General features: G+C 72.8%; 49 protein-coding genes and 5 pseudogenes (2 of these 54 only partly in view). 23 read left to right on the top strand and 31 right to left on the bottom strand.

The window, feature by feature from the left end; translation table 11 throughout:
* Window positions 1-829, top strand: the final stretch of a protein-coding gene (locus IE275_RS17885) for a tetratricopeptide repeat protein (RefSeq protein WP_189712314.1). Its footprint begins 1,313 nt before the window's first position; only the last 829 of its 2,142 coding nucleotides appear in the window; the start codon falls outside the window, past its left edge; the stop codon is at window positions 827-829.
* A 673-nt stretch (window positions 830-1,502) separates the two neighbouring features.
* Here the strand turns inward: IE275_RS17885 and IE275_RS45975 are convergent.
* Both IE275_RS45975 and IE275_RS47240 read right to left on the bottom strand, forming a co-directional pair.
* Window positions 1,503-1,818, bottom strand: a pseudogene (locus IE275_RS45975) (lantibiotic dehydratase); the annotation flags it as partial.
* Between the two features lie 62 nt (window positions 1,819-1,880).
* A pseudogene (locus tag IE275_RS47240) lies at window positions 1,881-2,000 on the bottom strand (hypothetical protein); the annotation flags it as partial.
* A 516-nt stretch (window positions 2,001-2,516) separates the two neighbouring features.
* Here IE275_RS47240 and IE275_RS17875 point away from each other — a divergent pair.
* The 8 genes and pseudogenes from IE275_RS17875 to IE275_RS17840 all read left to right on the top strand — a co-directional run.
* Window positions 2,517-2,864 (top strand): annotated as a pseudogene (locus tag IE275_RS17875) (helix-turn-helix domain-containing protein); the annotation flags it as partial.
* 333 nt (window positions 2,865-3,197) lie between these two features.
* Window positions 3,198-6,200, top strand: a complete 3,003-nt coding sequence (locus tag IE275_RS17870; protein ID WP_189712313.1) for a carbohydrate binding domain-containing protein — start codon at window positions 3,198-3,200, stop codon at window positions 6,198-6,200.
* A gap of 110 nt (window positions 6,201-6,310) precedes the next feature.
* Window positions 6,311-7,036, top strand: coding sequence for a response regulator transcription factor (locus tag IE275_RS17865; RefSeq protein WP_189712312.1), 726 nt, complete (start codon window positions 6,311-6,313; stop codon window positions 7,034-7,036).
* A complete protein-coding gene (locus tag IE275_RS17860) occupies window positions 7,033-8,550 on the top strand; it encodes a sensor histidine kinase (RefSeq protein ID WP_189712311.1) in 1,518 nt (505 codons plus the stop codon). Before IE275_RS17865 ends, IE275_RS17860 begins: the two co-directional genes overlap by 4 nt.
* A gap of 232 nt (window positions 8,551-8,782) precedes the next feature.
* Complete coding sequence (locus IE275_RS17855) at window positions 8,783-10,123, top strand: DUF3500 domain-containing protein (RefSeq protein ID WP_189712310.1); 1,341 nt, start codon at window positions 8,783-8,785, stop codon at window positions 10,121-10,123.
* 253 nt (window positions 10,124-10,376) lie between these two features.
* On the top strand, window positions 10,377-11,369 hold the full coding sequence (gene dhaK, locus IE275_RS17850) for a dihydroxyacetone kinase subunit DhaK (protein ID WP_189712309.1): 993 nt from the start codon (window positions 10,377-10,379) through the stop codon (window positions 11,367-11,369).
* A 43-nt stretch (window positions 11,370-11,412) separates the two neighbouring features.
* Window positions 11,413-12,036, top strand: a complete 624-nt coding sequence (dhaL, locus tag IE275_RS17845) for a dihydroxyacetone kinase subunit DhaL (RefSeq protein WP_189712308.1) — start codon at window positions 11,413-11,415, stop codon at window positions 12,034-12,036.
* Window positions 12,033-12,443: a PTS-dependent dihydroxyacetone kinase phosphotransferase subunit DhaM gene (locus tag IE275_RS17840; RefSeq protein WP_189712307.1), complete on the top strand. Its 411-nt coding sequence runs from the start codon at window positions 12,033-12,035 to the stop codon at window positions 12,441-12,443. The genes dhaL and IE275_RS17840 overlap by 4 nt, the downstream gene beginning before the upstream one ends.
* Window positions 12,444-12,450: 7 nt before the next feature.
* On the opposite strand, the gene IE275_RS17835 is transcribed toward IE275_RS17840, so the two are convergent.
* Window positions 12,451-13,089: a TetR/AcrR family transcriptional regulator gene (locus IE275_RS17835; RefSeq protein WP_189712306.1), complete on the bottom strand. Its 639-nt coding sequence runs from the start codon at window positions 13,087-13,089 to the stop codon at window positions 12,451-12,453.
* A gap of 236 nt (window positions 13,090-13,325) precedes the next feature.
* Here IE275_RS17835 and IE275_RS17830 point away from each other — a divergent pair, with 236 nt between their 5' ends.
* Window positions 13,326-14,087 carry an SDR family NAD(P)-dependent oxidoreductase gene (locus IE275_RS17830; RefSeq protein ID WP_189712305.1) on the top strand — a complete coding sequence of 254 codons (762 nt, stop codon included), beginning with the start codon at window positions 13,326-13,328 and terminating at the stop codon, window positions 14,085-14,087.
* A gap of 360 nt (window positions 14,088-14,447) precedes the next feature.
* Here IE275_RS17830 and IE275_RS17825 read toward each other — a convergent pair.
* Window positions 14,448-15,149, bottom strand: a pseudogene (locus IE275_RS17825) (glycoside hydrolase family 75 protein); the annotation flags it as partial.
* A 399-nt stretch (window positions 15,150-15,548) separates the two neighbouring features.
* On the opposite strand from IE275_RS17825, the gene IE275_RS17820 reads away from it, so the two are divergent.
* Both IE275_RS17820 and IE275_RS17815 read left to right on the top strand, forming a co-directional pair.
* A complete protein-coding gene (locus tag IE275_RS17820) occupies window positions 15,549-16,514 on the top strand; it encodes a fibronectin type III domain-containing protein (protein ID WP_189712304.1) in 966 nt (321 codons plus the stop codon).
* Window positions 16,515-16,671: 157 nt separating this feature from the next.
* Window positions 16,672-17,211 carry a hypothetical protein gene (locus tag IE275_RS17815; RefSeq protein WP_189712303.1) on the top strand — a complete coding sequence of 180 codons (540 nt, stop codon included), beginning with the start codon at window positions 16,672-16,674 and terminating at the stop codon, window positions 17,209-17,211.
* A 15-nt stretch (window positions 17,212-17,226) separates the two neighbouring features.
* Here the strand turns inward: IE275_RS17815 and IE275_RS17810 are convergent, their stop codons facing one another.
* The 4 genes from IE275_RS17810 to IE275_RS17795 form a co-directional block, all read right to left on the bottom strand.
* Window positions 17,227-17,787 (bottom strand): PadR family transcriptional regulator, encoded by a 561-nt coding sequence (locus IE275_RS17810; protein WP_189712302.1) that lies wholly within the window; start codon window positions 17,785-17,787, stop codon window positions 17,227-17,229.
* 22 nt (window positions 17,788-17,809) lie between these two features.
* Window positions 17,810-19,825: an NADPH-dependent 2,4-dienoyl-CoA reductase gene (locus IE275_RS17805; protein ID WP_189712301.1), complete on the bottom strand. Its 2,016-nt coding sequence runs from the start codon at window positions 19,823-19,825 to the stop codon at window positions 17,810-17,812.
* 119 nt (window positions 19,826-19,944) lie between these two features.
* Window positions 19,945-20,313, bottom strand: coding sequence for a hypothetical protein (locus IE275_RS17800; protein WP_189712300.1), 369 nt, complete (start codon window positions 20,311-20,313; stop codon window positions 19,945-19,947).
* Between the two features lie 161 nt (window positions 20,314-20,474).
* Window positions 20,475-21,359 (bottom strand): hypothetical protein, encoded by an 885-nt coding sequence (locus tag IE275_RS17795; protein ID WP_189712299.1) that lies wholly within the window; start codon window positions 21,357-21,359, stop codon window positions 20,475-20,477.
* Window positions 21,360-21,606: 247 nt separating this feature from the next.
* On the opposite strand from IE275_RS17795, the gene IE275_RS17790 reads away from it, so the two are divergent.
* Both IE275_RS17790 and IE275_RS17785 read left to right on the top strand, forming a co-directional pair.
* On the top strand, window positions 21,607-23,667 hold the full coding sequence (locus IE275_RS17790) for a SpoIIE family protein phosphatase (RefSeq protein WP_189712298.1): 2,061 nt from the start codon (window positions 21,607-21,609) through the stop codon (window positions 23,665-23,667).
* 114 nt (window positions 23,668-23,781) lie between these two features.
* Window positions 23,782-24,480, top strand: a complete 699-nt coding sequence (locus IE275_RS17785; protein WP_189712297.1) for a hypothetical protein — start codon at window positions 23,782-23,784, stop codon at window positions 24,478-24,480.
* Here the strand turns inward: IE275_RS17785 and IE275_RS17780 are convergent.
* Window positions 24,473-25,285, bottom strand: coding sequence for a putative protein N(5)-glutamine methyltransferase (locus IE275_RS17780; RefSeq protein WP_189712296.1), 813 nt, complete (start codon window positions 25,283-25,285; stop codon window positions 24,473-24,475). The two genes, IE275_RS17785 and IE275_RS17780, sit on opposite strands and share 8 nt — an antisense overlap.
* 266 nt (window positions 25,286-25,551) lie before the next feature.
* Between IE275_RS17780 and IE275_RS17775 the strand changes: the two genes are divergently transcribed.
* Window positions 25,552-25,965, top strand: a complete 414-nt coding sequence (locus IE275_RS17775; protein WP_268255271.1) for a MarR family winged helix-turn-helix transcriptional regulator — start codon at window positions 25,552-25,554, stop codon at window positions 25,963-25,965.
* 67 nt (window positions 25,966-26,032) lie between these two features.
* Here the strand turns inward: IE275_RS17775 and IE275_RS17770 are convergent, their stop codons facing one another.
* Together IE275_RS17770 and IE275_RS17765 are read right to left on the bottom strand one after the other, a co-directional pair.
* On the bottom strand, window positions 26,033-26,749 hold the full coding sequence (locus IE275_RS17770) for a GNAT family N-acetyltransferase (protein WP_189712294.1): 717 nt from the start codon (window positions 26,747-26,749) through the stop codon (window positions 26,033-26,035).
* Window positions 26,746-27,672 (bottom strand): NADP-dependent oxidoreductase, encoded by a 927-nt coding sequence (locus IE275_RS17765; RefSeq protein WP_189712293.1) that lies wholly within the window; start codon window positions 27,670-27,672, stop codon window positions 26,746-26,748. Before IE275_RS17765 ends, IE275_RS17770 begins: the two co-directional genes overlap by 4 nt.
* 169 nt (window positions 27,673-27,841) lie before the next feature.
* Here IE275_RS17765 and IE275_RS17760 point away from each other — a divergent pair, with 169 nt between their 5' ends.
* The 5 genes from IE275_RS17760 to IE275_RS17740 all read left to right on the top strand — a co-directional run bounded on the left by IE275_RS17760 (window position 27,842) and on the right by IE275_RS17740 (window position 32,238).
* Window positions 27,842-28,447: a sulfite oxidase-like oxidoreductase gene (locus tag IE275_RS17760; RefSeq protein ID WP_189712292.1), complete on the top strand. Its 606-nt coding sequence runs from the start codon at window positions 27,842-27,844 to the stop codon at window positions 28,445-28,447.
* Window positions 28,440-29,219: a ferredoxin reductase gene (locus IE275_RS17755; protein ID WP_189712291.1), complete on the top strand. Its 780-nt coding sequence runs from the start codon at window positions 28,440-28,442 to the stop codon at window positions 29,217-29,219. Before IE275_RS17760 ends, IE275_RS17755 begins: the two co-directional genes overlap by 8 nt.
* 108 nt (window positions 29,220-29,327) lie before the next feature.
* Complete coding sequence (locus IE275_RS17750; RefSeq protein WP_189712290.1) at window positions 29,328-29,915, top strand: Rv1733c family protein; 588 nt, start codon at window positions 29,328-29,330, stop codon at window positions 29,913-29,915.
* 88 nt (window positions 29,916-30,003) lie between these two features.
* Window positions 30,004-30,972, top strand: coding sequence for an acetylxylan esterase (locus IE275_RS17745; RefSeq protein WP_189712289.1), 969 nt, complete (start codon window positions 30,004-30,006; stop codon window positions 30,970-30,972).
* A 99-nt stretch (window positions 30,973-31,071) separates the two neighbouring features.
* Window positions 31,072-32,238 (top strand): serine hydrolase domain-containing protein, encoded by a 1,167-nt coding sequence (locus IE275_RS17740; protein ID WP_189712288.1) that lies wholly within the window; start codon window positions 31,072-31,074, stop codon window positions 32,236-32,238.
* A gap of 27 nt (window positions 32,239-32,265) precedes the next feature.
* Here IE275_RS17740 and IE275_RS17735 read toward each other — a convergent pair whose 3' ends face one another.
* Entirely contained in the window at window positions 32,266-33,003 is a 738-nt protein-coding gene (locus IE275_RS17735; protein WP_189712287.1) for a class I SAM-dependent methyltransferase, read from the bottom strand.
* A 6-nt stretch (window positions 33,004-33,009) separates the two neighbouring features.
* On the bottom strand, window positions 33,010-33,573 hold the full coding sequence (locus IE275_RS17730; protein ID WP_189712286.1) for a PadR family transcriptional regulator: 564 nt from the start codon (window positions 33,571-33,573) through the stop codon (window positions 33,010-33,012).
* A gap of 70 nt (window positions 33,574-33,643) precedes the next feature.
* Here IE275_RS17730 and IE275_RS17725 point away from each other — a divergent pair, with 70 nt between their 5' ends.
* Complete coding sequence (locus IE275_RS17725; RefSeq protein WP_189712285.1) at window positions 33,644-34,054, top strand: nuclear transport factor 2 family protein; 411 nt, start codon at window positions 33,644-33,646, stop codon at window positions 34,052-34,054.
* Between the two features lie 33 nt (window positions 34,055-34,087).
* Here the strand turns inward: IE275_RS17725 and IE275_RS17720 are convergent, their stop codons facing one another.
* The gene (locus IE275_RS17720) at window positions 34,088-34,984 is read right to left on the bottom strand and encodes a hypothetical protein (RefSeq protein WP_189712284.1); all 897 of its coding nucleotides are present in this window, start codon (window positions 34,982-34,984) and stop codon (window positions 34,088-34,090) included.
* Between the two features lie 212 nt (window positions 34,985-35,196).
* Complete coding sequence (locus IE275_RS17715) at window positions 35,197-36,453, bottom strand: cytochrome P450 family protein (RefSeq protein ID WP_189712283.1); 1,257 nt, start codon at window positions 36,451-36,453, stop codon at window positions 35,197-35,199.
* Window positions 36,454-36,820: 367 nt separating this feature from the next.
* On the opposite strand from IE275_RS17715, the gene rho reads away from it, so the two are divergent.
* Both rho and IE275_RS17705 read left to right on the top strand, forming a co-directional pair.
* Window positions 36,821-37,960, top strand: coding sequence for a transcription termination factor Rho (gene rho, locus IE275_RS17710; protein ID WP_189712282.1), 1,140 nt, complete (start codon window positions 36,821-36,823; stop codon window positions 37,958-37,960).
* 171 nt (window positions 37,961-38,131) lie between these two features.
* Window positions 38,132-38,977: pseudogene (locus IE275_RS17705) on the top strand (D-alanyl-D-alanine carboxypeptidase family protein); the annotation flags it as partial.
* Window positions 38,978-39,060: 83 nt separating this feature from the next.
* Here IE275_RS17705 and IE275_RS47080 read toward each other — a convergent pair.
* The 16 genes from IE275_RS47080 to IE275_RS17625 all read right to left on the bottom strand — a co-directional run.
* Entirely contained in the window at window positions 39,061-40,437 is a 1,377-nt protein-coding gene (locus tag IE275_RS47080) for a glycosyltransferase 87 family protein (RefSeq protein ID WP_189712281.1), read from the bottom strand.
* Window positions 40,434-41,831 (bottom strand): polyprenol phosphomannose-dependent alpha 1,6 mannosyltransferase MptB, encoded by a 1,398-nt coding sequence (gene mptB / locus IE275_RS17695; RefSeq protein ID WP_189712280.1) that lies wholly within the window; start codon window positions 41,829-41,831, stop codon window positions 40,434-40,436. The genes IE275_RS47080 and mptB overlap by 4 nt, the downstream gene beginning before the upstream one ends.
* Window positions 41,832-41,935: 104 nt before the next feature.
* Window positions 41,936-43,255, bottom strand: a complete 1,320-nt coding sequence (locus IE275_RS17690; protein WP_189712279.1) for a tetratricopeptide repeat protein — start codon at window positions 43,253-43,255, stop codon at window positions 41,936-41,938.
* 65 nt (window positions 43,256-43,320) lie between these two features.
* Window positions 43,321-44,250 carry a glutaminase gene (locus IE275_RS17685; protein WP_189712278.1) on the bottom strand — a complete coding sequence of 310 codons (930 nt, stop codon included), beginning with the start codon at window positions 44,248-44,250 and terminating at the stop codon, window positions 43,321-43,323.
* A gap of 46 nt (window positions 44,251-44,296) precedes the next feature.
* Window positions 44,297-45,709, bottom strand: a complete 1,413-nt coding sequence (gene aspA / locus IE275_RS17680) for an aspartate ammonia-lyase (protein WP_189712277.1) — start codon at window positions 45,707-45,709, stop codon at window positions 44,297-44,299.
* A gap of 567 nt (window positions 45,710-46,276) precedes the next feature.
* Window positions 46,277-47,293: an asparaginase gene (locus tag IE275_RS17675; RefSeq protein WP_189712276.1), complete on the bottom strand. Its 1,017-nt coding sequence runs from the start codon at window positions 47,291-47,293 to the stop codon at window positions 46,277-46,279.
* Window positions 47,294-47,337: 44 nt separating this feature from the next.
* Window positions 47,338-48,774 carry an amino acid permease gene (locus tag IE275_RS17670; protein ID WP_189712275.1) on the bottom strand — a complete coding sequence of 479 codons (1,437 nt, stop codon included), beginning with the start codon at window positions 48,772-48,774 and terminating at the stop codon, window positions 47,338-47,340.
* Entirely contained in the window at window positions 48,771-49,448 is a 678-nt protein-coding gene (locus IE275_RS17665; RefSeq protein WP_189712330.1) for a FadR/GntR family transcriptional regulator, read from the bottom strand. The genes IE275_RS17670 and IE275_RS17665 overlap by 4 nt, the downstream gene beginning before the upstream one ends.
* Window positions 49,449-49,626: 178 nt before the next feature.
* Window positions 49,627-50,463: an undecaprenyl-diphosphate phosphatase gene (locus IE275_RS17660; RefSeq protein WP_189712274.1), complete on the bottom strand. Its 837-nt coding sequence runs from the start codon at window positions 50,461-50,463 to the stop codon at window positions 49,627-49,629.
* A 93-nt stretch (window positions 50,464-50,556) separates the two neighbouring features.
* The gene (crcB, locus tag IE275_RS17655) at window positions 50,557-50,922 is read right to left on the bottom strand and encodes a fluoride efflux transporter CrcB (RefSeq protein ID WP_189712273.1); all 366 of its coding nucleotides are present in this window, start codon (window positions 50,920-50,922) and stop codon (window positions 50,557-50,559) included.
* Entirely contained in the window at window positions 50,919-51,299 is a 381-nt protein-coding gene (locus IE275_RS17650; RefSeq protein WP_189712272.1) for a DUF190 domain-containing protein, read from the bottom strand. Before IE275_RS17650 ends, crcB (IE275_RS17655) begins: the two co-directional genes overlap by 4 nt.
* Complete coding sequence (crcB, locus tag IE275_RS17645) at window positions 51,296-51,751, bottom strand: fluoride efflux transporter CrcB (RefSeq protein ID WP_189712271.1); 456 nt, start codon at window positions 51,749-51,751, stop codon at window positions 51,296-51,298. Before crcB (IE275_RS17645) ends, IE275_RS17650 begins: the two co-directional genes overlap by 4 nt.
* A 151-nt stretch (window positions 51,752-51,902) precedes the next feature.
* Window positions 51,903-52,880 carry an SMP-30/gluconolactonase/LRE family protein gene (locus IE275_RS17640; RefSeq protein ID WP_189712270.1) on the bottom strand — a complete coding sequence of 326 codons (978 nt, stop codon included), beginning with the start codon at window positions 52,878-52,880 and terminating at the stop codon, window positions 51,903-51,905.
* Between the two features lie 136 nt (window positions 52,881-53,016).
* Window positions 53,017-53,304 (bottom strand): helix-turn-helix domain-containing protein, encoded by a 288-nt coding sequence (locus IE275_RS17635; RefSeq protein ID WP_189712269.1) that lies wholly within the window; start codon window positions 53,302-53,304, stop codon window positions 53,017-53,019.
* Between the two features lie 214 nt (window positions 53,305-53,518).
* Entirely contained in the window at window positions 53,519-55,078 is a 1,560-nt protein-coding gene (locus tag IE275_RS17630; RefSeq protein WP_189712268.1) for a glycoside hydrolase family 53 protein, read from the bottom strand.
* Window positions 55,079-55,182: 104 nt separating this feature from the next.
* Window positions 55,183-56,555: the 3' portion of a beta-galactosidase gene (locus IE275_RS17625; protein ID WP_189712267.1), read on the bottom strand. 649 nt of this gene lie beyond the right edge of the window; 1,373 of the gene's 2,022 nt are visible here — the last part of the coding sequence; the start codon falls outside the window, past its right edge; its stop codon occupies window positions 55,183-55,185.

Here is a 56,555-nt window from a genome sequence, read left to right as displayed (position 1 = left end):
GTCTGCGGCGGAACGGTTACACCAGCAAGGCCACACTGCGCGGGCCATCCCTCTGCTGGAGGCCACTGTCGCCCAGTGCAAGCAGAGCCTGGGCGATACCCACCCCGACACCCTGAACAACCGCATCAACCTCGCCCTCGCATACCAGTCGGCGGGCAATCTGGAACGGGCCATCCCTCTGCTGGAGGCCACCCTCGCCCAGTGCGAGCAGGCCCTGGGCGACACCCACCCAGACACTCTGACCAGCCGCAACAACCTCGCCGAGGCCTACCGTGACGCGGGGGATCCGGGAAGGGCCATCGCTTTGCACGAGGCCACCCTCGCCCAGCGCGAGCAGGCCCTGGGCGACACCCACCCAGAAACTCTAGCCAGCCGCCACAACCTCGCCTACGCCTACCAATCGGCGGGGGACCTGGTACGAGCCATCCCTCTACTGGAAGCCACCCTCGCCGAGCATGAGCAGGTCTTGGGCGACACCCACCCAGCCACCCTGATCAGCCGCCACAACCTCGCCAATTCCTACCAGTCGGCGGGGGACCTGGGACGAGCCATCCCCCTAATGGAAGCCACCCTCGCCCAGTGCGAGCAGGTCCTGGGCGACACCCACCCCTACACCCTGGCCTCCAGCAAAGACCTGGCGCTCGCTTACCAGTCGGCGGGGGATCTGGGACGAGCCATTTCTCTGCTGGAGGCCAGCCTCGCCCGGTGCGAGCAGGTCCTGGGCGACACGCACCCCTACACCTTGAACAGCCGCAACAGCCTCGCCGGGGCGCGTGAAGTCGCTCAGACCGTACAGCAGATAGATACCGACGCTGACCGATCCACTTAGAGCTGCGGATCAGATGCTGCTCCTCCGCAAACACCTCCAGGACGCATCAGCGGTGAGTGTCTAACTGCGTGACAACGCCGACAAACACCGGCGGACGACCGCGAACGTCAGCGGACCATCAGCGCAGGTGAGTGCCATACCAGGCTTGGGCAGCGCCCCAACTCAAGTTGCTTCGGGACGAAGAGGTCCTCACCCAAGGTCTCACCGCCACTCTTCCGCCGACGCGGCTTGCTCTGGACGACGGCATGGCAGCGTGGCTGAGGCCGGTACGGTGCAGCGAGGCACACGCGTGCGTGGTCGGTCGGCGCGCCCCGCCGTCGTGGCTGACTGTTGTCGACTGCGATTCGTGCCAGATGCAGGGCTCAGTCACGGTCAACAGCAGTGGCGTGCGGTCGAGTTGCCAGCCACCGCACCAGGTATCGAAGCCGCAGGTCAGTAGCAGGCACCCCCAGCATCTCGTGCAGGGAACTCGCCCGGTCCTGGGTGGTGGTACCGGTGCCCATCGGCTCACCCCCGCTCACGCGGGGAACTCCCCCGCACTTCCCCGCGGCCGTCCTGGTTGTCGAGCCGCAGGGTGGCGTGATCCCCGCGCGAGCGGGGGTGAGCCAGGACGAGCTGTCACCCAGTCGCTGGGCGGTTACGCCCGGCCTGATGATCGCGATGGCCGCGCCTCGTTCTGGCACGACGACCTCGTGCGCGCGATCACCGCACCAGCCGTATGCGCCGCGTCTCGGGGCTTCAACGAGGAGCGCTGGTCGGTCACGGTTCAGGTGCTGGCGCAGCAGGGAGCGGTGCCCGGCCTGGTCCAGGTCGAGGCACGGGCGACGGTCGTCCTCGGCCAGGAACACCCGTTGCGGCGTCCGCCGTCGGGTCCTCCAGTCGTCCAGCGCCACATCCCATTCGCCCTGCGTGCTGTCGCGGCCGGGCAGCTCCGCGGGCCCCAGTCGCCACCGCGCGGTGGCGAGCACGGTACGCCCGTAGCGCAGTCGGAGAACACCCCGCCCTGCCCGTCGTACACCGTGACAGGCGGACCCGGCTCGTACTGGCCGGTGTCCGGGTTGAACACCGGTTCACCCGGCCGGGAGATCCTCACCGTGTCGGTCAGGATCTTCCTCTCGACGATCTCGCTGACAACCCCCAAGGTCAGCCCCTCATTTACTGGAACACTCATGCGTTCAAGCATAGGGATTGGCGCGGACAGGCTCTCTGGGTAGGCAGCTCCACGTAGTGGCCTCAAGATTGATCGGCACACACAACAAGCAAGTTGTCTCACCGTCATGCCACTTTCGTACAACCTCCACCACGTAACGCCTACGGCGCTCTCAAAACGGCACCGACGCAGGTGTCGGGGCGGCGGTATGTCAGTAAAGCCTGCGACCGCGCGTGCCGCCGTGGACTACTGCCGGAACCGGCAGCACGTGTACCTGACACTCCTGCAGACCTCCTAACTCGGCGCGCTGGTCTCCGCTCTCGCCGCCGTCCAGAGCCTGCAGTACGAGGTCGCTGCCAGCGGCCCTTGAAGGCCCTGCTGATGCCCTGCTGACCAAGCTCATGTCCGGCTTCACCGTCATCGGACCCGGCCCGTCCATAGTCCCTCGGAGCCGCCAAGAACTAATCTCGATCCGTCAGCCGTGGAGCGCCCGCTAAAGGGTGTTGCACAAGGCTCTGAGCTGGGCATCTCCTTGGTATGGCCGGGGTCTTACGCGCTGAGCGGGTGTGGGTGGAGACGTTCACGGGGCTGCGAATGATGCAGTTTTCGGGTCTGTTGAAGGTGGTGCGGGAGCGGGGTGGCAACGGCACGCTGCTGGGCCGGCCGTGGTCGTTGCCGTTGGCCGAGCGGGTGCTGATGGTTGCGGTGTACTACCGCACGAACCTGACGATGCGGCAGTTGGGGCCGCTGCTTGGCGTCTCTTCCTCCACCGTCTGCCGGGTCATCCAGCGGCTTGGTCCGCTGCCGGCGCTTGAGCCCGTCTCTCGCACTGCCGATGCGGCGGACCGGTTGTGGATCGTGGACGGCACCCTGGTCCCGGTCCGCACACCATCCCCACCGGGACGACGACGGTGAAGGACCGGGTGCTCACCACCGGCGCCACCGAGGCGGCGCCGGACGGCCCACGCCACCAGCCGATGGCGGTCGGCCGGTCGAGCACCGCGAGCAGGTGGGCCGCCCGGTACCGTACTGCGGCGTCCGGGCCGGCGAGCAGTTCGCCCGCGAGCGGCCCCGAGGTCCCCCGGTGACTTCCCTTTACGTGGTTGTCATGCCCCTGTAGCTTCTGCGACTGCAAGCCCTTTCAGGAAGTTGCCGGATGTTCTTTCACAGCGCTTCCTGCTGCACCTCCCCACCTCCGCAGCCGCTTCAGGAGAGGCCATGCAACACACCTCCAGCACGCCGCCACGGCGTGGCAGACGCTCCCACCCACGACGCCGCCCACTCGCTCTCGCCCTGGTCGCGGCGGGCGTGCTCGGGCTGCTCACGACTCCGTCCGGGCCCCGGTCCGTCCCCCTGCGGACCGTCGCGGACACGACGAACACGGCAACCGTCTTCTACTACACGAAGACCAAGAACTGGCCGAGCACCTATCTGCACTACGCCCCCGACGGCGGCTCCTGGACCACGGTCCCCGGCACCCTGATGGAGGCCGCCTGCACGGACTGGGTGAAGAAGACCGTCGATCTCGGCTCGGCCGCCGGCCTTGCGGCCACCTTCAACAACGGCAGCGGCACCTGGGACAACAACGGCGGCGCGAACTACGCCCTGGGCACCGGAACGATCACCGTCAAGGACGGGGTGATCGCCCACAGCGATCCGTGCGCCGACACCGGCGGCGGCACCGGTAACCAGGCGACCGTCTACTACTCGACCGCAAGCACCGGCTGGACCACCGCCAACATCCACTACGCCCCCGCCGGCGGCTCCTGGACGACCGTCCCCGGCATCGGCATGGAGGCCGCCTGCACCGGCTGGTGGAAGCGGACGCTGGACATCGGCACCGCCACCTCGCTCAAGGCCGCCTTCAACAACGGCAACGGCGTCTGGGACAACAACAACAGCGCCGACTACACCATCCCCACCGGGACGACGACGGTGAAGGACCGGGTGCTCACCACCGGCGCCACCGACCCCTGCGCGGCGCAGGAGCCCGACACCGAGGCACCGGGCGCACCCGGCAACGTCGAGGCGGCCGCCACCGGCACCTCGATCGTGGTGAGCTGGGACGCGGCCACCGACGACACGGGCGTGACGAAGTATCAGGTCACACGCACGGGCGGCACCTCGGGCACGGTCGTCACGGACGTCTCCTCCACCGTGTACACCGACTCGGGCCTGGCGGAGAACACCACGTACACCTACACGGTGAAGGCCGTCGACGCGGCCGGGAACACCTCCCCGGCCTCCGCGGCGGCGAGCGCGACCACCGGGGAGAACGCCCCGGCCCCGGACGCGGGCACCCCGCTCGGCACCGATCCCCGCAAGGACCCGATCTACTTCGTCCTCACCGCCCGCTTCTACGACGGCGACAGCTCCAACAACCGGGGCGGCAGCCAGCACGTGAAGTCCGGGAACGCGGCGAACGCCGACCCGATGTTCCGCGGGGACTTCAAGGGGCTCGTCGAGAAGCTCGACTACATCAAGGCGCTCGGCTTCTCCGCCGTCTGGATCACCCCGGTGGTCCTCAACCGCTCGGACTACGACTACCACGGCTACCACGGCTACGACTTCTACAAGGTCGACCCGCGCCTTACGTCGGCCGGCGCCTCCTACCAGGACCTGATCAACGCGGCCCACGCCAAGGGCATGAAGATCTACCAGGACGTCGTCTACAACCACAGCTCCCGCTGGGGCGCCAAGGGCCTGTTCACCCCGACCGTGTACGGCGTCCGCGACAGCCAGTGGAGCTGGTACTACGACGAGAAGAACGACGGCTTCGAGTACGACGGCCTGACCGTGGAGCCCAAGTCCGGGAAGTCGTACTACAACGGCGATCTGTGGTCCACCGCCGAGCCCACCGGCAACACCTGCGTCAACTGGGGTGTCCCGACCGGCGGCAAGAGCGCGGAGGGCTACACCCTCTACAACTGCCAGTGGCCCAGCCCGACTTCGGGCATGTTCCCGAAAGCGTACTACCACCAGTGCTGGATCGGCAACTGGGAGGGCGAGGACTCCCGCTCCTGCTGGCTGCACGAGGACCTCGCCGACTTCAACACCGAGTCGACGCCGGTGCAGAACTACCTGATCGGCGCGTACGACAAGTACATCGACATGGGCGTCGACGGCTTCCGCGTCGATACGGCCGTCCACATCCCGCGGGTCACCTGGAACCGCCGCTTCCTGCCCGCCATCCACGAACGGGTCACCCAGAGGTTCGGCACCACGGCCGCGCAGAACTTCTTCGTCTTCGGCGAGGTCGCCGCCTTCGTCAACGACAAGTGGAACCGCGGCTCCGTCAACCACTCGGCGCAGTTCTACACCTGGAAGGAACGCAAGGAGTACAGCGCGGACGACGCGACGGCGGCCCTCGAACAGTACGACTACGAGAACGGCCTCGGCACCGGCAACCAGCCGACCTCCACGAACGCCTTCCTCAGCGGCAACAGCTACCACACCCCGGACCACAGCAGATTCTCCGGGATGAACATCATCGACATGCGTATGCACATGAACTTCGGTGACGCGCAGAACGCCTACAACAACGGCAAGGACTCCGACGACAGCGTCAACGACGCCACCTACAACGTCGTCTACGTGGACAGCCACGACTACGGACCCAACAAGTCGAGCAACCGCTACAGCGGCGGCACCGACGCCTGGGCCGAGAACATGTCGCTGATGTGGACCTTCCGCGGCATCCCGACCCTCTACTACGGCTCGGAGATCGAGTTCCAGAAGGGCAAGCAGATCGACTGCGGCCCGACCTGCCCCCTGGCCGGCACCGGCCGCGCGTACTACGGCGACCACCTCGCAGGCTCGGTCACCGCCTCGGACTTCGGTACGGTCGCCAGTGCGAGCGGCGAGGTCGCCACGACCCTCGCGCAGCCCCTCGTCAGACACCTCCAGCGGCTCAACCAGATCCGCCGGGCCGTCCCGGCGCTCCAGATGGGCCAGTACTCCACGGACGGCATCACCGGCCAGATGGCCTTCAAGCGCCGCTACACCGCCACCGGCACGGACAGCTTCGCGCTGGTCACGGTCACCGGCGCCGCCACCTACACCGGCATCCCCAACGGCACCTACACCGACGCGGTGACCGGCGACACGAAGACCGTCACCGGAGGCACCCTGTCCGTGTCGGCCCCGGGCCAGGGCAACCTGCGGGTGTACGTACTGAACGGCCCCGGCAAGATCGGGGGTGACGGCCCCTACCTGAAGTGAGAGAGCGGATCGGGCGCCGGGACCCGCGGTCACGGCGCCCCCCGCGGGCGCACGGCGCACGCTCAGGTCTCGCACACGATTCTCATGGCCGGCTGAGAGAAGGTCGGCGCATGTCTGGTGCCCCCGATACCCGTGACGGCACGGTGCGCGTGCTGATCGTCGACGACGAGCCCGAGCTGACCGAGCTGCTCTGCGCTGCCGTGACCGAGGCGGGGTGGCGATCCTTCCCCGCGTCGGACGGACGCAGCGCGCTGCGCATCGCGCGTGACTGCGCTCCGGACGTCGTCGTCCTGGACGGGATGCTGCCCGACCTCGACGGGGTGCAGGTGCTCCGCAGGCTGCGCAGCGAGAACACCCGGCTGCCCGTCCTGATGCTCACCGCACGCGACGCGCTGGAACACCGGCTCGACGGGCTGTCGGCCGGCGCGGACGACTACGTGACCAAGCCCTTCTCCCTGGAGGAGGTCATGCTGCGGCTGCGCGGGCTGATGCGCCGCGCGGGCCCCGCCGACCCGTCCGACCGCGGAGCCGTACGGGTGCTGGGTGATCTGGTCCTGGCCGAGGACACCCGCGAGGTGCAGCGTGCCGGGACGCCGGTCTCCCTGACCACCAAGGAGTTCGACCTGCTGCGGTTCCTGATGAGCCATCCGCATCAGGTGCTCAGCAAGGCGCAGATCCTCGACCACGTGTGGAACGCCTCGTTCGACGGCGAGGGGAATCTGGTCGAGGTCTACATCCACGGCCTGCGCGGCAAGATCGACAAGGGGCGGGCGCCGATGATCCGGACCGTGCGCGGTGTGGGGTACGCGATCAGAGCCACGGACGCGCGGGCATGAGCGAGCGGCAGGGCGCGAGCAACGGCGACGGGGGCGGCACCGGGGGCGGTCTGGGCCGGCGGTCGCTGCGCGTGCGCCTGGTGCTGTTCGTCTCCGTCACCCTGGTCGTCGTGTGCGCGGCGATGGCGCTCACGACGGTGCTCGTCCAGCGCGTCCATCTGCTGGGCGATCTGGACAAGCGTGTCACCGACGCCGCCGAGCGCAGCCAGGGCGGGCTCCAGCGCCGGACGGGCGACGCTACGGACCTCGGCTTCCTCAACGAACGCGGGCAGCCGACCGGCACCCTGGCGGCCCGCTTCGCCGACGGAGAGATCATCGCCGCGGAGGTGGTGACCGAGGACGGCCGGCAGCGGGTCCTGACCACCGCTCAGCGCGCCGCGCTGAAGGGGATCACCCCCGACGGAACCCTGCACACCCGTACCGTCCCCGGTCTGGGCACCTACCGGGTGACCGCCCTCGGCGGCGACGGGGTCCCCGTCCTGGCCGGGCTGCCGACGGCCGACGTCCAGCGGGTGATCGACCGGCTGGTCGTCGTCGAAGGGGTGATCGCCGCCGTCGGACTGGCGGCCGCCGCCTGCGCCTCCACGGTCGTCATACGGCGGCTGCTGCGCCCCCTCGGCCGGGTCGCGGCCACCGCGGCCGACGTCTCGCGGGTACCGCTGGACCGCGGCGAGGTCGCCGCGCTCGGCCGGGTCGCCGACCGCGACACCGACCCGGGCACCGAGACGGGCCAGGTCGGCGCCGCGCTCAACCGTCTGATCGACCACGTCGAGGCCTCGCTCGCCGAACGCCGGCGCACCGAGCAGCGCATGCGCCGGTTCCTCGCCGACGCCGGCCACGAACTGCGCACACCGCTCGCCTCGATCGCCGGCTACGCCGAGTACATGAACGGCGGCGGGCGGCACGGGGACGGCGGCGAACGGACCATCGAACCGGAGCTGGCCTGGCACCGGGTCTCCGCCCAGTCCGCCCGGATGACCGACCTCGTGGAGGATCTGCTGCTGCTCGCCCGCCTGGACGAGGGACGGCCGCTCCAGTTCGCCGAGGTGAACCTCGCGACGCTGGTCGCCGAGGCGGTCTGGGACGCGCAGGCCGCGGGCGGCCGGCACGACTGGCGGCTCGCGCTGCGCCTCGACGGACCGGTGTCGCTCGTCGCGGACGCGTCGCGGCTCCACCAGGTGGTGGCCAACCTCCTGGCCAACGCCCGGGTGCACACACCCGCCGGCACGAGGATCACCGTCACCGTGGAGACCGCCGGCGCCCCGGGCTACCCCCGCTGGGTGATCCGCGTGCGCGACGACGGTCCGGGCATCCCGCCCGAGCTCCTCCCCACGATCTTCGAGCGCTTCACCCGCGCCGACGTCTCCCGTTCCCGCACGCCGGGCCAGGAGGGCGGTTCGGGCCTCGGCCTGGCCATCGCCGCGGCCATCACCGAGGCGCACGGGGGCCGCATCGAGGTGGCGAGCGAGCCGGGACGCACCGAGTTCTCCGTGACGCTCCCCACCCGGATGTGACACCGCCACGGCATCGTCGTACGGCACCGCCGTACGACGCCGTCGGCACGCGTGCCAGGACTCTAAGCACTCTCACAGAGACGCAGCTCAGGGCTGCTTCCCCGGCGCCCCGCGGGCCGTCGTCGAACGGCGTGCGGGCTCCGCTTAAGGCCTGCCTCAGTTCGCTGCCCCACAGTGATCACCGGGCGGCCGTCCAGCGTGGATGTGCCCATGACGAAGGGAATCAGCGACGATGACCGAGCTCGACACCGGTGAGCCGACGGCCCGGGAGCCGCAGTCCGAAACCGGCAGCCGTGCTCACGCGAGCCGCCGCAACTTCATGCGCAAGGTCTTCTTCGCCAGCGGCGCCACGGCTGTCGCGACGATGGGCGGCGCCGGAGCCTGGGCCGCGATGGCCGACGACGCCACCGACACGGCCGACGCCTCGGCGAGCCCGGTCCCGAGCGGCGCTCCCGGCGGCGGACCGGGCGGCGGCGCCGGCGGCCCCGGCAACCAGTCGATCACCGAGGACTTCTTCGGCCTCACCACGGACGGCGAGCGGATCGACGACCTGTTCACGATCCACTCCACCGGCGTGGCCACCGCGCAGGTGATCGCCGCCGCGAACGCCTTCCTGGACGGTCTCACCGACACCCAGAAGTCCTCGACGCAGTTCACCGTCCACTCCACCGAGTGGCGGCTGTGGAGCAACGTCGACTCCTACGACCGTCAGGGCGTCTCCCTCGCCGACCTGAGCGACGACCAGAAGGCCCTCGGCACCGCCCTGTTGAAGTCGGCGCTGAGCGCGGACGGCCTCGAGACGACCGAGAAGATCCGCAGGATCAACCAGGCTGCCGGCGAGGCGATCGACAACACGGACTCGTTCAACGAGGACGCCTACTACTGGACCGTGATGGGCACGCCCTCGGCCGACGAGCCCTGGGGCTTCCAGTTCGACGGCCACCACCTCGTCATCAACTACTTCGTCCTCGGCGACCAGGTCGTCATGAGCCCCTGCTTCTGGGGTTCGGAGCCGACCTCGATGGAGATCGACGGGGAGACGGTGACCGTCTGCCACGAGGAGGTCGTGGCCGGGCTCGCCTTCATCAACTCCCTGACCGACGCCCAGCGGGCCGTCGCCGTCGAGTCGACGACCAAGTCCAACGAGTCGATGAAGGCCGGCGCGTTCTCCGACAACGCCGTCCAGGAGTACACCGGCATCCGCGGCAACGCCCTGACCGGCGCCCAGAGGACCAGGCTCCTCGGCATCGTCCAGGCCTTCGCCGGCCGTGCCAAGGCCGATGTGGCCAAGGCGAAGCTGGCCGAGGTCCGCAAGCACCTCGACGACACCTATGTCACCTGGGCGGGCGGCACCGGCGACGACGACGCCTTCTACGTCCGCGTGCACAGCCCCGTCGTCTGGATCGAGGTCGACTGCCAGGCCCCGGGTCCGCTGGCCGGCGCGTACGGCGCCACGCAGGGCAGCGGTGCCACCCAGAAGCACGTCCACTCCGTCATCCGCACCCCCAACGGCAACGACTACGGAAAGGAGCTCCTCAGGCAGCACTACCTGACGTCGCCGCATCACCGGTGACACCGAGGCCGTGACCGACGGCCGGATTCCCCGTGATCGTTTCCTGTCATCGCAAGGGGGTGTCTCGTCGATCAGGCCGGACCCCGCGAGCCCGGCATGATCGGCGAGACACCCCCTATAGGGCCGCACCCCCGGTGCGGCCCTCACGCGTCGGCCGTCCCCACCCGGCCGAGCCCGGCCGCGAGGCGGTCGTCGGCTCCCGCACACGTGACCCGCGCGCCGTCAGCCCCGATACTTTCCCTGGGAGGTATCCATGAGAATGCTGATCAACGTTGCGGAGACCGTGGTGGCGGACGCGCTGCGCGGGATGGCGGCGGCGCATCCGGAACTGACCGTGGATGTCGAGAACCGGGTGATCGTACGGCGGGACGCGCCCGTGGCCGGGAAGGTGGGCCTGGTGTCCGGCGGCGGGTCGGGGCACGAGCCGTTGCACGGCGGGTTCGTGGGCCCCGGGATGCTGTCGGCGGCCTGTCCCGGTGAGGTGTTCACGTCCCCGGTTCCCGACCAGATGGTGCGGGCGGCGGCGGCCGTGGACAGCGGGGCCGGGGTGCTGTTCGTCGTGAAGAACTACACCGGCGATGTGCTCAACTTCGACATGGCGGCGGAGCTGGCCGAGGACGAGGGAATCCAGATCGCGAAGGTGCTGGTCGACGACGACGTGGCGGTGACCGACAGCCTCTACACGGCCGGCCGGCGCGGTACGGGCGCGACGCTGTTCGTGGAGAAGATCGCCGGCGCCGCCGCCGAGGAGGGGCAGCCGCTGGAGCGCGTCGAGGCGCTCGCCCGGCAGGTCAACGAGAACGCGCGCAGTTTCGGCGTGGCGCTCAGCGCGTGCACGACGCCCGCCAAGGGCAGTCCGACGTTCGATCTCCCGCCGGGCGACCTGGAGTTGGGCGTCGGTATCCACGGCGAGCCGGGCCGGGAGCGGCGGGCGATGATGACGTCCGGGGAGATCGCCGACTTCGCGGTCCACGCGATCCTCGACGACATGACACCGCGCAACCCGGTCCTCGTCCTGGTCAACGGCATGGGCGCCACCCCGCTGCTGGAGCTGTACGGCTTCAACGCCGAGGTGCAGCGGATCCTCGTCGAGCGCGGGGTGGCCGTCGCACGCACCCTGGTCGGCAACTACGTGACGTCCCTCGACATGGCCGGCGCCTCGGTGACCCTGTGCCAGATCGACGAGGAACTGCTGCGGCTGTGGGACGCGCCGGTGCGCACACCGGGGCTGCGCTGGGGCATGTGAGCCACGGCAGCACGCGCAGCCACCGACCACGCGAGGAGGCCCAGTGCTCGACGCCGACCACTTCCGCCGTTGGATGACGGCGACCGCCGCGTCCGTGGACCGCGAGGCGGAGCGGCTCACCGCCCTCGACTCGCCCATCGGGGACGCCGACCACGGCAGCAACCTCCGGCGCGGCTTCCGGGCCGTGACCGCGGCCTTGGAGAAGGAGGCACCGGACACGCCCGGTGCCGTCCTCGTCCTCGCCGGGCGGCAGCTCATCTCGACGGTGGGCGGCGCGTCCGGCCCGTTGTACGGCACGCTGCTGCGCCGGACCGGGAAGGCGCTCGGGGACGCGGCCGAGGTGAGCGAGGAGCAGTTCACGCAGGCGCTGCGCACGGGGGTGGACGCCGTGATGCAGCTCGGGGGTGCCGCGCCCGGTGACAAGACGATGATCGACGCGCTGGTGCCGGCGGTGGATGCCCTCGACGCCGGTCTGGGTTTCGGTGCCGCCGCCACCGCCGCCGAGCAGGGCGCCGAGGCGACAACGCCCCTCCAGGCGCGCAAGGGGCGGGCCAGCTATCTGGGCGAGCGCAGCATCGGTCACCAGGACCCGGGAGCCACCTCGGCGGCGCTGCTCGTCGCGGGCCTGGCCGAAGCCGGTGCGGGGACGGGGGCCGATCCCGTATGAGCCTGGACAAGCCGGTCGGGATCGTGCTGGTGTCGCACAGCGCGGCGGTGGCCACGGCCGTCGCCGAGCTGGCACGCGGCCTGGCGGGCGGCGGCGACGCCGTGCCCGTCGCCGCGGCGGGCGGGACCGAGGGCGGCGGCGTGGGCACCAGTGCGGAGCTGATCGCCGCCGCCGCGGCCGCCGTGGACCGGGGTGCCGGGGTCGCCCTCCTGGCCGACCTGGGCAGCTCGGTCCTCACGGTCAAGGCGCTGATCGCGGAGGGCGACGAACTCCCCGAAGGCGCCCGGCTGGTGGACGCGCCGTTCGTGGAGGGCGCGGTGGCCGCGGTCGTCACGGCGGCCACCGGCGCGGACCTGGACGCCGTGGAGGCGGCGGCCGGGGAGGCGTACGGCTACCGGAAGGTGTGACGCCGGATCAGGTCAGCCCCTCGGCCGCGAGGTCGAGGGCCACGCGGATGGCCTCCGCAAGTTCGGCCCGTACCGCCGCCGGGTCGGTGCGGGTGCCGGCGGAGTTCCAGGCGTGCTGCTCCACGGCGGCGCGCAGGGCCGCGTTGAACATCGCCGCCCGGATGGCCGGCCGGAGGTCGTCGGCCGGCAGTCCGGCGCGCTCGGCGAGGGCGCGGGCGAACGCCGGCTCGGCCTCGTCGTAGGTCTGGAGCCAGACGGCGCGCAGTCCTGGTTCGGTGCGGGTCAGCCGGACCAGCGCGCCGACGGTGGTGGGGTCGGGCCCGCCGACGAGGCGCTGGTCGGCGTCCAGGTGCGCGGCGAAGGCCTCGCCCAGGGGGCTGCCCGGCCGCCATGCCCGCAGCCGGGCCGCGATCGCGTCGATACCGGCCGTCAGGAGCGGGCGTACGCAGCTCTCCTTGCTCGGGAAGTACCGCCACACGGTCCGGGCCGAGACGCCGACGGCCTCGCCGATCTGCTCGCCGGTGGTGGCCACGACGCCCTGCGTCACGAACAGGTCCACCGCGGCGCGCGCGATCTCCAGCCGGATCTCCTCCTTGCGCTCCTCGGTCAGGGGCGGTCGGCCCGTGCGTCCACGGGATGCGGTCATCCAGTCCTCCGGTCTCGGTCACCGTTCACGGGAACTCGTTCAACTCGTTCAACTCGTTCAACTCGTTGAACTCCTTGAACTCCTTGAACTCCTTGTGCCGCAAATTCTTCACCATGACTTTATGTCACTCACAGACATTAAGTCGTAGGGTGGGGCTCCACCGGGGTTCGGCCCCTACTTCGACATTCCACTTCGACACCCCCCAGCGCACCGCGCACGGAATCTAGGAGCACCGCATGACCACTGGACCGGACGGCCGCAGCGTCATCGTCACCGGAGCGAGTTCGGGCATCGGACGCGCCACGGCCCTGGCCTTCGCCGCGCAGGGAGCCCGGGTCCTGGTGGCGGACCTCGACGCGGAGGGCGCGCGGGCCGTCGTCGAGGAGATCCGGAAAGCGGGCGGCACGGCCGTCGCCGTCACCGGGGACCTCAGCGATCAGCAGGTCGTCGACCGGGTGACCGCCACGGCGGTGGAGCGCTTCGGCGGGGTGGACGTGCTGGTGAACAACGCCGGGATCATGGACCGGATGTCGGCGGCGGCCGACGTGAGCGACGCGGAGTGGGAGCGGGTGATCCGGGTCAACCTGACCGCCCCCTTCCTGCTCACCCGCGCGGTACTGCCGCACATGCTGGCCGCCGGGCGGGGCGCGATCGTCAACACCGCCTCCGAGGCGGGGCTGCGGGGCAGTGCGGCGGGCGCGGCGTACACGGCGTCCAAGCACGGCGTGGTGGGCCTGACCAAGTCGCTGGCCGTGATGTACCGGGGCAAGGGCATACGCGCGAACGCGATCGCGCCGGGCGGGACGAAGACGGCCATCGTCGTGGATGCCGAGCAGGGCGCCCACGGTCCGACGGCCCTCGGCCCGCACTTCGTCAACGTCGGACGGCTGGCCGAGGCGGAGGAGCAGGCCGCCGCGATCGTGTTCCTCGCCTCGGACGCGGCGAGCAACATCAACGGGGTGATCCTGCCGGTGGACGACGGGTGGTCGGCGGTGTGAGCGCCGGGGGCGGGGCGGACGGCCGCCCCCGGTCCGCTCCGCCCCGGTCCTCCCGGGTCACCCCTCCTCAGTCGCCTCCGCCCCCTCGGTGTCCTCCAGCCACTCCGGGTCCGACTCCGGGTCCGACTCCGGGTCCGACGCCAGGTCCGACGCCGGGTCCGACGCCGGGTCCGACGCCAGGTCCGACTCCGGGTCCGAGTCCGGGTCGACGTCCGTCGCGGAGTCCCCCGCGTCGGCGTCCGGTTCCTCGGCCGCCCGAGCGGCCTCCTCCTCGGCGCCGGGAAGCGCGGGCTCCTCGCTCGCCGCCGCGCCGCCCTCCTGCCGCGACTTCCGGGCCCCCGGCCCGCGCGCCGGCTGCGCCGCCCCCTGGACGAACAGCCGGGCCAGCCGCTCGCCCACCGCCACGGCCGAGGCATGATCCTCGATCGGTGTCGCCCGGGAGTTCTTGAAGACGATGTACGTGACCCCGGAGGGCGTGCCGCCGCCGTGCGGGTCGGCCCGGATGCCGAGGGCCTTGGCGGTGGCGTACGACGCCTCGCCGATGATCCCGGTCGGTCCGACGTCACCGACGACCGCGTACTGCACCCGGTCGCGGTACACGACCGCCGCGACCGAGCCGCCACGCACCCCGTGGTCGCGGTGGTTCCAGATGGCGCTCACCCCGGGCACCACGATGTACGGCAGCGTCTCGGCGCTCAGGTAGCGGCCGTCGGACTGGGTGAAGGCGGTGGCGTCGGAGAACAGCGCGTCGGTGGTGGCGTTGCAGTACCGGCCGGGGCGGCCGTCGCAGTCGATGTCCATGTCGGCCGTCCAGAAGACCGCCTCGGGGGTGCCGCAGACGGGAACGGTGGCGGGCGTGCCGTCGTCGGTGCGGTAGCGCCCGCGGGAGACGGGGACGCAGCCACGGACGCGGGCCAGGAGGTCGGCGGCGCGCACGGAACCCTCCTGCCGCGACACCGGGGCCCCCAGGGCACCCGGGGACTGGCGGGCTGCGACGGATGAGGTGGTCGGGGCCAGCAGGGCGAGACAGGCCGCGGCCAGGGTCAGTGACTGGGCGCGCACGATTCAGGACCCTCTCGTGGGGGGGGCGGACACCCAGCCCAATCTGGTGGCGGCCGCCTGCCGGGGCCACCCCGAGGGGGCCGTACGGTGCACGCCTCTGACGGCACGACAGGGGACGGGGGCCGGTGCGCGTATGTCGGCACCGGCCGCCCGGCCGCCCCGCCGGCGCGGGATCAGCGACGACAGCGGTCCGCGCCGCCGACAGGAACTCGACGCCCCACAGGGAGAGTTCATGCCGGGAGGAGCTTCAGCATACGTAACTTTCCGGATCGGTCACGCAGGACGGCACACCGGCCGTGCGGGCCACGCGTGCCGGCCCTGCGCCCTCTTGATGTGTTCGCGCCAGCGCGTCATATTGGTCCGGACCAATTGGGCCGCGCCGGGCCGGGAGGCGAAGCCGTGCGACGCGTAGTGCTGTGCGGACTGGTGCTGACGCTGGCGTGCGGATGCGCCACGGGCGACGGCGACGAGGGACGGGCGCCCGGCGCGCCGACCGGGGTCACCGCGCAGGCGGGCAGCGCCACCAGCGTGCACGTCATGTGGAACGCGGTCTCCGGTGACCCGCCGGTCGCCTCCTACGAGATCTACCGGGGCGGCACGAAGGTCGCGGACGCGCCCGGCTCCGCGCACATGCTGGACATCGTCCGGCTGACCCCCGCCACCGCGTACGTCTTCACCGTGCGCGCCCGGGACGCCGACGGACGGCTCGGGCCGAGCAGCCGGAAGGTGCGGGCCACGACCCCGGCGGCCGTCGCGCAGGACCGCTCGGCGCCGACCCGCCCGGGCCGGCTCACCGGCCGGGCCGCCGGGAGCCGGGCGGTCCAGCTGTCCTGGTCGGCCTCCACCGACGACCGGAAGGTGATGTCGTACGACGTCTACCAGGGCGGCACCAAGGTGCACAGCGTCGGCGGGAACCAGACGGCGACCGTGGTCACGGGGCTGCGGCCGGGGACGCGGTACTCCTTCACGGTCCGGGCCCGGGACGCGGCCGACAACCTCTCGCCCGCCGGACCGCCGGTGCGCCTGACCACCCCCGCCGGCGCCGACGAGGCCGGCGACACCGCCCCCGCCGACTTCCGCGCGACGGCCCGGCTCGACGCCGACGGCGCGTACTACCTCGACCTGTCCTGGGTGGCGCCACGGGTGGACGGGGTGGTCACGGAGTACCAGATCCAGCTCGACGGGCAGCCGGCCACCTCACTGGTGTGGGGCGGCGACCCGCCGCGCGGGCGGGCGGAGTACAGCTTCTACGCGGGGCGGGACAAGGGAGTGGAGCACCGGGTGCGGCTGCGGGCGCGGCTGCCCGACGGCACCTGGGGCGCGTTCTCGGCGGAGCGGACGCTGACCACCGGGGCGGGCGGCTGACGTCTGGGCCGTCCGTAGGAATCCGTCACCTGCCCGGGGGCGGTCCGCATGCGGTACCGGTGCGGAGCGCGTTGGCTGCGTCTGAAAGCAGCACGGCGTACCCAACCCCTCGGCGGCGCAAGGGATGTACCGCCAACCGTGCCGCGGAGGACATCCGATGCGCACTTCCCCCCTTCTCGTCGTCCGCTCAGGACTGACCCTGGCGGCGGTCGCCGCGCTGCCGCTCGCCGCGACCGCCCAGCCGGCCGCCGCGGTCTCCGGCATCTCCGTGAGCACGACCGGCACCACGGTGTCGGTGGTGACCGGTGCCTGCACCCTGGTCAACGGCAGCTGGGGCACCGCGTCCCTGCTCAACAGCGGCCAGGCGAACTTCGCCCAGGGCCGGCAGGTGGCGCTGTCGGGGACGACCGTGAGCCAGTCCGCCGCCTGGTCGAACGTCTCCCCCGGCACGTACACGGTGGTCGTCATGTGCTCCAACGGGAACACGGCGGGCACCCAGTCGGTGATCGTGTCCGCCCCGTCGGCCCCGACGATCCGCGCGACGGCCTCGCCCTCGCGCGGCGTCATGGGCGGACTCGGCGGCGCGGCCCGTGACTACGGGACCGTCACCATGGCGGCCGGCGGCGCGCTGGTGGGCGCCGGGGTGATCGCCGCGGCCTGGTTCCTGCGCCGCCGCTCGAAGCCGCACCGGCTGTAACGGCGGCGCTCCGCCTCAGGGAGCCGGATCCGCCGGAGCGTCCTCCACCACCGGCAGCTCCGCCAGGGCCTCGGTGAGCCACTGCGTCCAGAAGGTCTCCAGCTCGATGCCCGCCCGCAGGACCAGGTGCTGGAGCCTGGCCTGCGCACTGTCGTTGCCGGGCGGGAAGTCGCGCTTCTCGATCTCCTCGTACTCGGCCAGCTGCCGCCGGTGCAGGTCCAGATGGCGGCGCAGGTCCGCCTCGAGCCCCGCGGTGCCGACGACCGCCGCGGCGCGCAGCCGCAGCAGCATGGCGTCACGGTGCGGCTTGGGGTCCTGGGACGCGGCCGTCCACCGCGCCAGTTCGGCGCGGCCCGCGGGCAGGACCTCGTAGCTCTTCTTCTGCCCGCGGGTGGGCTGGGCGGCCGGCAGGGCCCGGATCTGGCCCTCGGCCTCCAGTTTTCCCAGCTCGCGATAGATCTGCTGGTGCGTCGCCGACCAGAAGTACCCGATCGACCTGTCGAACCGGCGGGTCAGACCCAGCCCCGACGACGGCTTCTCGAGCAGGGCGATGAGGATCGCGTGCGGGAGTGACATGGGGTCATCCTAGGGACAGGTCCTAGAGGGCGGCCGCGACCTCGGTGCCCTGCTGGATGGCCCGCTTGGCGTCCAGTTCGGCGGCCACGTCGGCGCCGCCGACGAGGTGTGCCCGGGCGCCCGCGGCGAGCAGTTCCTCGTACAGGTCGCGGCGCGGGTCCTGGCCGGTGCAGAGCACGATGGTGTCGACCTCCAGGACCGTGCTCTGTTCGCCGACGGTGACATGGAGGCCGGCGTCGTCGATCCGGTCGTAGCGCACGCCCGGGACCATGGTGACGCCCCGGTGCTTGAGTTCGGCGCGGTGGATCCAGCCGGTGGTCTTGCCGAGGCCCGCGCCGACCTTGGTGGTCTTGCGCTGGAGGAGGTGGACCGTGCGCGGCGGGGCGGAGCGCTCGGGGGCGGCGAGGCCGCCGGGGGCCGCGTAGTCCATGTCGACGCCCCACTGGCGGAAGTACGTCGCCGGGTCCTCGCTCGCCTTGTCACCGCCGTCGGTGAGGAACTCGGCGACGTCGAAGCCGATGCCGCCCGCGCCGAGGATCGCGACGCGGTCGCCGACGGGCGCGCCGTCGCGCAGGACGTCGAGGTAGCCGACCACGCTCGGGTGGTCGACGCCGGGGATGTCGGGGGTGCGCGGGGTGACGCCGGTGGCGACGACGACCTCGTCGTAGTCCGTCAGGTCGGCCGCCGTGACGAAGGTGTCCAGCCGTACGTCCACGCCGTGCGCGTCGAGCTGGTGGCGGAAGTAGCGCAGCGTCTCGTCGAACTCCTGCTTGCCGGGGACCCGGCGGGCGACGTTGAGCTGGCCGCCGATCTCGCTCGCGGCGTCGAAGAGGGTGACCTCGTGGCCGCGTTCGCCGGCCGAGACCGCGCAGGCGAGTCCGGCGGGCCCGGCGCCGACGACCGCCACGCGCTTGCGCCGCCGGGTCGGCGAGAGGACCAGCTCGGTCTCGTGGCAGGCGCGCGGGTTGACCAGGCAGGAGGTGATCTTCCCGCTGAAGGTGTGGTCGAGGCAGGCCTGGTTGCAGCCGATGCAGGTGTTGATGGCCTCGGGGGTGCCGGCCGCGGCCTTGTTCACGAAGTCGGGGTCGGCCAGCATCGGACGGGCCATCGAGATCATGTCGGCGCGGCCGTCGGCGAGCAACTGCTCGGCGAGTTCGGGGGTGTTGATGCGGTTCGTCGTCACGAGCGGCACGGACACCGCGCCCATCAGCTTCTTCGTCACCCAGGTGTAGGCGCCGCGCGGCACGGAGGTGGCGATGGTGGGGATGCGGGCCTCGTGCCAGCCGATGCCCGTGTTGATGATGGTCGCCCCGGCGGCCTCGACGGCCTTGGCGAGGGTGACGACCTCGTCGAGGGTGGAGCCGCCGGGCACGAGGTCGAGCATGGACAGCCGGTAGACGACGATGAAGTCCTCGCCGACCGCCTCGCGCACCCGGCGCACGATCTCCACGGGGAAGCGCATGCGGTTCTCGTAGGTGCCGCCCCAGCGGTCGGTGCGGTGGTTGGTCGGAGCCGCGATGAACTCGTTGATCAGGTAGCCCTCGGAGCCCATGATCTCGACGCCGTCGTAGCCGGCCTGCCGGGCGAGGCGGGCCGCGCGGGCGTAGTCGTCGATGGTGCGCTCGACCTCGGCGTCGGTCAGCTCACGGGGCGGGTAGGGGCTGATCGGCGCCTGGAGCGGGCTGGGGGCGACCAGTTCGGGGTGGTAGGCGTACCGCCCGAAGTGCAGGATCTGCATCGCGATCCGGCCGCCCTCGCGGTGCACGGCCTCGGTGATCTCCCGGTGCTGCTCGGCTTCCGCCTCGGTGGTGAGCTTGGCGCCGCCGGGGTAGGGGCGGCCCTCGTCGTTGGGGGCGATGCCGCCGGTGACGATCAGGCCCACGCCGCCGCGGGCGCGGGCGGCGTAGAACTCCGCCATCCGCGCGAAGCCGCGGTCGGCCTCCTCCAGGCCGACGTGCATCGAGCCCATCAGGACGCGGTTGGGCAGCGTGGTGAAGCCCAGGTCGAGCGGGCTCAGAAGGTGGGGGTATCGGCTCATGGCGGCCTCCGTGCGCGGCGTTGGTCGCCTTCAGTTCTAGAGGACCGCGCACGGGTTATGCAACTAGTTGCACAATCAGGGGTGGGGACTGTGCCGCAGGTCACCGCCGCGGCCGGGTCTCACCTGCTCTCGAGCAGCACATGCAGCTCCCGCTCCTGGTCCCCGGAGGCCGAGGTCAGGTCGCGGACCGTGAAGAGGGAGTCCAGCGTGGAGCGCAGCCGCTCGATCGCCCAGTAGCCGCCCTGCGCGTCCGCCTCCACGGCGGCCGAGAGCCGGGCGGGCGGCGGGCAGGCGTGGGAGTCGGTGACCTCGAACGTGCCGAGCCACACCATCGGGCGGGTCTCGTGCAGCTGCTCCGGCACCTCGTCGGGGCGCCGGTCCGACTCGAAGCACGTGCACAGCGCGTCGAACACGATCCGGGCGTCCTCCTTGCTACAGCCGCTGATCTCCAGTGACACGGGTTCCTCGTGCAGACGCTCACGGTTCATCGTGGTCGCTCCTCTCCTGGCGGTGGCGCGGTACCACGGGTTCCCCACGAACCGCGCCACACCCCCAGAAAAGCACCACTGCCGGGCCGGGACCAGCGCGAGCCCGCCCCGGGCACCGGCTCCGCGTGGAGCCGGTGCCCGGCTCCGCGCGAGGCCGTCGCTCAGCTCTGCGTGAAGCGGTACGTCTTGCTGTCCGTCAGCACACAGAAGCCGGGCGAGACGACGATCACACGCAGGGTGCCGGTCCGGCGGTCGTAGTCGACGCCCTCCGTCTCGAAGGTGCCCGAGCAGGAGCTGCGCAGCGGGAGCTGGCGCAGGGCGGTGACATGGCCGGTGACGTCGGAGGTGCCGTTCGGCTCGGCGGACAGCTCGACCTTCAGGAGCGGCTTGGTGATGCCGAAGAGGGTGCCCGCCGGGTCGTCGGAGGAGCAGAGCAGGGTGGTCGGGCCGGTGAAGTCGCAGCCCTGCACGTCACGCACGGCGTGGTCGAGGCGGACGGTCGACACCTGCGGCAGGTTCGCCGAGGGCGAGGTGCTCGCGTTGGCGCCGGGGGTGGGGAAGACCTGGAAACGGGTCATGGTGCCCCACTCGCCCGACAGCATCCACCGGCTGTCCGGGGTGATCGCCACCCACGAGTTGTTCAGCGCCTCGCCCGAGCCCAGCGTGTGGACGTACTCCGACCAGGCACCGCCCGGTGCCTGCACCCGGTACATCTTCGCGGTGCCCGAGTCGCTCTGGTACGGCTCGACGTAGTAGCCGCCGTAGGAGGCGTCCGGGTCGCCGACGTGGTTCCAGCCCCGGGTCGACACCGAGAGCGGGATGGTGCCGATGCCGGTGTAGCGGTTGGCGCTGTTCGCCGGGACCTCGACCGAGGTCAGACCCTGGCTCTCGGTCAGCGGGTCGGCGCGGTCGGAGCCGACCTCGGTCCAGGTGTCGGCGGCCGCGGCGGGCTGGGCCGCGACGAGGGCGGTGGCGGCCGCGGTGGCCAGGGCGACGAGGGTGGTGCGGACCGCGTGCCGGCGAGGCCGGTCGGGGCGTGGGGGCATGGGTCTCCTCGGTGGGGGGCGGTGGGGGAATCGTCCGGCGGACAGTCTGGCCCCCACCGCCAGTCATGTACAGACCAATTCGGTGGACCGGCGGGGGCCTTGAGGGGAACAGCGGTCGCCGTCGTACTGGAGGAGCATGGAGAAGGGCGCCCCGAGGCGTGGGAGAAAAGGGTTGAGCACGGTAGAACAGGGGGAGTCGGCACGGGGGAACGGCGTGCCGCGTGGATGTGCGGAGGCGGTGCGTGGCATGAGTGCAGCCGGATCGTCGGCGGCCGAGAACGCTGGCCCGACGGGGCCCAGCGGGCTGCTGGACGTGCTGAGACTGGCCTCGGTGGTACTCGACACCGAGGGCCGCATCGTGCTGTGGAGCCCCATGGCCGAGGAGCTGTTCGGCTACACGGCACCGGAGGCGCTGGGGCGGTTCGCGGCCCGGGTCATGGTCGACGAACGGCACGTCGAGCTGGTCGTGAAGCTCTTCGCGGACGTCATGGCGACCGGCCAGAGCTGGGCGGGCGCCTTCCCCATCCGGCGCAAGGACGGCACCACCCTGCTGGTGGAGTTCCGCAACATGCGGCTGGTCGACGACCGGGGCGAGGTCTTCGCCCTGGGCCTCGCCGCGGACCAGTCGACACTGCGCCGGCTGGAGCGGGACGTGGCGCTGTCGACCCGGATGGTCGCGCAGTCCCCCATCGGCCTGGCCGTCATGGACACGGACCTGCGGTACGTCTCGGTGAACCCCGCGCTGGAGCGGATCAACGGGGTGCCGGCCGAGGAGCACCTCGGCCGCCGGGTCGGCGAGGTGCTGCCGGACGTGGACGCGACCGCCCTGGAGGCGGCGCTGCGCGAGGTGCTGCGCACCGGGACACCCCTGGTCGACCACTCGGCGATGGGCCGTACCCCGGCGGACCCCGACGAGGACCACGCCTGGTCGCTGTCGCTGTACCGGCTGGAGGACGCCCGCGGCACCGTGCTGGGCGTGGCCGCCTCGGTCGTCGACATCACCGACCAGTACCGGGCGGGCATAGAGGCCGAGGCGGCCCGCCGTCGGCTCGCCCTGATCGCGGACGCCTCGGCCCGCATCGGCACCACCCTGGACCTGGAGCGCACCGCCCGGGAACTGGCCGACGTCGCCGTGCCCGAGCTGGCCGACGTGGCCGCCGTGGACCTGCTGGACGCGGTGGTGGCGGGCCGGCCCGCCAGCCTGGGGCCCGCCGAGGCGGCCGTGATCCGGGCCCTGGCCGTCCGGGCGTACAACGCGCCCGACGCCCTGGCGGCCGCCGACCCGCCCGGACAGGTCGCCCACTACGGCCCGGACCGGCTGGTCACCGAGTGCGTGCGCACCGGCCGGCCGATCCTGGTCGCGGAGGTCAAGGCCGACGACTTCGCCCGTATCGCCCGCTCCCCCGAATCGGCCGAGGCGCTGGCCCGGGCCGGCGTGCACTCCTATCTGGCCGTGCCGCTCATCGCCCGCGGCGAGGTCCTCGGCGCCCTCGACCTCAAACGCATCCACCACCCGCTCCCCTTCGGCCGCGACGACCTGCTGCTCGCCCGGGAGCTGGCGGCCCGCGCGGCCGTGCAGATCGACAACGCCCGCTGGTACCAGAACGCCCGCACCACCGCGCTCACCCTCCAGCGCAGCCTGCTGCCCAGCCATCCGCCGGTGACCGGCGGCCTGGAGGTCGCCTCCCGCTACCAGCCCGCCGGGGCCACCACCGAGGTCGGCGGCGACTGGTTCGACGTCATCCCGCTGGAGGACGGCAAGACCGCGCTCGTCGTCGGCGATGTGATGGGCAGCGGGATCGACGCCGCCGCCACGATGGGCCGGCTGCGCACCGCGACGACCACACTGGCCTCCCTGAACCTCGACCCGGCGGTGCTCCTGGAGCACCTCGACCGGATCACCCAGGGCCTGGACCACTCCATCGCCACCTGTGTGTACGCCGTCCACGACCCCCGGCTGGGCCGGTGCCGGATCGCCAACGCGGGGCATCTGCCGCCCGCCCGGCTGCGCCCGGGGCACCCCCCTGAGCTGCTGGACCTGCCGACGGGCGCGCCGCTGGGGGTGGGCGGGGTGGCGTTCTCGACCACCGAGGTCGACTTCGCGCCCGGCGACCAGCTGGTGCTGTACACGGACGGCCTGGTGGAGACCCGCCGGCACTCCCTCGACGAGCGGCTGGACGCCATGCTCGCGCTCCTCGACGACCCGTCCCGCCCGCTGGAGGAGGTCTGCGACCTGCTCCTCAGCTCGCTGCACCACCCCGACAACCACGACGACGTGGCCCTGCTGGTGGCACGGGCCCTCGGCTGACACCGGCACCCCGAAAATTCACAGGCATTCATTACCCGATCCTTAGCGGCGGGCTCGGACAATCACAGGGAGGAGTGGCACCGGGGACAGTCGGCCGAGGAAGGGTGAGCCGTCATGCAGGAGCAGCAGCCGGAAGAGACCGAGGTGCTCGCGGGGCACGGCGGTGACGCACCGGACCGGGCGTCCCTGGGCAGGCTGTGGCGGCGCCGGTCGGCCCGCGGACGGGCGGTGATCGCGGCCACGACGGTCGCCGTGCTGGCCCTCGGCGGCACGGTCGCGTACGCGGCGGCCTCGGGCGGCCCCGCGGGCGGCCCCGCCTCCGCCTCCCCGTCCTCCTCCTCGTCGCAGGGCCCCGGTGAGCGGGGCGGGCACGGCGGCCCCTGGTTCCGTTTCGGCGGCGACGCCGTGCACGGCGAGACGACGGTGAAGGACCCCGACAGCGGCGAGTGGGTCGTCCGGGTCTGGCAGCGCGGCACGGTCGAGAGGACGGACGGCGACCGGGTGACCCTGAAGAGCGAGGACGGCACCTCGTGGACGTGGACCGTGGACCCGGACACGCCCGTGCGGGTGGACATCGCCTCCGGCTCCGGCGCCGACGCGCTGACCAAGGGCGACACGGTGTACATCGCCGGTACCCGTTCCGGTGACACGTACACGGCCGACCGGGTGTTCTCCGGCGCCCCGGGCGAGCGCGGCGGACGCGGACCGGACGGCGACGGCCCGCACGGCGACGGCCCGGGGCACGGGCACGGCCCGTGGGGCCGGGACGACGACCGCTCGCCCGACCCCACCGGCAGCGGGTCCGCTACCTGACCCTGGTGCCGATCACCACGTGGGCGTACAGCTCGTCGTCCGCGGCGAGCTCGGCCGTCAGGCCGCCGCGGGTGAACGCCTCGAGCGCGTCGGGCGCCTGGCGTTCGCTGGTCTCGACGAGGAGGACTCCGCCGGGCGCCAGCCAGCTCCGGGCCTCGGCGGCGACCCGGCGCAGCACGTCCAGTCCGTCGCCCCCGCCGTCCAGGGCGGTCAGCGGCTCGTGGTCACGGGCCTCGACCGGCAGCAGCGGGACCTCCCCGGTGGGGACGTAGGGCACGTTGGCGGCCAGGATGTCCACGCGGCCGCGCAGCCGGCCGGGGAGCGCGTCGAACAGGTCGCCCTCGTGGGCGTGTCCCCCGCGGGCGGCTATGTTGGCGCGGGCACAGCGCACCGCCGCCGGGTCGATGTCGGCCGCGTGCAGGTGGACGGGGCCGAGTGACGCGGCGAGGGCAGCGCCGACCGCGCCCGAGCCGCAGCACAGGTCCACGACGACGGAGGCGTGCGGCGCGTGCGCGAGCGCCTGGTCGACGAGGAACTCGGTGCGGCGGCGGGGGACGAAGACGCCGGGTGCGACGGTGACGCGCAGCCCGTGGAACTCGGCCCAGCCGAGGACGAGTTCGAGCGGAAGCCCCTGGACGCGGCGCGCCACCATGGTGGCGCGTTCGCCGGGGGTCCGGGCGGTGGCGAGGATCAGCTCCGCCTCGTCCTCGGCGAAGACGCAGCCGGCGGCGCGCAGCGCCTCGACGACGGCGTCACGGGACGCGGCGGAGGGGAAGGAGGACGCGGAGGGGGTGAGGGGAGGCATGGAGAGAGCCGAGGGCCTTTCGGGAAGTCGAAGGGCGCTCATGCGGTCGCCTAGGGACGGCGGTCCGCGCCGTTCCGAGGTGGGAGCACCCGACCTGACACAGCGGTAATGGGTCCCACCTCCTCGATGTCGCACGGCCTGGGGCGTCCACGGCCGGGCGATCACCCTACCGCACCCCCGCCGCCCGAGTTGTACTATGCAACCAGGAAGGTGAGGGAGATCCCGTGGACGCAGGCGCCGAGGCCGTGGAGACCATCCAGCGGGAGATGACGAGCTTCGCCCGGCGGGCCCGCGCCTCGGCCGGGCGGCTGCATCCCGAGCTGTCGCTGGTGTCGTACACGCTCCTCGGGCATCTGGAGGAGAGCGGCGGGTGCCGGGCCACCGACCTGGCCGCGCACTACGCCCTGGACAAGTCGACGGTGAGCCGTCAGGTCTCCGCGCTGGAGCGCGCCGCCCTGATCGAACGCCGCCCCGACCCCGAGGACCACCGCGTCCAGGTCCTGCACCTCACCGACACCGGCCGCCGCATCCTCGCCCAGGTCACCGAGAGCCGCCGTACCGCCTTCCGCGAGCGGCTGGCGGACTGGCCCGCGGAGGATCTGGAGCGGTTCGCGGAGTACCTGGTGCGGTACAACGCGTGGGCCGGCACCACCGTGTCCGGGCGGCCGCCGCGCCGGTGAGGTCCGGTCGGGGCACGCCGCGCACGGTGGCACCGGCCCGGCGCGCCCCGTTGTCGGAGCTCCCCGCCTACGGCACCGCGACCGCTTCCCGGGGTTCCGGCACCCTCGCCGCGAGGAACGCGGTGCGGCGGCGCAGGCGAAAGCCCAGCGACTCGTAGAGGCGGATGGCGCCCGTGTTCGCGGCGCCGGTGTGCAGGAAGGGGGTCTCGCCGCGTTCGCGGATGCCGTGGGCGACGGCGAGGATCAGCCGGGTCGCGAGGCCCTGGCCGCGCACGGCGGGGTCGGTGCAGACCGCGCTGATCTCGGTCCAGCCGGGCGGGTGCAGCCGCTCGCCGGCCATGGCGACGAGCCTGCCGCCGTGGCGGATGCCCAGGTAGGTGCCGAGTTCGACGGTCCGGTTCTCGAAGGGCCCGGGCCGGGTGCGGGCCACCAGGTCGAGCATCTCGGGGACGTCGGCGGGGCCGAGGCGGACCGCTTCCGGGTCGGGGGCGGCGTCCAGCCCGTCGTCGACGAGCTGGACGCCCTCGGCCCGGAAGGTGATCTCCCAGTCGGCGGGGATCTCGCCCCGGAAGCCGGGCAGCGGAACCTCCGCGCCGGGTCCGGCCAGCGCCGCGAGGTCGGCCCAGTCGTCGGCGTCCGGTTCGTCGGGCAGGGCGAGCCAGGGCGAGACGTCGACCTGGTAGCGCAGGACGCGGCCACGCCGTTCGGCGAACCGGGCGTGCGGCCCGGTGAGGGAGGCTCTGGCGGGGTTGTCCAGGATGTGCCGGGGCCCGGTGGCGCTCATATCGCGACCTCGATCACGACCTTGCCGCGGGCGTGCCCGTCCTCCACGGCGCGCAGCGCCTCGCCGGCCCGCGCGAGCGGGAAGGTGCGGGTGACGTACGGGTCCAGGTCGCCGTCGGCCACCAGCCGGGCCACCGCGTCCAGGACGGCCGCGGTGCGGGCGCGCGCGACCCGGGCGCCGCCGAGCCGCTCGACCTCCTCGGGCGCGGAGCCCGCGGTGATCAGCTTCGTCCGGTCGGCGAGCAGCTCGGCCGCGCGGGCCAGCACCTCGCCGCCCACCAGGTCGTAGACCCCGTCGACGCCGTCGGGCGCGGCCGCCCGGGCCCGCTCGTCCCATCCGGGTCCGGAGGGGACGTGCACCGCCCCGAGGGACTCCACGAAGTCCTTCTTCGCCTCGCTCGCGACGCCGACGGTCCGCAGCCCGAGGGCCCGCGCGATCTGCGCGACCGCCGAGCCGACCCCGCCGCCGGCGCCGGTGACCAGCAGGGTCGCCCCGGTGGGCAGGCCGAGCTGGCGCACCCCGTCCCAGGCGGTCGCGGCGGCGACCGGGAGCGTGGCGGCGTCGGCGAAGGACACTCCGGCCGGCTTGTGCGCGGCCACCGCGGCGGGCAGCAGGGCGTACTCGGCGTAGCCCCCGGCGGCCGTGTTGCCGAAGACCTCGTCCCCGGCGGCGAACCCCTCGACGCCGTCCCCGACCTCCTCGACCACGCCGGAGACCTCGTTGCCGAGCACGGCGGGGAAGTCGCGCTCGCCCTTCTCGCCGGGGCGCCGGTAGCCCGTGCGCTGTTTCCAGTCGACGGGGTTCACGCCCGCCGCACGGACGGCGACCAGGAGCTGACCGGGTCCGGGGACCGGCCGGTCCACGTCCACGAGCGCCTCCGTCTCCGGTCCGCCGTACCGCGTGAAGACGTACGCCTTGGGCATCTGCTTCCTCGCTTTCCTCGCGCTGCCGCCGGGGCACGGGCCCCGGCACCGATCGCCAAGGCGCGGCGCGCGACGCCTATTCCCCGGCGGGCGCAGTGTTCATACGGCCGCAATGATCGGGGCACTGACCAGGGACGGAGCACCCGGGACGACACCGTACGGTTGAAGCATGAACGTCACCCGAGGCTTCACCGGACGCCCGCGCGTCCACCACCCAGGGCTCCCGCCCGGCCAGTACGACGCGGGCGACGACTGGCCGGTGCTCTCCGCCGAGGTCACCCCCGACCTCACGCCCGCCGACTGGACCTTCCGTGTCGACGGGCTGGTCGGCGAGCCCCGTACCTGGGACTGGGACGAGGCGCACACGCTGCCGGAATCCCGCTACGAGGGCGACATCCACTGTGTGACCAGCTGGTCGAAGTTCGGGGTGCGGTTCGGGGGCGTGTCGCTGGACGCGTTCCTGGCCGCCGTACGGCCCGACGCGGCCGCGACGCACGCGGTGGCGTACTCGCACACCGGCTACACCACGAACCTGCCGCTGGCGGACCTGACCGGCGGGCGGGCCTGGATCGCCTGGGAGTACGACGGCAGACCGCTCACGCCCGAGCACGGCGGTCCGGCGCGGCTGCTGGTGCCGCACCTGTACTTCTGGAAGAGCGCCAAGTGGATCGCGGGGCTGCGGCTGCTCGACCACGACGAGCCGGGGTTCTGGGAGCAGAACGGCTACCACGAGCGCGGCAACCCCTGGGAGGAGCAGAGGTACTCCGGTGACTGACACCTTCGCCGCGCCGGCGGCCTTCACGCCCCCGACCCGGTTCGCCGTGCCCGGCCGGATCGCGGTCAGCAACCGTTCCGCCGCCGTCTGGCAGACGGCGACGCTCACCGAGATCCGCCGGGAGACCCCGCAGGCGGCCACGTTCCGCTTCGCGGTGCCGGCCTGGGCGGGGCACCTGCCCGGCCAGCATCTGATGCTGCGGCTGATCGCCCAGGACGGCTACACCGCCCAGCGGCACTACTCGATCGCCTCCGCGCCCGACGACGACGGGCACATCGAGCTGACCCTGGACCATGTGGCGGGCGGCGAGGTCTCCGGCTGGTTCCACACGGAGGCGAAGCCCGGCGACCGGGTCGAGGTGCGCGGCCCGCTGAGCGGCTTCTTCGCGTGGCCGGGCGACCGGCCGGCGCTGCTGGTCGGGGCGGGCTCCGGGGTCGTCCCGCTGATGTCGATGGTCCGTCACCACCGGGCGCGCGGCCTCGACGTGCCGCTGCGGCTGCTGGTGTCGGCGCGCGGCCCCGAGGAGCTGATCTACGCGCGGGAGTACGGTGCGGAGACCACGCCCGTGTTCACGCGCAGCGCGCCGCGTGGCGTGCCGGCGGGGCGGCTGGCGGCCGCCCATCTGGCACCCGTGCTCGCTGGGTCCGGGCTGCCGCCGGGCGGCTGGGAGGCGTACGTGTGCGGCTCCAACGCGTTCGCGGAGCACGCGTCGCGGCTGCTGGTGGCGGCCGGGCAGCCGGTGGACCGGATCCGGATCGAACGGTTCGGCTGAGCGCGCCGGCCTCTCCGGGGGGCCGCCCTCCGGGGCTCAAATGGCGGTTGTCCTCCGATGGGGGTACCACTTTCATGTGGGGACTCGCGTCACGGCGAGGAGGTCGACATGCCGACCCGGATACGCGGCTGGCGCTGGCGGAGCAATCCGCTGCGGCGCCGGTCGGACGTGGTGGAGGCGTGGACGGCGCTGGTCGTCGCCGTGCTGCTGCTGGTCGCCGTGCCCCTGGCCGGGGCGGTGGCGGGCCGCTGGGTGCACGACGAGGCGCGTGCCGCCGCGGCCGAGCAGCGGGCCGAACGCCACCGGGTGCGGGCCGAGGTCGTCGGCCGGGTGCCCGACTCGCTGCCCACGGCGGACGGCGCCCGGGAGCAGCTGTACCGCGTGGCCGTCCGCTGGGCGCCGCCCGGGGAGCAGCCGCGGACGACGACGGCCCGGGTGCCGGCCGGTACGCACCGGGGCGACCGGGTCGACGTGTGGTTCGACAGCCGGGGGCGGAGCGTTCCGCCGCCGCCGGACGGCACGGCCGTCTGGCAGCAGACCCTGACGATGGGGGTCGCCGCGGCGGGCGGCGCGGCCGCCGTGGTGCTGCTGGGGCATGTGGTCGTCCGCCGGGTGGCGATGCGGCACCGGCTGGCCGAGTGGGACCGGGAGTGGACGCGCACCGAGCCGGAGTGGACCCGGCGCCGTCCGGCCTGAAGCCGCTGGTGGGGGTCTGGCGGGGGTTCGTGGAGTGCACGTACGGTGTGATCATTCGTATGGACACTTGACAAAAAGGCGGACCTTCATGGCCCTGTTCGACCTGTCCCTCGAGGAGCTCCACGAGTACCGCAGCGCGTCCACCGAGCCCGAGGACTTCGACGCGTTCTGGTCCAAGACCCTCCAGGAGGCACGCGAGCACGACCTGGACGCCCGCTTCGAGCCGGTCGACACGGGCCTGGCCACGGTGGACGTCCACGACGTGACGTTCGCGGGGTACGGCGGCCACCCGGTGAAGGGCTGGCTGAAGGTGCCGGCCGGGGCGCAGGGACCGCTGCCGCTGGTCGTGGAGTTCATCGGTTACGGCGGCGGGCGCGGGCTGCCGCACGAGAACCTGCTGTGGGCGTCGACGGGCCGCGCGCACTTCGTGATGGACACCCGGGGCCAGGGCAGCGCCTGGGGCGGTGGCGGCGGCACGGCCGACCCGGTGGGCGGGGCGCCGTCGTACCCCGGTTTCATGACCCGCGGGCTCGACGCCCCCGAGAACTACTACTACCGGCGGGTGTTCACGGACGCGGTGCGCGCGGTGGAGGCGGCCCGTTCGCACCCGCTGACCGACGCGAGCCGGACCGTGGCGCTCGGGGGGAGCCAGGGCGGCGGCATCTCGATCGCGGTGGGCGGTCTGGTGCCGGACCTGGTGGCGGTCGCGCCGGACGTGCCGTTCCTGTGCGACTTCCCGCGCGCGGCGACCCTGACGGACCGTCACCCGTACCGGGAGATCGGCCTGTTCCTCAAGACGCACCGCGGCCGCACGCAGGACGCGCTGCGCACGCTCTCCTACTTCGACGGCGTCCACTTCGCCTCCCGCGCCACGGCTCCCGCGCTGTTCTCGGCGGCCCTGGAGGACCAGACGTGCCCGCCCTCGACCGTGTTCGCCGCGTTCAACGCGTGGGCGCACGAGGACCGGACGATCGAGGTGTACGACTTCAACGACCACGAGGGCGGCGGCCCCTACCAGGAGGCGGCCAAGCTGCGCTGGCTGCGGTCGTACGCCTGACGCGGCGCGCCCCTTCCCCCCAGTCCGACCAGTCGGTATGTTCGGGGGGACCGGGCCGCGGTGCCGCGGTCCGGGGTTCCGGCGGACCACGGAGGGCCCATGTCCGAGCACGTGCCACAGGTTCACGGCCACTGCGACGCGCGTTTCGCGGCGGTGCGCAGCGCGTTCGAGGAGAACTTCCGCGACCGGGACGAACTGGGCGCCGCGGTGAGCGTCACCGTCGGCGGCGTCACCGTGGCCGATCTGTGGGGCGGCTGGGCGGACGCGGCGGGCACCCGCCCCTGGGAGCGGGACACGCTGGTCAACGTCTGGTCGACGACGAAGGGGCCGACGGCGCTGTGCGCGCACATCCTGGCCGACCGGGGACTGCTCGACCTCGACGCGCCGGTGGCCGCGTACTGGCCGGAGTTCGCCGCGGCGGGCAAGGAGGACGTCCGGGTACGGCATCTGCTGTCGCACCGCGCCGGTCTGGCCGGGCTGCGTGAACCGCACGCCCTGGAGCAGCTCTACGACTGGGAGCTGACCACCGCGCGGCTCGCCGCCATGGAGCCCTGGTGGGAGCCGGGCACCCGGTCCGGCTATCACGCGCTCACCTACGGCTTCCTGGTCGGAGAGGTCGTGCGGCGGGTGTCGGGACTGTTGCCGGGCGCGTTCCTGGAGCGGGAGGTGACCGGGCCGCTGGGCATCGACTTCACCATCGGACTGCCGGAGAAGGAGGCCGGCCGGGCCGCCGAGCTGGTGCACGCCCGTGCCGCGGACTCCGGCGAACAGGCCGCCGCCTTCAGCCAGTTGCCACCGGTGGCGCTCGCCTCCCTGGCCAACCCGCCGGTGGGCGCCGCCGAGGCCGGCACGGCGCGGTGGCGGGCGGCTGAGCTGCCGGCCGCGAACGGCCACGGCACGGCACGCGCTGTCGCCGCGCTGTACGGCGTCCTCGCGGGCCGGGGTACGTACGCCGGCCACCGCGTCCTGTCCCCGGAGGCGGCCGAGCGGGTGCGCGAGGGACAGGGCGGCTGCCGGGACCTGGTGCTGGGCGCCGGGTTCGCGCACGAGACGGAGGTCGGGCTGGGGCTCTGGCTCAGCGGGCCGAACGGCTCCTACGGACCCAACCCGCGCGCGATCGGCCACGACGGCTTCGGCGGCTCGTGCGGGCTGGCCGACCCGGACGCCGGGGTGTCCCTCGGGTACGTGATGAACCGCATGGGCCCGAACATCGCGGACGACCCGCGGAAGATGGCGCTGGTCGACGCCCTCTACAGCGCGTTGTGACGGCTCGGGCCCGCCGTGCGTCGCCCCCTAGGACCCGTCCGCGCGCCGGGCCTCGACGAGCCGGACGCGTGGGCTCGCGTCCCTCCTCGTCCCGAACTCGGGCAGGGGGCGGAGGTCCACGTGGAAGCCGGCGCGCTCCAGTTCGCGCCGCACCTCGCCCAGCCGGAAGGCCCGGTAGTACATGACGAACGGCGGCCGCCACACGGCGTTGCGCACCCGCATCACGGCGTCGAAGCCGCACAGCATCCAGTAGACCGGGGAGACCGGGCGCGGCGGGGCGACGACGGGGAACGCGAAGGTGCCGCCCGGCCGCAGCACGGTGTGCACCTGGGCGAACAGGCCGGGCAGTTCACGGGGCAGGAAGTGCCCGAACGCGCCGAAGCTGACGACGAGGTCGAAGGCGGCGGTGAACGGCAGGGCGCGGGCGTCCGCGCGCACCCAGGACACCCGGGGGCCGTCGCCGTCGCCGTGACCGCGGGCGCGGGCCTCGTCGAGCATGCCCGCGCTGAAGTCGACGCCGGTCGCGCCGCGCCGGCAGACCTCGGTCAGGACGTCCATGCCCGCGCCGGTGCCGCAGCACAGGTCGAGGCCGTCGTCGTAGGGGCCGGTCCCGCGCAGGGCGGTGGTGACCGCATCCAGGACGGAGTCCGGGGTGCGGAACGGGGTGTGGTCGAACTTCGGGGCGAGCAGGTCGTAGCCGCGCTCGACGGACGACAGGGCCTGGACGGCGAGTTCGCGCAGGGTGGGACCTTCGGGGCTGAACATCGTCGCTCAGCCTACGGCGGCCCGGCGCTCCAGCAGCACGAGGGCACGCTCGCACCAGCGCAGGTTCTGTTCCTCGAAGGCGATGCCGGCCATCAGGGTGAGGTACGGGCCGACGCGGTCGGCCTCGCGCAGGTACTCCTCCTCGCTGCGGCCGTCGACGAGCCGTTCCCTGACCCGCTCGTAGCGGGCGAGCTTGCCGCGTGCCCAGCTCATGCGCTCCTCGATCAGCTCGCGGGTCACCGCGGGGTCCGTGCCGTCGAGGGCCTGGATCTTGATGAGGAGTTCGTCGCGGATGGCGGTGGGTCTGCGCGGCGGGGTGGCCGCGAAGACGCGCAGATCCGTGCGGCCCGCCTCGGTGAGGGTGAACATCCGCTTGTTGGGGCGGCGTTCCTGCTGGACCACCCGCGCCTCGATCAGTCCGTCCTGCGCGAGCCGCTCCAGCTCGCGGTAGAGCTGCTGCGGGGTCGCGGGCCAGAAGTTCGCGAGGGAGACGTCGAAGAGCTTGGACAGCTCGTAGCCCGAGGCCTCGCCCTCCAGGAGGGCGGCCAGGACGGCGTACTTCAGGGACATGTGGACACCGTAACAGCGGATGATTATTGTCATCCGCACTTACTCAACAAATTGACTATGAGGTGATCCGATGCGCGCGTTCCGTGAGGCGGTCGAGGCCGGCGATCTCGACGCCGTGGAGGCCCTGCTGGCCGAGAACGTGGTCTTCACCAGCCCGGTCGTGTTCAAGCCGTACCCGGGCCGGGCGATCACCGCGGCGATCCTGCGCGCGGTGTCGCAGGTCTTCGAGGACTTCCGGTACGACCGCGAGCTCACCGGAGGCGAGAACGGGCGCGACCACGCGCTCGTGTTCACCGCCCGGGTGGGCGGGCGCGAGCTGAGCGGCTGCGACTTCATCCATGTCGACGAGGACGGGCTGATCGACGAACTCACGGTCATGGTGCGGCCGTTGTCGGGTGCGCAGGCGCTCGCGGCGGCGATGGGCGCGCGGTTCGACGCGATCACGAAGGAGGCGGAGGCACGGGCGGCCGCCGCCTCCTGACACCGAGGCGACCCGCCGCCCGCGGCCGGCCGGTCAGTCCTTGAGTTCCTCAAGCGTGGCCCTGGTGTCGGTCTTCAGCCAGTCGATGACCTCGTCGAGCTCCGGCGGGTCCTTGTCGTCGTCGTACGAGGACAGGTAGGAGCTGTAGCTCATCGTGTACGTCACCCAGCCGTCGCGCACGGCGAGGGTGGCGTAGCGCGAGCCGCTGTCGGTGCCCGCGGTGGTGTCCTCGCTGGCGATGTACGCCTCGTCGCCGATCCCGGTGACGGAGTCGACGTCGTAACCGTCGTGGCTGTCGTCGTAGTTCTTCCACGTGGCCGTGAACTCCGGCCCGGGGTCGGTCTTCTTGTGCAGGTCCAGCTGGACGGAGAGGTACGCGTCGGCATAGCTGGAGCCGGTCTTCTTCAGGCTGATGCTGCAGTAGCCCTGGTCGAGGGCGGTGTCCTTGAGGGTGTTGTCGGTCGGGGTGCCGTCGTTGTCCGGGTACTCGTCCTTGAACGACGAGTAGTCCGCGCTGGTGCACAGGTTGGACGGGGCCGTGTAGCCGCGCAGGTCCGGGTCGTCCTCGGTGCCACCGATCAGGAAGACACCGCCCGCCCAGGCGGCGGAGGCGACCAGGGCGCCGACGGCGGCCCACAGGACCGCGCGGCCGGCGCCGCCGCTGCCGCCGCCGGTGGGCGGCGGGCCCACGACGGGGTAGGGGCCGGGCTGGGCGTACGGGTTGACCGGCTGGGGCGGGCCCGGCTGTCCCGGCAGCCCGACGAGGGTGGGCTGCGCGTAGATGGGCTGGCCCGGCTGGGGTGCGGGCGGGAAGCCTCCCGTGCCACCGGGGCCCGGCGACTGCGGATGGGGATACGGGTAGGCGCTCGGCGGTGCGGGCGCCTCGGACGGCTGCTCGGGTTGCTGCGGAGGCTGAGGCGGCGTGGACATGACGTGAAGATAGAACAATCGGGGTGGGCAAGTCCCTTGACGTCACGGATCGTTACGCTCTGGGGACATCCGTCATAAACATGGGAAAGACCGGGGTTTGCGACCCCGGCCCTCCCGTCCGTACGGCTAGGGCCTCTCTTTCGGATCTTGCCGGGGGTCGCCAAGCTCACAACTCCCGCGGACCGGAGCCGGCCTGATCCGAAAGAAAGGCCCTAGTACGCGGCGGGCGTGCCGAGCCGTACCGGAAGGGTCCGCACACTGTTGCCGACGAAGCTGGAGTGACGGGGGAGTTCCGGCTCGGGGACGGCGAGGTCGAGGCCGGGGAAGCGGGTGAACAGCCGCTCCAGGGCGATGCCGGCCTCCAGCCGGGCGAGCGGGGCGCCTAGGCAGTAGTGGGCGCCGTGCCCGAGGGAGAGACCCCGGGCGGCGCCGGGCCGGGCGGGCCGGGTGACGTCGAACCGGTCGGCGTCGGTACCGTGCGCGGCCGGGTCGCGGCCGGCTGCGGAGTATCCGGCCAGGACGGGGGTGCCCTTCGGGATGAGGGTGCCGTGGAGCGTGAGGTCGCGCACGGGGTAGCGGAACGGGAAGTAGCTGACGGGCGCGTCCCAGCGCAGGGTCTCCTCGACCACGTCGGCCCAGCTCGCCTCGCCCTTGCGCACGAGGGCGAGCTGGTCGCGGTGGCCGCACAGGGCGCGGACGGCGTTGGTGATGAGGTTGAGGGTGGTCTCGTGCCCGGCGATGATCATGAGCAGCAGGGTGCCGATGAGTTCCTGCGGGGCGAGCCGGTCACCGTCCTCGTCCCGTGCCGCGATGAGGCCGCTGGTGAGGTCGTCGCCGGGGCGCTCGGCCCGGTCGGCGGCGATCTCGCCCAGGACGGCGACGAGTTCACGGTTGGCGGCGACGGCCTCGGCGGGGCCGATGTCGGTGGCCACGACCTGGCTGGAGAGATGGTGCAGCCGGTCGCGGTATCCGGCGTCCACGCCCAGGAGTTCGCAGATCACCCCCATCGGCAGCGGCAGCGCGAAGTGCCGGCGCAGATCGGCGACTCCCCCGTCGGCGCTGGCCGCCCGCTCCAGGCCGACCAGCAGCGAGTCGGTCAACTCCACCACCCGGGGCCGGAGTTCCTCGACCCTGCGGACGGTGAAGGCGCGGCTGACGAGCGAGCGCAGCCTGCGGTGGTCGTCACCGTCGGCCGTGGTCATGCCCGGCACCGTCGCGAAGGTCAGCAGGGGCCAGCCCTCGGCGATGCGCCCCTCCCGCAGGGCGGTGAAGTGCGCCGCGTTCTTGGCGACATCGGGGTGGGAGAGGAATTCCCGAAGCGCCTCGTGGCCGAGGACGGCCATCCCCTCGACGTCCCCGGGCAGCACCACCGGGGCGACGGCACCCCGGGCGAGCAGGCGCGCGTTGGCGGCGTGCGGGCAGCCGCCGGAGGGGTCGAGGAGATGGGGCGTGCCGGTCCGGTCGTCCACCGGTGACTCCTGAGGGAAGAGGGCTGGTCGGTGCCGTACGGCGACCGATTCTGCCCGCTCGCCGCGCGGTGCGCAGCAGTGCCGCCGGGCCGGTACGACATCAACGGCGGAAGCGATGTGCTAAGGTTCCTTCAGCACTCGTGTACGCCCCGTTGTGGCGCCGGTGCCCTTCCTCCCCGGTTCGCCGATCCACCCGCCGTTTCCTTCGGCCGGTACGGCAGCCGTCCTTCACCACCTCGACCGCGTATCCGTCGTGGCCGCGGTGATGTCTCCCGCCGCCCGAGGCGCGCTGTGCGCCCTTCCTTCGCGGCCGCACCCCCTTCTTCCGCATGTCTCATGCCTTCCGTCCGTGAAAGGACCGACCACCATGACCACCACACTCGAACCCCCTCTCGTACAGCGGCCCCCGGCCCGGGTCGTCTCCGGTGTCCTCGACATCGACGCGAGCGGGAAGGGGCACCTGCGCGGCGCCGACCTGCTGCCCACGCCCGACGACCTCCAGGTCCCGGCCGCGCTGATCCGCCGTCACGGGCTGCGCAGGGGCGACCTCGTCGACGGGGTGCGCGGCACCCAGCGCGCCCTGACCGAGGTCGCCCGCGTCGACGGCGCCACCCCCGACGCGGCACGCGGCCGCCGTCACTTCCGTGACCTCACACCCCTGCACCCGCACCGCCGGCTGCGCCTGGAACACCCGGGCGCCGGGCCGGCCGGACGGCTCGTCGACCTGATCGCACCCGTCGGCAAGGGACAGCGCGGCCTGATCGTCGCCCCGCCGAAGACCGGCAAGACCGTCCTGCTCCAGCAGCTCGCCGCAGCCGTCGCCGGGAACCACCCCGAGGCCCGGCTGATGGTGCTGCTCCTCGACGAACGCCCCGAGGAGGTCACCGACATGCGGCGCTCGGTGCGCGGCGAGGTGTACGCCTCGACCTTCGACCGGGCGCCCCGGCAGCACATCGCGCTGGCCGACCTCGTGATCGAGCGGGCCAAGCGGCTCGTCGAGGCGGGCGAGGACGTCGTGATCCTCCTCGACTCGCTGACCCGGCTGTGCCGGGCGCACAACAACGCGGCCGCCGCCGGGGGCCGCACCCTCAGCGGTGGCGTCGACGCGACCGCGCTCATCGGACCCAAGCGGTTCTTCGGGGCCGCGCGCTCGGCCGAGGAGGGCGGCTCGCTCACCATCCTCGCCACCGCGCTGGTCGAGACCGGCTCGCGCGCCGACGACTTCTACTTCGAGGAGCTGAAGAGCACCGGCAACATGGAGCTGCGGCTCGACCGCGAACCGGCCTCCCGCCGGATCTTCCCGGCCGTCGACATCACCGCCTCCGGCACCCGCCGCGAGGAACTCCTCCTCTCCCCCGCCGAGTCGGCCGCCGTCCGCGGGCTGCGCCGCGCCCTCCAGCCCCGGGACGGCCACGCCGGCCTGGAGGCGCTCCTGGAGCGGATGCGGGAGACCCCGGACAACGCGACGTTCCTGCGGCGGGTGCAGCCGACGCTGCCGGCCGGCTGAGCGCCGCCCGTCCCGACCCTCGCCCGGCCCTCCGTGGTGCGGCCCTGTGCCGCGCGGCGGCCCTGACGTCCCGTCACCGGGCGTGACCGGCGTGCGGCATCCGGGTGCTCGCCCGTGGACGTTCGGCACGGGCACCGCGGGGAAGGCCCGGTTCATTTCTACGTTGATCATATGAATATCGGTTTCTCTCCCCGGGCCGTCGCGTCGGCCTGCGCGCTGTGTCTGGCAGGTGCCCTGGCGCTGGGGCCCACGGCGGCCGCCGCCCCGGCCGGGCCCGACCCGGGAGCCGCGGGCGGGCCCGGTGAGCCGCGCGCGAGCGCACCCCGCCCCGCCCTGCTGTACCGGCCCGGCACCCAGGTACGGCCGCACCGGGGAGCACCCGAGGTACCGGACGTCTCCGCGCGGTCCTGGCTGGTGGCCGACGCCCGGACCGGCGAGGTCCTCGCCGCGGCCGACGCCCACCGCAGACTCCCGCCCGCCAGCACCCTGAAGACGCTGTTCGCCCTCACGGTGCTGCCGGTGCTGCCCGGCGGGATCCGGCACCGGGTGACCGAGGACGAACTGCTGGACATCGGCCCCGGCAGCAGCCTGGTCGGCGTCGCCGAAGGGCGCACGTACCGGGTCGCCGACCTGTGGCGCGGGGTGTTCCTCAACTCCGGCAACGACGCCGTGCACGTCCTGGCCGCCCTCAACGGCGGCTGGCGTACGACGGCCGGCCGGATGCAGGCCAAGGCGCGGGCACTGGGCGCGCGCGACACCCACGTGCTGTCGCCCGACGGGTACGACACCCCGGGCCAGGTGTCCTCGGCCTACGACCTGGCCGTCTTCGGCCGGGCCGGGCTGCGCAACGCCGACTTCGCGCGGTACTGCGCCACGGCGGACGCCGAGTTCCCCGGGCGCGCCGGAGGGTCGTACGACATCCGCAACACCAACCGGCTGCTCACCGGGGCGGACGGCGTCGAGCCCTATGCGGGGCTGATCGGGATCAAGAACGGCTACACCAGCGACGCGGGGAACACGCTGGTGGCCGCCGCCCGCCGGAGCGGACGCACCCTCGTGGTGACGGTGATGAACCCCCGGTCGGGCGGCGGCTTCGCCGTCTACGAGGAGGCGCGCGCGCTGCTCGACTGGGGGTTCGCGGCCGCCGGCCGGGTCGATCCGGTGGGCTCGCTGGACGCGTTGCGGTCGCGGCCGAGGCCCGGTCCCGACGTGGAGCCGGTGGCCGCGGCGGCCGTCGCCTCCGGGACCTCCGCGGGGGCCGAGGGGCCGTCGGGCTGGTCGGCGGCGCTCGGCATCACGGGGGCCGCCGTGCTGGGCGGGGCCGCCGTCGCGTTCGTGCTGCGGCTGGCCCGCCGCCACCTGTCCGCCTCCTGACCGACCGGCAGCCAGAGGAACAGGCCCAGCGTGATCCAGGCATAGGTGTTCGCGCCCAGGAACCCGTCCACGCCCGAGGCATCGTCGAACCACAGCCACACCACGCTGGTGCACAGCACCGCGTACAGGACGCCCGCCACCCTCGGGTGCCCGGCCCGGATCAGCACCGCGAAGGAGGGCAGCAGCCACACCAGGTGGTGCACCCAGGTGACGGGGCTGACCAGACAGGCGGTCAGACCGGTGAGCGCGAAGGCCGCCGCCGGGTCCGCCGCGGCCACCGCCCGCCGGACCCGGCGCGCCCAGACGCACAGCACCACCACGACGAGGAGCGCCCACACGGCCCGGCTCTCCACACCCAGCCGGGCCAGGACGCCCTGGAGCGACTGGTTCGAGACGTAGTCGAGCCGGCCCACCCGGGTGGTGTCCCACATCGCCTCGGTCCAGTAGAAGCGCGAGGCGTCCGGGGCGATCAGCGCGGCGAGCGCCGTGGCCGCCGCGGCGACACCCCCGGCCACGGCGGCCGCGCGCCGGTACCCGGCGACGAGCAGCAGACCGATGAAGAGCGCCGGCGTGAGCTTCACCGCCGCCGCCAGTCCGATGCCGACCCCGGCCCAGCGGCGGCCGCGGCCGCTCGTCAGCAGGCGGTGGTCGAACAGCACCAGAGCCAGCAGCAGCAGGTTCACCTGCCCGAAGCTGAAGGTGTCCCGCAGCGGCTCGAACAGGGCGAGGACGCAGGCGGCCAGGGCGGCGCCGTACCAGCCGTGCCGGCGCAGGGCCGGCCCGGCCAGGACCCGGGCGACGGCGGCGAGGGCCGCGAGGTTGAGCAGCAGGGCGGCCACGATCGCGGTGCGCGGCCCGACCAGCGCCATCGGCAGCATCGCGACGGCGGCGAACGGCGGGTAGGTGAACCCGTACGGGGTGCCCGGCACCCGGTAGTCGTAGACGTGTCCGCCGTGGTGGATCCAGCTGTCGACGGTGCCGTAGTAGACCCGCAGGTCGAACCAGTCGCGCAGCAGCGGAACGGTCGCGGTGAACACGGTGACGGCGGCGGCCAGCGCGCACAGCAGCAGCAGACGGCCACGGTCCGTGGCGGGTCCCGTCATGCCGTACGTCCCAGCGCACCCGGGGTCCGGGCCGCGAGCCGGGCCTGCCCGAGGACGACCACGGCGAGCACGCCGCCGCAGACCGCCAGGAGGAGCCGCCCGCCGTCGGCCGGGCCGCCGTCGGGCAGCACGGCGAGGGCGAGGACACCGGCCACGGCGGCCATCCGGGGCCTGACCGAGGTGCTCGGTGCCGCGGCGGCGATGAGGAACAGGCCCCACAGCGCGTACCAGGGGCGGATCGCGGGGCCGAACGCGGCCACCACGGCGAGGCTCAGGCCGAGCGCGTATATCGGCCGGGGCCGCAGTCGCCACCATATGACGACCAGTGCGACCCCGGTGACCGCGAGCCCGAGGGCGTGCCAGGCGGGGACGGCCAGCGGGGCCAGGTCGCTGCCGGCGTGCTCCAGCAGGGCGCCGGTGGCGCGGCCGAGGAGGCTGGTGAGGGCCCAGTTCTGTGGGGACACGGGGGTGTCCAGGGCGGCTATCCAGCCGTATCCGGTGCCCGCGACGGCGGTCGCGACGACGGTGGTGGCGGCGCAGACGGCCGCGGTCGTCAGGACGGCGGGGACCGGGCGGCGCCCCGCGCGCAGCTGGAGCACCACGACCGCGGCCAGGCCCAGCACGGCCGGTGCCTTGACCAGGGCGGCGAGGGTGACCAGCACGGCGGCCGGCACCGGCCGGCGGCCCAGCGCGGCGACCAGTCCGATGCCCAGCAGGCCCAGCATGATGGCGTCGTTGTGGGCGCCGGCCACCAGGTGCAGCAGGACCAGCGGGTTGAGGGCGCCCAGCCACAGCGCGGCGGCCGGGTCGGCGCCGCTGTGCCGGGCCAGGCGGGGCAGCGCGACCGCCATCAGCGCCACCCCGCACAGGGCGACGAGCCGCATCCCGAGGAGTCCGGCGGGCAGTTCGCCGTGGGTGAGGCCGGACAGAGCGGCGGCGACGGCGAGGAAGACGGGTCCGTAGGGGGCTCCGGTGTGCCGCCACAGCGGGGCGACCTCGTCCGCGAGCGGGCCGCCGAGCCGGGCGGGCCCGTGCGCGTACACGTCGATGTGGGCGTCGACCATCGCGCCCTGCGCCAGATAGCTGTAGACGTCCCGGCTGAACAGGGGCGGGCCGATCAGCAGCGGGGCCGCCCACACGGCGAGGACCAGCACCAGGGCGCGTGGTGCGGGCGGATCGTCGCCGCGCACCAGACGGCCCAGGAGGATCCAGGCCGCGGTGAGCAGCACCAGCCCGAAGTACACGCCGACCAGGCCCAGGACGGCGTGCGCCGAGGACGGGGCGAGGAGTTCCCGGGCGGGCAGCGCGCCGGCCGTCTCGCCGCCGAGGGCGAGACAGGCCGTACCGGCCAGGCCCAGTACCTGGCAGCGGCGGAGATCGACAGGAAAAGCCATGGCCAACACTCCGTCAGGGTGCCGTCACCAAGTGGCCGGAAAGCGACGGCCCGCTCACCTGGCGGCGGCCTGCGCGTGACCGCCGGGTGAGCGTCCCGCGGCGGTCAGCGGAACCGGGAACTGACCACCGGACCGGCGGACTTGAGGCGGGTCCGCTCGCCGCTCAGCCAGGTGCCTCGGACGGCCGTGACGAACTCCGTGAGCCGCTCGACGGAGTCGGCCGGCGTCTCTCCGTCGCCCTCGTCCGGAGTCGGGTCGGCGGCCACGATGTCCGCCGCGATCTCCGCCTCGGGCCGCTCGTCGGGCTCCCCCCGTTCCACTCCGCCGTCGGCGTCGGCCCGCAGTGCCGGAGCCCAGGGCGCGACCACCGACTGGTGGAGCAGGGCGACGCTGTCGGGAGTGACCGCCGGGGTGTCCGTCCAGCAGCTCGCGTGCTCGTGGAGCACCTGCCCCGGCGCGCGGTGCAGCAGCCCGCCGAGCACCTCGGGTCCATCGGCCGCCTCCAGCGTCTCGTTCAGGTCGTAGGCGATGACGACGGTGTCGGGGCGTTCCGGTGCGAAGGCGACGGCCGGCAGGTCCAGGATCTCGGCGGCGGCCAGGCCCAGGACGCGGCTGCCACGGTCGGGCAGCAGGGACACCGAGGCGGGCCGGGTCCCGGCCGCCTCCAGTACCGCCTTCAGGCGCAGCAGCCCGCGCAGGCACTGTTCGTGGCTGTCCTGGAGCCAGGCGTACCGCCCCGTCATGCCCGCGTCGAAGCCGTACGGGGAGAAGGTGCCCAGTACGGTGCCGCCGAGGACGTACTGCCAGCCCCGCAGGTCGGTGCGGTCCAGCGGGCTCGCGGCCTGGGTGTTCTCGGCGCGGGCCAGGACGCGGTTCTGCCGGTCGCGGGCGGGCAGCCACATGTCGTCGTCCGGGGCCGGCAGCAGCGCGTGGTGGTGGCGGGCCAGGTCCAGGTCGCCGGCCAGGACCGCGTTGAAGACCAGCAGATAGCGGTCGGGCCAGGCGGCGAGGCCCTGCTCGTGCGCGGCCAGGACGTCGACCGCCTCGCGGTGGCGCTCCTCGCGCTCGTACGCCGAGACCAGTTCGCGCAACGCCGCGGCCGAGCCCGGCACCAGGCGCAGCGCCTCGCGCAGGGCGGGTATCGCGAGGTAGGGGACGCCGCGCTCCACGCACGCGTACCCGAAGTCGTAGAGCTGCTGCGCCTGGTCGGGAGCGGCGGCCAGCGCGCCGGCGGCCTTCCCCAGGTCGTCGAACCCGGCCGCCCCGGCGGCCCGGCCGACCACGAGGGCGACCTCCGCGAGCGGCAGATCCTCGGGCGCGTGCCGCAGCTGCCGTAGCGCCCCCGGTACGTCACCTGCCTCGAGGGCCTCCCAGGCCGTCAGCAGTTCGGGGGACTTGGGACGGCGATTCCTGCGCGAGAACATGCGCAGGATGATGGCCGGTGACCCGTCTCCCGCTCAACGCAATAAACCGGGCCGGTGCGCCGGGTTCAGAACACCGAGAGCCCGGTGAGGGTGGTGAAGCGGTCCAGGGCCGCCACGCCCGCCACGGAGTTGCCGCGTTCGTCCAGGCCGGGGCCCCATACGCACAGGGTGCAGCGGCCGGGTACGACCGCGATGATGCCGCCGCCGACGCCGCTCTTGCCGGGCAGGCCGACCCGGTAGGCGAAGTCGCCGGCCGCGTCGTACGTCCCGCAGGTCAGCATCACCGCGTTGACCTGTTTGGCCTGGCTGCGGGTGAGCAGCCGGGTGCCGTCGGCGCGGATGCCGTGCCGGGCGAGGAAGGAGGTGGCCAGGGCGAGGTCGGCGCAGGACGCGCTGAGCGAGCACTGGCGGAAGTACTGGTCGAGGAGGACCGGCACCGGGTTGCCGATGTTGCCGTACGAGGCCATGAAGTGGGCCAGGGCGGCGTTGCGGTCGCCGTGGGCGCTCTCGGAGGCGGCGACCTCCTCGTCGAAGGCCAGCCGCGGATTGCCGCTCTCGGCGCGCAGGAAGGCGAGGAACTCACCGGCCGCGTCGTCGGTACGGGTGTGGAGGCGGTCGGTGACGACGAGGGCGCCCGCGTTGATGAAGGGGTTGCGCGGGATGCCGTTCTCGTACTCCAGCTGGACCAGGGAGTTGAAGGGGTTGCCGGAGGGTTCGCGGCCCACGTGCTCCCAGAGCGTGTCGCCCTCCCGGGAGAGTTCGAGGGCCAGGGTGAAGACCTTGGTGATGGACTGGGTGGAGAACGGCTCGCGCCAGTCCCCCACCCCGTACACCGTGCCGTCCAGTTCGGCGACGGCCATGCCGAAGCTGCGGGGGTCGCGCGCGGCCAGCGCCGGGATGTAGTCGGCGGGCCGGCCCCGGCCGGGGGTGTGCTCCAGCTCCTCGGCGATGCGTTCCAGGACCGGCTGGAAGGCGTGGGACGACGTCGTTGTCATGATCACTATTGTGCCTCCCGCGCCGGTCCCGGCGCGTCGTCGCAGGTCAGAGCAGGGGGGATCCGCTGCCCGCGACGACCTCGGGGCGCAGCAGGTCGGCGAGGGTCTCGGCGGGCAACAGGCCCTTCTCCAGGACGAGTTCGGCCACCCCGCGGCCGGTGACGAGGGCCTCCTTGGCGATGTCGGTGGCCGCCGTGTACCCGATGTGCGGGTTGAGCGCGGTGACCAGGCCGATGGAGTTCTCCACGCTCGCGCGCAGCGCCTCGGTGTTGGCGGTGATGCCGTCCACGCAGCGCTCAGCGAGGGTGAGGCACGCGGCGCGCAGATGCGTGATGCTCTCCGAGAGGGAGTGCAGGATGACCGGCTCGAAGGCGTTCAGCTGGAGCTGGCCGGCCTCGGCGGCCATGGTGATGGTGACGTCGTTGCCGATCACCTCGAAGGCGACCTGGTTGACGACCTCGGGGATCACCGGATTGACCTTGCCGGGCATGATCGACGAACCCGCCTGCACCGGCGGCAGGTTGATCTCGCCGAAGCCCGCGCGCGGACCGGAGGACAGCAGGCGCAGGTCGTTGCAGCTCTTGGAGAGCTTGACGGCGATCCGCTTGAGCACGCCGGACATCTGGACGAAGGCGCCGCAGTCCTGGGTGGCCTCGACGAGGTTGGCGGCGGTGACCAGCGGCAGGCCGGTGATCTCGGCGAGATGGCGGCGGGCCGACTCGGCGTATCCGGCGGGAGCGTTGAGGCCGGTGCCGATCGCGGTGGCGCCGAGGTTGATCTCGTGGATCAGCTCGACTGCCTCGGCGAGCCGGCTGCGGTCCTCGTCGAGCATGACGGCGTACGCCGAGAACTCCTGGCCCAGCGTCATCGGCACCGCGTCCTGGAGCTGCGTACGGCCCATCTTCAGCACGTCGCGGAACTCGACGGCCTTGCGGCCGAAGGCGTCCTGGAGGACGGCCATCGCCTTGAGCAGCCCGCGCACCGCGAAGACGGTCGCGACCTTCACGGCCGTCGGGTAGACGTCGTTGGTCGACTGGCCGAGGTTGACGTCCTCGTTGGGGTGCAGGTGCCGGTACTGCCCCTTCTCGTGGCCGAGCAGTTCCAGGGCACGGTTCGCGACGACCTCGTTGGCGTTCATGTTGGTCGAGGTGCCGGCGCCGCCCTGGATGACGTCGACGACGAACTGGTCGTGCAGCTTCCCGGCGCGGATCTCCCGGCAGGCGGTGACGATCGCGGCGGCCTTCTCGGGCGCCAGCAGGCCGAGATCCCGGTTGGCGAGGGCGGCGGCCTCCTTGACGGCGGCCAGGGCGTCGACGAGGTGCGGGTAGGCGGAGATCGTGGTGCCCGTGATCGGGAAGTTCTCCGTGGCGCGCAGGGTGTGGATGCCCCAGTACGCGTCGGCGGGGACGTCCCGGTCGCCGAGCAGGTCGTGTTCGCTGCGGGTGACGGCGGCGGTCATGAGGGTGCGGCCTCTTTCCGAGGGTGAGGGTGCGGGCGGGAGAGCGGGTGACGTCCGAAGGGGTGGCGGTCGGCTCGGGCGGTACGGGATGACGCCCGCCCGAGCCGACCGGGCACCGGACCGGTGGTGACCGGACCGGCGGGTTCGAGGTCCGGACGCCGGGAGGACGCCCGGCGACCGGGGTGTGCGGGGTGGCGGCCAGGGGCGGCGACCGGGGTGGCGACCAGGGGTGGGGGCCGGCCGGGTGCCGGTGGCTCCGCCGGGGTCCGGGTGCCCGGGTGCCGGTGGCGGTGCCGGTGCCCGGCCGCGGGACCGGCACCGTGGTGACCGGCCACCCGATGGCCGGGCACCTGCGCCGGACGCGGGCTCCGGAGGACGGCCGGGTACCAGGAGAGCGGGCAGGCCGGGTGCCGTGGACCGTCCGGCCGGGTGCCGGACTCCGGGCGCCGGACTCCCGGTGCCGGACTCCGGGCGCCGGACTCCAGGTGCCCGGCCGCCCGTGGCGCGACACGGGCCGGACCCGACCGTTCCGCGACACGGGCAGCCCGCGCCATGCGACCCGTGCCGTCAGGCGCAGGCTCGTACGGTGACCGGGTCCAGGGCGCGGGCCGGGCGGACGGCGCCGACCGGTTCGCCGCCGCCGAGGAGGACCTCCCCCGCGAATCCGGTGAGGAGGGCGGGGTCGACGCCGGCCCGGACCAGGGCGGCCGCGGTGACCGGGATCCGGGCCCGGTTCGCGCCGTCGGAGATCTTGACGGCGACGGCCCGTCCGTCCGGCAGGGCCGCGACCTCGACGCCCTCGAAGCCGTCCTTGGCGAGCAGGCCGGGGACGGCCCGCATCAGGGCGGCCACGTCCCGGCCGGTGCCGGAGGCCATCTCGGCGTGGTCGCGCACGGCGTCCGCGACCCGGGCCTCGGGGGTGCCGGGCACCGCCGTGGTGATGCGGGCGGCGGCGCGGGCGAGGCCGTGCAGGGAGACGGAGAAGAGGGGCGCGCCGCACCCGTCGACGGTGACCCGTGCGATCCGCTGTCCGGTGAGGTCCTCGACGATCTCGGCGATCGCCTGCTGGAGCGGGTGCTCCGGGTCGAGGTAGCCGTCGAGGGACCAGCCGTTGAGCTTGCAGGTGTACAGCATGGCCGCGTGCTTGCCGGAGCAGTTCTGGGCGAGGCGGGAGGGCCCCCGGCCGTCCCGGATCCACGCGTCGCGGACCTCGGGGCCGTAGGGCATGTCCGTCACGTTGCGCAGGTCGTCCTCGGTGACGCCGGCCAGGGCGAGGATCCGCCGGGTCCCGTCGAGGTGGCGTTCCTCGCCGGAGTGGCTGGCGGCGGCGAGCGAGAGCAGCTCGCCGTCGAGCGGCAGCCCGGCCCGGACCATGGCGACGGCCTGGACGGGCTTGAGCGCCGAGCGCGGATGGAAGGCCGCCTCGATGTCGCCGAGCTGGAGCTCGACCTGGCCGCCCGTGCCGAGGACGACGACGGAGCCGTAGTGGATGCCCTCGGTCACCCCGCCGCGGACGAGGTGGGCGACGGGTGCGTGGAGGGGTTCGCGGATCGCGGGGGCGTCGGCGAGAGAACTGCTGTACATCACTGCCTGGATCGCTGGTGGGTTGTCGTGGGCCGGCGCGGGGGTCACGCGTCGACCTCGGCCGAGGTGCGGGCGCGGCGGCGGACGGCGTACCAGCCCGCCACCAGCGCTCCGCCGATCAGCGGCAGGCAGAGCACGGTGGTGCGTCCGGCGCCGCCGTCGGCGTACATGAGGACCAGGACCGACGCGAGGAAGAACAGCGTCACGAGTTCGGTCCAGGGGGAGCCCGGAAGCCGGTAGCCCGGGCGGGTCAGCTCGCCCTTCTGGGTCTTCTGCCAGAAGAGCAGGTGACAGATCATGATCATGCCCCAGGTGGCGAGGATGCCGATCGCCGCGAAGTTCAGGACGATCTCGAAGGCGTCCGCCGGGACCACGAAGTTCAGGCCGACACCGAGGACACACATACCGCTGGTGAGCAGGATGCCGCCGTACGGGACCTGGCTGCGGCTCATCCTCGCGGTGAACTTCGGGGCGGAGCCGTTGACGGCCATGGAGCGCAGGATGCGTCCGGTGGAGTACAGGCCGGAGTTGAGGGAGGACATGGCCGCGGTGAGGACGACCAGGTTCATCACCCCGCCGGCCGCCGGGATGCCGATGTTCGACAGCACGGTGACGAAGGGGCTCTCGGCGGACGTGTACGAGTTCCACGGGAGCAGCATCGACAGCAGGATCACCGAGCCGACGTAGAACAGGCCCACGCGCCACATGATCGAGTTGATCGCCTTCGGCAGGATCTTCTCGGGGTTCTCGGTCTCACCGGCGGCGACGCCGACCAGTTCGACGGAGGCGTAGGCGAAGACGACGCCCTGGATGATCAGCAGCATGGGCAGCAGGCCGTTGGGGAAGACGCCGCCGTTGTCGGTGATCAGGGAGGGGCCGGGGGTGGCGCCGTCCACCGGGTGCTGGGTGACCAGCAGGAAGATGCCGATGCACATGAAGATCACCAGCGCGCCGACCTTGACGATGGCGAACCAGAACTCCAGTTCGCCGAAGATCTTCACGGAGATCAGGTTCACCGTGAGGACCACGGCCAGGGCGATCAGCGCGATCACCCACTGGGGTATGTCGGAGAACATGCCCCAGTAGTGGGTGTAGGTGGCCACCGCGGTGATGTCGGCGATGCCGGTGGTGGCCCAGTTCAGGAAGTACATCCAGCCGGCCGTGTACGCGCCCTTCTCGCCCATGAACTCACGGGCGTAGGACACGAACGCGCCGGAGGACGGGCGGTACAGGACGAGTTCGCCGAGGGCGCGCACCACGAGGAAGGCGAAGATTCCGCAGACCGCGTAGGCGATGAACAGGGAGGGCCCGGCGTCGGCGAGCCGGCCGCCGGCGCCGAGGAAGAGGCCGGTGCCGATGGCGCCGCCGATGGCGATCATGTTGACGTGACGGGACTTCAGCGACTTGCTGTAGCCGTGGTCGCCGGCGTCGACATGACGGGAGGAGGGGCGCGTCTCGTCTTTGAGGTGCTGTTCGCTCACGCCTCGGGTCCGCCTTCCAGGGGGGTGCTCGTGCCGGAGGTGCGCACGATGTCGGTGAGAGTCGTCTCGACGCGGTCGAGGTGGTGGCTCATGGCCTCCACCGCGTCGTGCTCGGAACCGTCGATCAGGGCCTCGACGATGGCGCGGTGCTCCCGGTTGGACTGCTCGCGCCGGCCGCCCAGCTCGTTGAGGAAGGCCGACTGACGCGCCAGTGCGTCCCGGATCTCCTCGATGACCCGGCGGAACACCGGGTTCTGGGCGGCTTCGGCGACGGCCAGGTGGAAGAGGGTGTCCATCGCGACCCACGCGGTGGTGTCCGTCTCGCGTTCCATGCGGTCGAGCAGATGAGCCAGGTGGTCCAGGTTCTCGGCGGTGCGGCGCAGGGCCGCGTACCCGGCGACCGGGACCTCGACGTGCCGGCGCACTTCGAGCAGGTCGCTGGCCGCGTAGTCGCCGAAGGTGGGGTCCTCGACGGTGTTCGCGATCACGAAGGTGCCCTTGCCGGTCTTGGCGACCGTCAGGCCCATGGTCTGGAGGGCGCGCAGGGCTTCCCGCAGGACGGGCCGGGACACCTCGAGGGTGCGGCACAGCTCCGCCTCGGAGGGGAGCTTGTCGCCGATCTCGTACTCGCCGCGCTCGATGGCGCCGCGGAGGTGGGTGAGGACCGCTTCCATGGCGCTGACGCGCCGCGGCCCCGAACCACCTGTCTGGCTGTCTGACAGGTTCACGGGAGAGATGTTCCGGGTGACATACGGGTGGTGTCAAGGCCGGTGAAAGGAAAAATGCAACGGCCGGGAAGCCTGAATCCGGACTTCCCGGCCGAGCGGGGGTGCGCGGAGCCCGCGCGGCGGGTCAGCTGTTCAGCGCACCGGTGCCCAACAGCCCGAACAGCGCGAGGCCGACGACGATCCGGTAGATCACGAAGGCGTTGAAGGAGTGCTTGGCGACGAACTTCAGCAGCCAGGCGATGGAGGCGTACGCCACACCGAAGGAGACCAGCGTGCCGACGGCCAGCGGGGCCGCCCCCGCGCCGGTGCCGAGCGCGTCCTTCAGCTCGTACAGGCCGGCGCCGGTCAGGGCGGGGATGCCGAGGAAGAACGACAGCCGGGTGGCGGCGACCCGGTCCAGGTCGAGCATGAGCGCGGTGGACATGGTGGCGCCGGAGCGGGAGAAGCCGGGGAAGAGCAGGGCGAGGATCTGCGAGCTGCCGACCAGCATCGCGTCCTTGAACGAGGTGTCGTCCTCGCCGCGCTTGTGCCGGCCCGTCCGGTCGGCCCACCACATCACACCGCTGCCCGCGATGAGCGAGCCCGCCACCACCCAGAGGGAGGCCAGCGGCCCCTCGATGAGTGGCTTGGCGGCCAGGCCGACGGCGACGATCGGGAGGGTCGCGCAGATCACCCACCAGGCGAACTTGTAGTCGTGGTGGACGCGCTCCTCGCGGTCGCGCAGGCCCCGGAACCAGGCCGACACGATCCGCACGATGTCCTTGCGGAAGTACACCAGCACGGCGGCGATCGCCCCGACCTGGATCACGGCCGAGAAGCCGACGACGGCGTCGTCGTCGACCGGGATGCCCATCAGCCCCTCGGTGATCTTCAGATGTCCGGTGGAGGAGACGGGGAGGAACTCGGTCACTCCCTCGACGGCTCCGAGGACGACGGCCTGGCCGACGGAGATGGCGCTCATGGGATCCAGTTCTGACGAGGTCGGTGGGTTCGACGGGGTCGGTGGTCGGACGGTGCGGAGGACAGTCCTACCAGTCGCGGGTGCGGCCGGCGGTCACGGCCACACCGCCTGGCCTGTCGCCACCCCCGCGAACGCGGCCCCGAGGCCCGCCACCAGACTGCCGACGACATTGGCCACGGCATAGAGCCCGGCACCCGTCTCGGTCAGCCGCAGCGTCTCGTACGAGAAGGTCGAGTACGTCGTCAGCGCCCCGCACAGGCCCGTCCCCAGGAACAGCCGCAGGTCGGGGGAGGCCGCCGCGGAACCGGTCAGGGTGCCGAGGAGCAGGCAGCCGACGACGTTGACGACGAAGGTGCCCCAGGGGAAGACCGAGTCGTGCCGGGACTGCACCGCGCGGTCGGTCAGGTAGCGCAGCGGGGCGCCGATCATGGCGCCCACGACGACCACCAGCCAGTTCACAACGACTTCTTACCCTCCGTGTCCGGTTCGCCGGGTTCCGCGGAGCGGTCGGCGCGCCGCAGGACATGGCACTCGTCGAGGGTCACCAGCCGGTCCGTGACCAGTTCGTCGAGGACCGGGAGGAAGTCCCGGACGCGTTCCTCGGTGTCGACGATGACGACCGCCACCGGCAGATCCTCGCTGAGCGACAGCAGCCGGGAGGTGTGGATCACGGAGGAGGCGCCGAAGCCCTCGACGCCCCGGAAGACGCTGGCGCCGGAGAGTCCGGCGGCGTGCGCGCGGTGGACGATCTCGGTGGAGAGGGGTCTGTGGTGCCAGGTGTCGTTCTCGCTCAGGAAGACGGTCACGCGCAGGGCGTTGCCGGTCAGCCTCGTCATCGCTGCCTCCGGGTGAGTACGCGGCGGGTCGCGGTGGCCGCGAGCGCCACCGCGGCGAGCGCCGCGCACAGGGTCACGGTCAGATAGGCCAGGGCCGCGGCGGTCCGGCCCGCGTCGGCCAGCCGCTGGATGTCGACGGCGTAGGTCGAGAAGGTGGTGAAGCCGCCGAGGACGCCGGTGCCGAAGAAGGGGCGCACGAGCCGGTGGGCGGCGACGGCCTCGGTGATCACCACCAGGAACACGCCGATCACGGCGCAGCCGACGACGTTCACCCAGAAGGTCGTCCAGGGGAAGCCGCCGGCCGGCGTGGGCCACCACAGCGCGGCCGCGTAGCGGGCGGCGGCACCGATCGCGCCGCCGACGGCGACCACGGCGACCACCGGGAGCTGTCCCGTCCCGGCGGGCCGCCGCGCGGCGCCGGCAGCGGGGCTCCCGGCTCGGGGGGCTGTCATGTCGTACGTCTCCTGCCCTCACCGCCGGCGTCCGGCGCGCGGGATGATCACGCCTGGTCACAGGGTAGCGCCGGGCCGCGGGCGCGGAGGGTGCGCTCCCGGTCCCCGGACACCCTCGCGTCTCCCGGCCGCCACGGGGCGTGCCCCGGGTTCACTCGCGCCGCTTCCCCTCGGGTGCCTCGCAGACCGCGACCCCGCGCTCGTGGAGGCTGCCCAGGATCAGCCGGCCGCCGGTCTCGCAGACGCCGGTGACCATGCGGAAGCCGGAGCGGCGGCGGGTGAGGTGGTGCAGGACGCGGCCGTCGTCGTCGACGGCGAGCACGCCGATCGTGCCCGAGGGGCGGTAGGGCGCGCGCACGGCCAGGCGGGCGGCGGCGCGGCGGACGCCGGGGGCGGCGCGGTGCAGGAGGTCGAGGGGCGGGACGCGCGGGCCGGCCAGGGCGACCCAGACCGGGCCGTCGGGGGCGCCTCGCCACAGGTTGTCCGGGTACCCCGGCAGGTTCTCGACGAGGGGTTCGGCCTGCCCGGTGCGGGGGCCGGTGAGCCAGAAGCGGGTGAGGCGGCGGGCGCCGGTCTCGGCGACGATCAGGGCGCGGTCGTCGGCGCTGCGGGCCACGCCGTTGGCGAACTGGAGCCCGTCCAGGACGACTTCGGCCTCCGGGGCGCCCGGTTCGAGCCGGAGCAGACGGCCCGTGCCGGTGTGCTCGGCGAGGTCGCCCATCCAGTCCCGCAGCGGGTGGACGCGGCTGGAGACGGTGAAGTAGACCGTGCCGTCGGGCAGGGCGACGACGTTGCTGCAGAACCGCAGCCGCTCCCCCGCCGCCGACTCGGTGAGCACGCGGACGTTTCCGGTGCCGCCCTCGGGGTCGACACGCAGCAGTGCTCCGTCGGCGTCGCACACCAACAGGTCGCCGTCCGGGAGGAGTTCGAGGCCGAGCGGACGGCCGCCGATCTCGGCGATGTGCTCGACACGGGCGGCCGGCGGGTCGTCCAGCCCGTCGATCCGCAGGATCCGTCCGTCCGCGAGCCCGGTGAGGACTCGGCCTCGGGGATCGGCGACGACGTCTTCGGGTCCGTGACCGGGGAGGGTGATGTACCTGAGGGGGACGAGGGCCGTCCGCAGGTCCATAGGGTTCCGCCCTTCCTGAAGGAGGCGGCCATCCTCGCAGGCAGGAGCGTCGGCGACGGTGGGTAACCGGGGTCCTTTGCCGTGGCTTTCCGCAGGCGGATCTCCTGCTCCCCTGGTGTCCCTTCGTGACGACTCTCTACCACCCCTTCTCGAACATGCGCGCCACCTCGGCGATGCGCATCTCGTCGCGCCGGTAGTAGACGCGCCGCCGGATGCGCTTGGCGCGCAGCAGGCCGATGTCGGCCAGCAGGGCGAGGTGGGTGTCCGCCACCTGGCGGCGCACGCCCAGCTTGGCGGCGATGACGGCCGCCGGTACGCCGTCCTCGACGAGGTCGGCGTGGCGTTGCGGCGGGAAGTGCCGGGCCGGCTCCTTCAGCCACTCCAGAATGTCCAGCCGCCGCTCGCCTACGGGAGTGCTCAGCATCGTCGTCCCCCTCCGTCCGGACCTCCTCGGTACCGCGTCTTCCCACTGTTCCGCAGCACGGGCCGCCGTGTCCCGAACTCCGCGACCCTTGGCCTGGATCGAACACCCTTGCCGTATAAGGGTGTTCGGAACACGGGCGGGGAACGGCCGGGGAACGGGGCGGGGCCCGGCCGCGGGGTGCGGCCGGGCCCCTGAGGGTGAGAGCGTCGGTGGATCAGCGGTGGCTGAACCACGCCATGGAGGACAGGGCCTTGTCGTCGTAGCCGAACAGGGCCTGGTTCTCCCAGCCGTTGCCGGAGGAGGCGTCGGTCGGGTCCCAGCCGTTGCCGGTGACGGCCGTCCAGGTCGCCTCCCAGTAGAAGAGGCCGAGACCACGGCCGTTCGGGACGGCCTCCACGATGTTCGCGACGGCGTTCATCCAGGCCAGCTGGCCGGCCGCGGTCGCCGGGTAGCCGGAGACCAGCTCGTCGGTCAGGTTGATGATGTTCTCGGTCGTGTCCTCGCTGTCCAGCCGGAAGGGGTAGGCCGTCTCGGCGACGTACACCGGCTTGGCGTAGCGGGAGGCCGCGTCGTCCAGCGTGGTCTGGAAGTCGGCGAGAGTGCCGTGCCAGTAGCCGTAGTACGACAGGCCGATCACGTCGAACTTCACACCGTTCGCGACGGCGCTGTCGAACCACCAGCGGGTGCCGGACAGATCGCCGCCCTTGGCGAGGTGCAGGGCGACGGTGGTGGACGAGCTCACCGCCTTGACGGCGTCGTAGCCGGAGTTGAGCAGACCGGCCAGCTGGCTCCAGTTGTCGGTGGAGCCCTCGGACCACAGCATGCCGCCGTTGATCTCGTTGCCGACCTGGACCATGTCGGCGGTGGTGCCCTGCGCCTTGAGCGCGTTCAGCACGTCGTACGTGTGGTTGTACACGTCCGTCTTCAGCTGGCTGTACGAGTGGCCCGCCCAGGCGGCCGGCTTGGACTGGGCACCGGGGTCGGCCCAGGTGTCCGAGTAGTGGAAGTCCACCAGGAGCTTCTGCCCGGCGGCCTTGACGCGCTTGGCCAGGGCGAGGACGCGCGTCTTGTTGTTGTAGCCGTCGGCCGGGTTGACCCAGACCTTCACGCGCGCGTAGTTCATGCCGGCGTTCTTCAGGATGGTGACCGCGTCGCCGGTGGTGCCCGAACCGCTCTTGTAGACACCGCCCTTGGCCTCGCTCTTGGGCAGGGAGGAGATGTCGGCGCCCTTGACGGTCAGTCCGGAGGTGCCGGACGCGAAGGTCAGGTCGTCGACATTGATCCAGTTGCCCGCGTTCGCGTCACTGGTGACGCTGATCGTGCACTGGTTGGTGGTCACCGTGACCGGGACGACGACATGGATCCATCCGCTCGCGGACACCGGCAGGTCGGTGCGCTGCTCGGTGCCGCCGCAGTTCTTCAGCGCCAGGTAGGCGGAGTTCTGGCCGCCGCCTGAGCGGACCCAGGCGGACAGCTTGTAGGAGCCGTTGGTCAGTCCGGAGAGGTACTGGTACGTCTCCACCTTGTACGCGGTGGACGCCCAGTGGGTCAGGCGGTAGCTGCCGGCGTGGCCGCCGGACTCCGAGAACGAGGCGCCCGTGTCGCCGTACTCCGACCAGCCGCCGGGCGTGGCCGCCCCGGCGCCGTCGGTCTCGAAACCGCCGTTGGTGAGGGTGCTCGCCGCCTGGGCGGTCTGCGCGGGCAGTGCGGTGAGGGCGAGCCCCGCGGTGAGCGGGAGCAGCAGGGCTCGCAGGGTGCGTCTGGGATGGAACATCGTCGTCCGTCGTCCCTTCGACGTGATGGGGATGGGTTCCCTCGCGAGGCGAGGGGCCCCCTCCGCCCGCGGCTCGCGGCTCCACGGGCGGAGGGGGAGTCGGCTCAGCCGTCGAGTCGTACGACCCGGACGGCTCCCGCCGGGACCGCGAGGCGGCCGGCGGCGCGTTCGCCCGTCAGCAGTTCGGTGCCGGACGTGTCCAGCGGCACCTTGGCGTCGGTGGCGGTGTGATTGATCGCGAAGAGGTAGCTGCCGGTCTCACCGGAGCGGCGTACGACCTCGACGTCCCGGGGCAGGTCGGCGCGCGGGGCGATCGCCGCGTCCTCGGCGGCCCGGCCGAGCAGGGTGTCCAGGCCCTCGGGGCCCAGGCGGGTGGAGACGTACCAGGCGGTGCCCTCGCCGAGCCGGTGCCGGGTGACGGCGGGGCGGCCCGCGGTGAGGCCGTCGGCGTACGTCCAGACGGCCTCCGCGCCGCGCGGCACCACGAACTCCGTCCACACGTCCCCGGCCAGCTCGGAGCCGTCGGGGCCGGTCAGCCGCACGGCCTGGCCGGGCAGCAGCGGGGAGAGCTCCTCGACGGTCAGGCCCAGGACGTCCCGGAGCGCGCCGGGGTAGGCGCCCTCGTGGACGGCGTCGTGCTCGTCGACGATGCCGGAGAAGAACGACACGACGAGGGTGCCGCCGTTCTCGACGTACTCCCGCAGGTTGTTCCCGGCCGCCTCCGTCATCAGGTAGAGGGCGGGCACGACCACCAGCGGGTACCGCGACAGGTCGGACTCCGGGTGGGCGAAGTCGACGGTGAGGTGGCGGTCGTAGAGCGCCTCGTAGAACGCGTCGGCGCGCTCGCGCGGGTCGGCGTCCTCGCTGGGACGCCAGTCGAGGTTCTGCGCCCACCAGGAGTGCCAGTCCCAGAGCACGGCCACATCGGCCTCGGTGCGGCTGCCCCGGATCGCGGCGAGGGAGTCCAAGGAGGCGCCCAGCTCGACGACCTCGCGCCACACGCGGGTGTCGGTGCCGCCGTGCGGGACCATGGCCGAGTGGAACTTCTCGGCGCCGCGCCGGGACTGCCGCCACTGGAAGAACATGGCGCCCTCGGAGCCGCGGGCCACATGGCCGAGGGAGTTGCGGGCCATCTGGCCGGGTGCCTTGGCAGGGTTGCGCGGCTGCCAGTTGACGCCCGAGGTGGAGTGTTCGAGCAGGATCCAGGGCGCGCCGCCGGCGACGGAGCGGGTGAGATCGGCGGCCATCGCCAGGTTGACGTGGGTGCGGCGGCCGTCCGTGATCAGGTAGTGGTCGTTGGTGACGAGGTCGACCTCGCGGCCCCAGGCCCAGTAGTCGACGGAGTCGCACTGGCTGAGGGCCGTCATGAAGTTGGTGGTGACCGGGACGCCGGGCGCGAGGCGGTGCAGGATGTCCCGCTCCCGGCAGAAGTTCTCGCGCATGGTGGCGTCGGCGAACCGCCGGTAGTCCAGCGCCT

Source organism: Streptomyces phaeofaciens, assembly GCF_014648915.1.
Lineage (GTDB): Bacteria > Actinomycetota > Actinomycetes > Streptomycetales > Streptomycetaceae > Streptomyces > Streptomyces phaeofaciens.
This window is presented reverse-complemented; position numbering and strand designations above follow the sequence as displayed.

Coding starts and splice junctions, on each gene's coding strand:
- IE275_RS17760 (WP_189712292.1), top strand. CDS start 27,842: ATGAACGTCACCCGAGGCTTCACCGGACGCCCGCGCGTCCACCACCCA.
- IE275_RS17650 (WP_189712272.1), bottom strand. CDS start 51,299: ATGACGAGGCTGACCGGCAACGCCCTGCGCGTGACCGTCTTCCTGAGC.
- aspA (WP_189712277.1), bottom strand. CDS start 45,709: ATGACCGCCGCCGTCACCCGCAGCGAACACGACCTGCTCGGCGACCGG.
- IE275_RS17675 (WP_189712276.1), bottom strand. CDS start 47,293: ATGTACAGCAGTTCTCTCGCCGACGCCCCCGCGATCCGCGAACCCCTC.
- IE275_RS17870 (WP_189712313.1), top strand. CDS start 3,198: ATGCAACACACCTCCAGCACGCCGCCACGGCGTGGCAGACGCTCCCAC.
- IE275_RS17745 (WP_189712289.1), top strand. CDS start 30,004: ATGGCCCTGTTCGACCTGTCCCTCGAGGAGCTCCACGAGTACCGCAGC.
- IE275_RS17665 (WP_189712330.1), bottom strand. CDS start 49,448: ATGGAAGCGGTCCTCACCCACCTCCGCGGCGCCATCGAGCGCGGCGAG.
- IE275_RS17640 (WP_189712270.1), bottom strand. CDS start 52,880: ATGGACCTGCGGACGGCCCTCGTCCCCCTCAGGTACATCACCCTCCCC.
- IE275_RS17765 (WP_189712293.1), bottom strand. CDS start 27,672: ATGCCCAAGGCGTACGTCTTCACGCGGTACGGCGGACCGGAGACGGAG.
- IE275_RS17660 (WP_189712274.1), bottom strand. CDS start 50,463: ATGAGCGCCATCTCCGTCGGCCAGGCCGTCGTCCTCGGAGCCGTCGAG.
- IE275_RS17810 (WP_189712302.1), bottom strand. CDS start 17,787: ATGTCACTCCCGCACGCGATCCTCATCGCCCTGCTCGAGAAGCCGTCG.
- IE275_RS17735 (WP_189712287.1), bottom strand. CDS start 33,003: ATGTTCAGCCCCGAAGGTCCCACCCTGCGCGAACTCGCCGTCCAGGCC.
- IE275_RS17795 (WP_189712299.1), bottom strand. CDS start 21,359: ATGCCCCCACGCCCCGACCGGCCTCGCCGGCACGCGGTCCGCACCACC.
- IE275_RS17630 (WP_189712268.1), bottom strand. CDS start 55,078: ATGTTCCATCCCAGACGCACCCTGCGAGCCCTGCTGCTCCCGCTCACC.
- dhaK (WP_189712309.1), top strand. CDS start 10,377: ATGAGAATGCTGATCAACGTTGCGGAGACCGTGGTGGCGGACGCGCTG.
- IE275_RS17780 (WP_189712296.1), bottom strand. CDS start 25,285: ATGCCTCCCCTCACCCCCTCCGCGTCCTCCTTCCCCTCCGCCGCGTCC.
- IE275_RS17800 (WP_189712300.1), bottom strand. CDS start 20,313: ATGAACCGTGAGCGTCTGCACGAGGAACCCGTGTCACTGGAGATCAGC.
- rho (WP_189712282.1), top strand. CDS start 36,821: ATGACCACCACACTCGAACCCCCTCTCGTACAGCGGCCCCCGGCCCGG.
- IE275_RS17690 (WP_189712279.1), bottom strand. CDS start 43,255: ATGTTCTCGCGCAGGAATCGCCGTCCCAAGTCCCCCGAACTGCTGACG.
- IE275_RS17770 (WP_189712294.1), bottom strand. CDS start 26,749: ATGAGCGCCACCGGGCCCCGGCACATCCTGGACAACCCCGCCAGAGCC.
- IE275_RS17725 (WP_189712285.1), top strand. CDS start 33,644: ATGCGCGCGTTCCGTGAGGCGGTCGAGGCCGGCGATCTCGACGCCGTG.
- IE275_RS17720 (WP_189712284.1), bottom strand. CDS start 34,984: ATGTCCACGCCGCCTCAGCCTCCGCAGCAACCCGAGCAGCCGTCCGAG.
- IE275_RS17785 (WP_189712297.1), top strand. CDS start 23,782: ATGCAGGAGCAGCAGCCGGAAGAGACCGAGGTGCTCGCGGGGCACGGC.
- IE275_RS17830 (WP_189712305.1), top strand. CDS start 13,326: ATGACCACTGGACCGGACGGCCGCAGCGTCATCGTCACCGGAGCGAGT.
- IE275_RS17865 (WP_189712312.1), top strand. CDS start 6,311: ATGTCTGGTGCCCCCGATACCCGTGACGGCACGGTGCGCGTGCTGATC.
- IE275_RS17685 (WP_189712278.1), bottom strand. CDS start 44,250: ATGACAACGACGTCGTCCCACGCCTTCCAGCCGGTCCTGGAACGCATC.
- IE275_RS17840 (WP_189712307.1), top strand. CDS start 12,033: ATGAGCCTGGACAAGCCGGTCGGGATCGTGCTGGTGTCGCACAGCGCG.
- IE275_RS47080 (WP_189712281.1), bottom strand. CDS start 40,437: ATGACGGGACCCGCCACGGACCGTGGCCGTCTGCTGCTGCTGTGCGCG.
- IE275_RS17855 (WP_189712310.1), top strand. CDS start 8,783: ATGACCGAGCTCGACACCGGTGAGCCGACGGCCCGGGAGCCGCAGTCC.
- IE275_RS17860 (WP_189712311.1), top strand. CDS start 7,033: ATGAGCGAGCGGCAGGGCGCGAGCAACGGCGACGGGGGCGGCACCGGG.
- IE275_RS17775 (WP_268255271.1), top strand. CDS start 25,552: ATGACGAGCTTCGCCCGGCGGGCCCGCGCCTCGGCCGGGCGGCTGCAT.
- IE275_RS17730 (WP_189712286.1), bottom strand. CDS start 33,573: ATGTCCCTGAAGTACGCCGTCCTGGCCGCCCTCCTGGAGGGCGAGGCC.
- IE275_RS17815 (WP_189712303.1), top strand. CDS start 16,672: ATGCGCACTTCCCCCCTTCTCGTCGTCCGCTCAGGACTGACCCTGGCG.
- IE275_RS17805 (WP_189712301.1), bottom strand. CDS start 19,825: ATGAGCCGATACCCCCACCTTCTGAGCCCGCTCGACCTGGGCTTCACC.
- mptB (WP_189712280.1), bottom strand. CDS start 41,831: ATGGCTTTTCCTGTCGATCTCCGCCGCTGCCAGGTACTGGGCCTGGCC.
- IE275_RS17635 (WP_189712269.1), bottom strand. CDS start 53,304: ATGCTGAGCACTCCCGTAGGCGAGCGGCGGCTGGACATTCTGGAGTGG.
- crcB (WP_189712271.1), bottom strand. CDS start 51,751: ATGACAGCCCCCCGAGCCGGGAGCCCCGCTGCCGGCGCCGCGCGGCGG.
- IE275_RS17740 (WP_189712288.1), top strand. CDS start 31,072: ATGTCCGAGCACGTGCCACAGGTTCACGGCCACTGCGACGCGCGTTTC.
- IE275_RS17790 (WP_189712298.1), top strand. CDS start 21,607: ATGAGTGCAGCCGGATCGTCGGCGGCCGAGAACGCTGGCCCGACGGGG.
- IE275_RS17750 (WP_189712290.1), top strand. CDS start 29,328: ATGCCGACCCGGATACGCGGCTGGCGCTGGCGGAGCAATCCGCTGCGG.
- IE275_RS17835 (WP_189712306.1), bottom strand. CDS start 13,089: ATGACCGCATCCCGTGGACGCACGGGCCGACCGCCCCTGACCGAGGAG.